This window comes from Shewanella sp. 5_MG-2023, assembly GCF_030547465.1.
Lineage (GTDB): Bacteria > Pseudomonadota > Gammaproteobacteria > Enterobacterales > Shewanellaceae > Shewanella.
The window spans coordinates 115,344-161,265 of sequence record NZ_JAUORC010000009.1; the positions used below are offsets into that span (position 1 = coordinate 115,344).

Consider the following 45,922-nt stretch of genomic DNA (forward strand, 5'->3'; position numbering starts at 1 on the left):
AGCCTCGATGGCCTGCCTTAAAAGGCTAATAAGCTTATTATCCTTGTTCAGGCTTTTATCAAACTTAGGTAGCCCTTCAACACATTGTTCGTATTCGTCTAGATATAGGAAGCGGGAACAGCTGTTTACAAATGCACTTGGTGCCTTCCTCTCGCCAAACCCAATTAAGAATTTTCCATCTGCAAGCGCTCTAGTTACTAAGGGAATGAAATCACAAACATATAGAGACCACAAAGCGTTACGCCCACTTAATGGATAGGACTAGATTTGAGGCTGTTAGCAAGCTGGACTCATCACGGCAGCAAGGGGCGGTGCCTGATTTTATTTTAATAACGGAATTAAGTCCGAGGGCAATGAATATCGTGGTCAACTAATGAACATATCCTTAATCAAAAAGCTTAGATGATATGTGTCCATAAGACTAGGAGGCTGCCTACACCACGTGCAGATTATTCGACACTACCGTAAAGGTTGCAACATCGATTGGAACACTTTTACAATCGATGTCGCAACGATAATAGCTGTGTCTTCAAGACTGATTTAGCTTATTCTAGGTGTAGGGTAGTATAATCCCTATCGAAAACTTAATTCAGTCTCGTTACAGAGAAAGAAGTTTACTATTTCTCTTAGAGTTCGATTTTAAGCGATTACATCAATTTAATAGATGGATCGCGTAATACAGTTTAATGGTGCCATATAGGCTGGCATCATCAAATTTATTTTAGCTTTTCAAAGTATGCAAGTAGTGACTTGTAATCATCACAAACTTTATTGAAAATATCCATAATTGGTTGAGTTAATTGGTTACCTTCTTTTTTGTTTTTATATGCCGCAAACAAAGAACTAATAGCAACGGTACTCATAAACATCAGGAAAATAATAAGTGGAATGACCCTTGCTTCGGGGGCGAGTACAAACATACTTGCTACTGTAGCTGCAGCCGATAAAGCGACAACACACTTAGATATTTCGCTTATTTTACCATAACTTAATACTGATTCTGGTTTTTTAAAACGACCTTTGTTGAGGTTTAAGAAATACTGACCATAGGTTATTTGATCCTGCCCTCTTCGTAGTTGAGAATAACCAATTAGCAGGTAATCTCCCACATCCGTTTGGCTCAATATTGATTCTGGTAACCACTGCTCAAACAGTTCTCCTTCTCCATCTTCTACAGTTATCTTACCCGATAATTCAGATTCTCTGGTACGGTAGGTTCTCGTTTCATAACTATTACTATTACTATATTCATTATAAATACGTACAGTTTGTGTATAGGTCTTATCACTAATATTGGTAGTCATATTACGATCAATAACTTGTACCATATAGCACCAAGATGAACCATGGTGTTGCTTGTTTTTCCTGAGTACGTGACGATACAGATATTTCTGAGTGTGATTAAAATAGAACTCCTTCATTTTTGTTAGACGCATTTCACGTATGTTTTTTTGGGGAGTGGGATCTAGAGGAGCAACTTGAGGTAGCATTAGAGTGGTGCTCCCATTGCATTGGGCTGCATCATTATCCTCCTCTACGGCTACTTTTTCTGTATCATTGATTACTTGTGTAACTAGTGGAGTTTTTTGATGGTAACCGCAATGATTACAAAAGCAGATATCAGCATGTATACGGTGATCACATCGAATGCAAAGAACATCATTATCTTTGTTTAACCGTTCAAACCTGTGATAGCCCAGTTGATACTTACTAATGTTGTTAACCTGTGAAATAACTGTTTGTACTCGCTCTTTGCGTTGTAAATTATTCAGGTAGTTTTTTTCTCTGGTGACATACCAAGCTGTCATAGAAAAAGTACTAATTAGAATAGACGATAAAAGAGAAACTTCACCATTTTTGCTCATAAGGAAGATAAGCAATGTGGAAAAAAAAAACAATAAAAATCCCATTGAAACTGCGCTTGAAATGCTAGGTTCTGTGTCATCGTAATGTTTTGTTATGGTCGACAATTGACCATCATCATTATGCAATATAACACTGGCAGCTAAATTATTATTGGTAATGAACTGTTCTGAACCAGAGTTAATCTTAAAGCTTAAGGTAATAGTATCTGGCTCTAGGACTGTGATGACATCGCCGACTCTCATTGAATCAAATGCTGTATTCTCTGCATCGATACTTATTTGCTTAATTTCACCTTGGGAGTTTTCTAATGTTATCCACCAATACGAATTAGTCATGTTTAAGCGTGCGTTTGATACATGACGTTTGTAGTAATAGCTTTTTTTTAGTCGACCTGTAAATAATGTAGGTTCAGGACATGATTGGCTTAATTCCTCAAATAATCTTGGTTGAAGATCTAACACTTGAGTAGCTTCTCTGGCTTCATTAAGCTCCTCTCCACACTGAGTGCAAAATTCATCTTGTATATAAAAATCATTACCACAATGGTGCATTTACTTCCCTCAATTAAATCAATATTTTTGTGGGACGAAAGTCTATAGCATAGGTGAATGCTATAAAAGTATATTATTTTCAAAGGTATAAATTCGTGAGGCGGCTCTAAAATATAGAAGTAATCGAGTCGTATAACTTCGTTCAGTTTACACTGCATATTCCGGTTATTCCGGTAACCTTTATTTTTCGGTCACCGCCCACAAGCCACTCACAAGCTGTTAAATTATCATGAAGGTACTTGCGATTTGTTATGACAATTTCAAGCATAGCGTTAATAATTTTGGAGGATACATCTCATTACCAAACAGATATTTGGGGGTGAGATACCAGGTACGAAGTTCAATGCCACATTCAATCTAGCAGTGTTAGCGAACGATAAAATGAGCAGGGAATTAGTAGGCAAACTTTATATAAATATGTCGGACCTGACGGTAAATTCAGAGAACATGGCAAACTAGTTTTGGCTATCTAAAGTGGCTCATTACTTTTAAAAGTGTTTGGTTAGACTTGACCAGTACAATAACTAAAAGTATGGAAAATCACTCAACTCGGTATCCAGTTTTGATTGTGCAAATCAACACAATCAAAGCTGGTTACTATTTCGGCGTGTCTAATTTGTTTCGGGCACCAAATACCCTAGAAAATAGGCTGATCCCACTGCACATTAAGTTGGATAACCAAGCACTCGGACTTCGCCAGTTTTTTCAATAATGATTTCTACTTCGTTTAGTCGTTTTGATCTTTGCTCAACGCTTGATTTTTTTGGATAAATTAGCTCTTGATTTTCCGAACCATACCATTGGTTATTGGTATTTCTATGTTGTTCTTGGTATCGACCAGACACTAATAAGTCAACGCTATCTTCAATGTTAGGCCATAGCTGTTTCTGTTCAATTTCTGATTTGGTATATCCGGTATATAACATCACTGTTAAGGACGAGAGGCGCTTAATTTCTTGTATTAGCCATACTGTATTTTCTGCTTGCTCGAGTGGCTCTCCACCTAAAAGAGTAATCCCCTCAATGTCTTGCTCAGCGAGAATCTGAGCCAATAGCGTTTTCCGATCCAATAGTTGGTTGGCTTTAAATGACCACATTTCTTTATTCCAACAACCTTTGCAAGCGAGCGAGCAACCTTGCAGCCACACGGCAAAGCGCCTGCCTGGCCCATAAATATGGGTGGCAGGCTCAATGTGCGAAATATTAAACTGAGTACCGTATAAATTCTTCATATTATACTGAGCGGGTTAGTACCAGCTGGATTTTACCTCTGATGTGTTTTTCTTTGACGCTGTAACCTTGCGCCTTCGCTTTGGCAATTGCCTGCAGGCGGGTCGCTGCTACCCGCTCAATTCGCTCTTGCTCAATGCGTTGGCGTTCAAGCTCTGCAATGTTGTCGAGATGTAACTGATAGCAGCCTTGATAGGCACCATTTAACTCGTTTAAAAAGCGGCTCACTGATTGATACTGCTTTTGCGCCGCAGATACAATGCGAGTGGCGTATTCATCTTGATCATGTTGCAGTTGCCAGACATCGCCATTAAAACAAAATAGCTGTAAGCCGTTATAATCTCTACGGTTGGTGATGATGTCGCCAATGGCAACATTGGACCGCTGTCGAAAATTATTAATATTTTCAGCCGTAATTGATACAGGCTCTGCGCCCAGTGCTGCTAACGCTGCAAGTAGCACCTCACCAATAGTAAATGGGGTGGTTGTTTTGATCACTGCACTCATTACTTAATTCCTTAGCTTAATCGTTTCAATGCACTGAACCGCTTGTTGCTGGTGATACTCATCGGTGGTTTTTACCTGAATAAGTCCTGTAGTATCTCCTAAGATCTCTTCAAGCGCTTCTAAGCAGGCCTCGCCTTTGAATCCGTTTGTTTTGGCGGTTATAGCGCCTTCCTCATCGATGGTTAATGTGATTTGTTGCTCAGGCATTATATATCCTCTCTTGCTTGCTGTGGTGCGCACAGTTTGGCGTTTAGACGTTGCGCTTCCTGTTGTGCCTGCTCTAATAAATCAAGCGATGATAAGGTGAGATAGCGTTTATCGTTTGCTTCAAATAACTCCAGTTCATGAAAAATTGGCAGTGCTTCATCTGGCCAGCTGATGTTTTTAGCTTGGTTCTTTTTTTTCTTATTACCCAGTTGCTTACTAAGTTCATCGCTTTCATTGGTATTACAATAAGAAAATGCAGAACCGTGTTTATCAAGTGAGTCTAGGGCTATATTCTTGTCATTAAGGGCGTTATCTAGTTTCTTTTGTGCTGAATCTAAATCTCGTGTCACTTTGTTGCGGAGTTGGGTGTGGGTTTCCAGCGCTTTTTTCAATGACTTATTGGTGTTGTTTGTCAGCCACTCACCCAACGCGGCAGGTTCCATTGAATAGATTTTGCTAATTTCTTCTTGTTGTTTATTAAGCGTTTGTTTGCATTGTGTTTTCCATTCAACCATGAATAGATCTTCATTAGCTAAAATCTGCCTCTGGCGTTGCTCGTTTTCACTTTCTTTGGCTTCTTTTGACATTTTTTTACTACTGTGCGAACTTTTAATCTCCTTTCCTTGCATAGAATGATACGTTAATAACTTGGCTAATTTCGGATTGCTTTTGCTATTTTTATTGAGCCATTGAGTTGCCTGCTGTAGTGTCATTGTCGCTAGTTTTTCATTATCTTGAGCCAGCTGTTGAGTGAGTGTTGCAGCTGCTTTATCCCGACTTGCAACAAATTCATCATACGCTAGGGTATATTTGCCTTCTTCCCCTGCTTTGAGGGTATCTATGTTGAGTTTCTCTTGTGAATAAATATCTTCTTTATGCTGTAAGATCTTTGTTAATTGGTTTTTTTGGTCGTGCCACTGTTTTTCTAGCTTTGCTTTTTCTATCGCTTGGTCGGTAGCATCATCATCGTGAGAAAGCTGTTTAAAGCAGTCAAGGTAGTTATTTTGTTGCTCTGCTCGTTCGGCAGGTGTTGCCGTGATCATGTCTAACTGACTAAGTTCAAAAATACTCTTTTTGAGTTTCTTATGTTGGTGTTGCTGACCAAGTGAAAAACTATTGAAAAAAGATAAAATTGATTGCGATACCGATGTACGTTTTGTATCAAGCTTATCAAGTTTGACTTCAAGATCTGCTAATGCAGTTAACCAGTTGTTATTGGCGCTGTCCCAGTTGCTATACAGCTGGGATTTACTGGCGTTTTTCGGGCAGTAAGGAGGGTGGCGTTGCACGTTATAATGAATACTCTTGGCTAGATATTCACGAGTTAACTCTGTGTGTGAACTGGTTAGATCTTCAATATTATCATATAAAAAACTATCCATATTGTCAGTGTAAACGGGGTCTAAATCAAGCTCTACAGATTGCTCGCATTGATAAATGTTATCCGCTTCATCAACAAACCTAAATGATGAATCTAAGCTCTCAATTGAGCGAGATTGGTCTAGTTGCCATTGTGCGGCTTTAAAGGCTTGGTTGAGGCTATTGGTTATTTCGGCGGACTGCTGGTGATTTAACTTGAGACTCCAATTGGCTTGTTGATTTGTTGTACCATCAGGAATGAACCAGCATCCACTGTTTGTGGCCACTATGTTGGGAATATTAAAGTCTGTGAGTGCCACATTTTTATTATTATTAACTAATGACTCAGCTAATTCGGCCTTATTAAGATCTAGAATGTTGTTAGTCGCCTGCAATAGCTTGCTTACTATTACGGCATCTAGGTCATGGTGATTTATTTGGCTAAATTTTATGTCACTTGCCTGAGAAAAATTAGCTGCTAATTGTTCTGGCAGCTGGTATTGATGATTAACCACAATGGTACCAGCAGGGTTTGCTACCGCGTTGTCTAATTTCTCACCTTGTTTGATGACTTGTTTTTCACTTTTATCCCAAAATAAATGGCAGAAACTGCGATAAGTATCTTGGATTTGCTCTGCTGTTAATATAATCAAGAAATTGTCATCGTCCTCACTGTTGGTAAAGACAGTCGATGAATTTAAGATATGACCAACTGGTGAAAATGTAGCATGATCGCTAATTAACAATGCTCCTTGTTGTGGTTCACCAGTACGGATTAAGCAGCGACTGGATAGTGCACTAATCGCCTCTTTGTTTTTATGTTCATTTCCTAAATACAAATAAATTCTGATGCCTTTATCGGCGGAATTTTGTAGTGCTTTAATTATGTCTGCGTTAGTTAGTTGATCGGCTGCAAGTAGTAAGGTAAGTCGAGTACTATCAATTATGCTAACAATTTTTTGTTGTTCTACGACTTCCATGAATTCAGGTAAACTGAGATTGTCTTCGGCTGTACAGCCCTGATCGATAAATATAGGCGGCAATAATTGATCATGATAATGCTTAGTAAACGATTCTTGTTGTATCTCTAATGTACTCATTATGCTGTTACCTCAAGCGTGTTGTGTGCTAGTACACGCTGTAAATATTCTGGAAGTTGCTCAATCACTATTGGAGTGAATGTTGGGTAGCCGTGAGCGTAATAATTGGAATCATCGCCGATTAGAAAATCCAAGCTAACGGTACATTTCCAGGCGGTAATATGGTCATTTGATTGAAATATCCAGTAGCGGTCATGATTGTCGGCATGCTTAGAAAACGATTCTATATTCCATGGTTCAGGACATTTCTCTGCTAGTGCTTCCGCGTCACTTGATTCCGTAAAAATGGTTATATCAGAGCTGCTTAATGGCTGTGCAATTACCTTAAGCAGTGTTTGTTGACGGTTAGTTCTTATGTACCTGTCTGAGTAAATAAACTTAGTGCAAGTCTTACCTAAAGAGAGTTTCTTAATGAGTTGCTTGATATCGACTGGCTCTTTATCAATTAAGGTTAATGGCAGTGCTGCAATAGACGACAGGCTTGGGGTTAAATCATTGATTGCGGAGTAGTGCCAATAAGCCTGAGGATTCCTCTCTTTAGATAAAGTCCCAATAAGGTTATTGCCCGATAACGGCACTAATTTGTATTGCTTAAGTGCTAGCTGAGCAAGCCATGTTCGTTGATCTGCTTCCGCGATCCCTGTTTCTTTAAAGCTGCTGGCATGATAACGCTCTAACCAGGCCAAATGCCATTGACTGGCTTCTTCTTGAATTGGTTCAACTGGCAGGTGATGAATATTGACATAGTCAAAGTAACCATGTTGAGTCTCCATTTTAAATTTTGGATAATTATTTAAGCTAAATTGACTCAGCATTCCCTGATATTGTTTAGTTAACGCAAACGGAACACTAGCTCGCATGACCTGCTGTTTCCAGTGACCACCCAGGTATGCTGCCAGTGACGAAAAAATAGTAGGGGATTTTGAGAAATATTCACTCTGTTGGTATTCGAAATCGATCGGACTATCTTGCTTTAAATCACGCCCTGATAAAATATTTAATGGACCTTTGAGTGTGATGCTTGAACTGTCTAAAGTAAGGTCCCAAGTTAAGTTGAGCGTTTTATTGTCGGTGGCACTACAGATAACCTCAGGTGAAATAGAAATAATATCTTCAGTGCTTAATCTGTTGTTATTTTCTTTTTCGCAACCCGAAAATTTAACAGTTAGTGTTTTAGAGGTATTTTCCGGCGGATTAATAGCAAAGGTTGATTGCGCTGCATCTCGGCCTTTATGCAATATTTTATGTTTTGGCTCTTTAAAGGCGTTATCACGTTGGATTAATAATACTCTAGTACCTAATAGTGGATCGTTATCGCTATACCAAATATGATAAAGCCCACGCTCGCTAATAGGCATTTTTCCGGTGGTACACACTCGTTTAGCTTTATTAGTTAATGTGTTTTCATTGTTGAGCAGGCCTTCCATTTTTAAGTAGGATGTTAATCTTATCGGTAAATTACTCGGATTTTGTTGTGCCTGCTTGAGCAAGCTAACGACATCATCTCTTTTTTGTAGAAGACAAATAGTCGCGATAACTGGATAGCGCTTAACATTGAGTTGGCGTGATAAACGTACTGAAAACTCTCGGTTACTCTCATTTCTTAATGCACCATTATTTGATTGCTGTTTTTCAGCGGAATTTCGCGATTTTTTATTTTTAGACGCTGAATTTTTTTTATTAGTAGTACTCACTTTTAATTTTTCAAGTTCGTCAAAACCACTGCTTGTTTTTTTCGGTCTGTTGATTGGTTGGTTCATTTATATATTCCTTAGCGCATCGTCAGGCATGTTTTTGCTTTAGACAGCTGCTTTAATTCTGGCGAACGAGACTTGCTTGAAAAATAACTGTAATGCCCGACAATCGCTAACTGGTATCTGGCACGGGTGATCGCTACATTTAAGCGATTTGGCGCATCTAGAAATCCATCTCGTGTTGTGTTAACCATACTTAGCATGACAAAGTCAGCTTCTTGTCCTTGAAAGTAATCCACCGTGGCCAATTTAATCTGAATGCCAAGGTAATCAAATTTTGCATAGGATCTGTTATTGCCTGTTAGTTTTTGCAGCCCTTCTCGTAAGGCTTTTTCTTGGCCTTTGTAAAAGGTGAGAATTGCCATGTCATAATGCTCATTTTTTTTATTTTTGACCTTACCTTGTGCCCACTTACAAAAACGTTCAATTTCATCGGTGATGCGATTTATTTCATTGCTGTTGGAATTTTTATATACGCTGCCCTCTACATCAATCCAGACATTATGCTTGGCAAACCTTGGATAACTCCACTGGCGTCCAGCACTGACCTGGTTACCATCAAATAGCGAATTGTTGTTATAAAACTGCTCGCGAGGATAAGCTGAAATATCGGGATGCATCCGATGCTGGTAGGTTAATGTTGTATGACGCTGTGATTTTTCAGTGCGATGAAAACCTTGGTTTAAGGTAGTGGCAGAGTCAATTTTACGTTTGACTAAACCATCACCTGATAGTGCCTCTAATATCGACGGAAAGGCGATATTCTTAAGTCCGTGTACCCGCCCAAGTACATTAATGGCGACGGGGAGCAACCTGTTGATCTGAGTTTCAAGCCCTTTGGTTTTTCCTTTTCCTGATGATAAGCGTAACCAATACTCTCGCTCTAATCGCCAGCACAACTCTTCAGCCCAGTTGGTTTCTTTAAATCGGCTTAAGTATGCTTGGTTTATATCGGTCGATATTTTCTTGTGGTCTTTTCTAAAATCAACACTTTGTTTATTTTTGTAATTAGTATTATGAATAAAAGCATGGCGCTTAGATTGCCAGTGTTCACTCAACATAATTGCATCAACCGGTAAGCAGTACTCCAATGTGTTTAAAGCGCTTGGTGTGATAAAACAGATGTTATGTTGATAAAGTGGCATTGGGTTATTTAGGATCTGGGGTGTGCCATAAATGTTTTGACTTTCATTTTCTCGATCGCTAATAAGTAATAAATTATCAAGCTCGGCGCAGCTATTGGATCTCGCTTTTATTTCGTTACCTAATGCCTGCAATACTCCGGTTGAAACAGGTACGATTAGCTGGTTGTTATAGAGTTTATTTTGATCGCCTCTTAACTCTTCGAGTAAAAAACACGCTTGCTGAATATCTGGTGATAGTAACTCGGGTGCTTGGTAGTTGCGTGACTTCTCATGGCCACGACCTGGTTTTAGCATCAGCTGCTGTAAATTACATACAATTTGTTCGCGGTCAGTAAACGGCGATAATTGTTTTACATCGCCCACCAGAACAAAGCTTTTAGCGTATTGTGCAGGCACTAAAAACTCTTGAAAGGTTGTTTTACTACATTCATCAATAATCATAACATCAAACGGGTCTGTGCCATTATCTAGTGACAAGGTTCTCTGCCGAAATAGCTTTAAAATTCCAATGGTAGTCCCACAAACTAAATTAGAAGAATCAACTAATATTTGTTCAGAAATATCATCTGATAATGCGCTATTGATGCTGCTTAGTTGATTGTCATACTGAAAATGTTCAACATTTGTAGCTTTATTTTCATCACCAATACGTAGTGGGAATATTTCATCAAGCAGGTCATTTTCTTCAAGCCGCTCTAACACATTATTAATCGCAGCATGCGTCGAAGCACTTAGCAAAATTCGCTTACCTTGGCGTACTAATTGAACAATTAATTCTAAGATTGTGGTCGTTTTACCTGTGCCCGGCGGGCCATCTAAGATAGTAAAATCACTAGAGCCTAATGCTTTGGTGACAAACTCGCGCTGCTCTTTACAACCATCAAAATTAGGATCGCTTAGTACTTTCCAGTCTATTGATTTGTCGTAGGGAGTTAGGAGTGGCCACTGGATATTCTCGCGGTTTTGTAACAGCTTAATTAGCGTTGCCTGACCTTCTGATGGGCGCTGCATTAAGTTATTAATCGCATCTCGTTGCTTTTTTAGTTGCGATGTATCGACTTGCACTCGTAAGGTAGATTTTCCCGATATTTGAGGATACACCGACTTATGTCTTTGTTTGTCTATGTTATTTGCTAACAGTAACTGGCGCTCTTCCGGTTTTGATTTTATAACCTTATAGCCAGGGGCACGGTTGTTATGTTTACTATTTTCGCCATGATGAATGTTGACGTAGTCTTCAAAAAAATAATCTAACACGGATTTACCGTTGTCATCAGCATTCTCAAGCTCAATAAGTTGAATCCAATGCTCTTTAATTTGCTCTTTGTTTATCGTTAACTTGAGTTGGGGGTATTCGCTACAAACGAGGTCACTAATTTCTTGTTGATCTGATTGTTGTGCTTGCAGGCTAAACCCTGAGTTTTTTTTGTAACTAAGGTTCCACTCCTGTGCAATTAAAGGCTTTCCGTGATGACTAAAATGACTTACTGATAATTTATTTAATGAGTCTTGGGTTATATCAGTGATGCTAGCATGTTTGATTGCTGGCTTTGTTTTGTTAAATACTAACCAGCTGTTACCATTTTTAATCGGATTTAATTTTTCTAATTGTGCTAGAGCGCATGTGCTCCGGATGATAAAATCATTTTCAATGTCGTCAATGGTGAGTTTAGATGTTGGGGTGATTAATCCTGATATGGTGACGGTATTATTTTTAGTGGTAGCTGTATGTAAAAACCCATCGACTTTAACGTTGTTGAGCGTGCTTAGATCTAAGCTCAGTGGTCGTAATGTTAATTGATAGCCAGACCATGTAATCGTTTTTATTTCTGCCAGTTCAGGCAGGAAAAGTTTGTATTTGCCACCGCTTTGCACGAAGTCATCTGCCAATATATCAAATGACTGCCGGTCTTTGCCTTTGCCGACGGTAATTTGATCATCAGAGTCTGGCATAAAATCACCATCAAGTGGTGTGCCGTCGACTTCTTCAGTTATTTCATACCAGCCCAAATTGTTGTCTTTAATTTCAACAACAGAAATTGGACTGACTTGATAAATGTTTTGTTGCGGAATTAGTTGGTAACTCTCATAGGCTAATGGTTTCCAGTGGCAACTGACCTGTTTGCCTTCTAATGCTTTAATGCTATTTTCTAGGTAATGCCTAAAGGGAATTAATGTATCTGTAGCGCCTTTTGATAACTTAGCAGCACTGATGCCGCTGTTGTTCTCAAGCGCAGAAAAAAAAGGGTTTTCCATAACTACTTCTACTTCCATTTCTACTTATAAAAAGGGGTTTTCGCCTTCTTGCTTTAAACGTACTTGGCTTGATGGTTTTTTGTCATCTAACCGTTCTGGTTCTTCACTGCTAGCAGGGACTGCTCGTCCTTTTGCCCACTTTCTCGTGTTATCAATTATTTCGTGCATAGTTAATGATAATGGTGAGGTATTTTGTATAGCGTTTTTTAAATACTCGAATGCTAATGGTCGGCCGGCATCAAATGATAAAAACATAGCTTCTTTTACTGCTTCTTCAAGCTCTGCACCGGTAAATCCCTGACTAATAATGGCCAGTTCTTGAATTTCTGGCTGAGAAAAGTCATCAAGACGGTCACGGTTTTTAAGATGAATATTGAGTATTTCGATCCTATCAATCTCGACTGGTAGATCGACAAAGAAAATTTCATCAACGCGACCTTTCCTTAGTAATTCCGGCGGTAATTGTGCTATGTTATTAGCGGTTGCGACGACAAATACCGGCTTTTCTTTTTCTTGCATCCAGGTTAAGAAGCTACCTAGTACCCGTGCTGTTGTGCCGCCATCAGTTGAACCGGAACTTTGCATGCCAGATAGACCCTTTTCTATTTCATCAACCCACAAAATGCTAGGCGATAGCGTTTCTGCTAGTTGTAATGCTTGCCGCATATTCTCTTCAGACTGACCAACTATGCCGCCGTATATCTTCCCCATATCGAGCCTTAATAGTGGTAATTGCCAGGCGTTAGCCACTGCTTTAGCCGCTAAACTTTTACCAGTTCCGGGTAATCCTAGTAGTAGCACACCACGTGGTGTTTCTAGACCATAGTTTTTTGCATCTTCACTAAAAGACTGCTTGCGGCGATTGAGCCAAGATTTTAAATTATTAAGACCACCGATATCATCAAGAGTCGCTTTAGGGTGGAAATATTCTAGGTGACCACTTTTTCTTATTACTTGCTCTTTCTGGCTGACAATAAGAGGAATTTCTGCATTTGTTAACCGTTGCTTTTCGCAAGCCGCTTTGGCAAAAGCAAGCTGAGCCTCACTCGTAGAAAGGCCCAGTGCGGCTTCTAATAACTGCGGTGTTGGAATAAAGTCACGATCATCTAGCTTAAATCGCTGTTTTGCTTGTTGTGCTAACTTTTCTAAATCTTGAGTGTCAGGCAAAGGCATCATCATGACTTGAACTTCTTTCTCAAGTTCGGCCGGTAATTGGGGATATGGTTGTGACAAAATTATCGTGCAATCGGTTATTATTCCTGTTGAAACTGAGGTGGAAAAATTTCTTAGCCTGCTAATTTGTTGATGCTCATGCTCTTGTAGATTAGGGTGAAAATCTTCGATTAAGAAGATGCTACCTTCTAGCGAAATTTCATCGTCATCAGCATTATTAATTAGCTCCAAAATTTCATGAGGTTGCTTATAATCATTAGACAATGCTTCTATTAATGAATCTTTGTACTCTCTGAGTCCATTTGATCGATCCCAAATATAGACAGAAGCATCAAGTTCACCTGCAACCTTAAATATTGCTGCACGGATGCGTAGTGTTTCATGGCTAATTATTTGAATTATTGGGGCGCCTGCTTGAATGTTTAATTTTAATTGGGCACTAAAGCTTTTTGAATTCAATATTTAGTCCTTATTATAGTAAATTTTATTCTTTGTAGTCTTAAACGATTTTCTGCGATTTGGTGACATCTTTTAACGAATAAGGATAGGCCGCGCGTAGCCGCGTCCTTATCTGTTAAATGGCTATTTTGCTTTATCGAACAAATCTATAGCTTTTCTGTCCCACCAACAAATCTCATCTGTTTTTCTTTAAATATATTAAACAAAATATCTTGAAAATGTAGGAATTCATATATTCCATTTCCAGCATCATATTCGTTAGTACCTGTTTTATTTACTGATGAACCTAACAAGTCTGCAGCTTCATCTTGCATCTCAGATAAATCCCTGTCTAAAATTAATTTTGCATTTAACATATCACGCAACATATTGATGTAAAGAGACTAACATCTCAATTACCAACCACCTTTAAGATTAACCTTGCCGCAAAGTTGAGAAAGAACATTTATCAGCTCCATTGTTACTCCACATGAAAACTTAAAACATTGAAAAATATAAGTTATACTTTTATGTTCAAATATATCGATGCTATTTGAGCTGATTTTTGCCTCTCTAATAATTAAAAATTATTATAACTGTGCGAATACACAGTGTGATTAAGTTTTGGGAGGCGCACCTCTGAAGATGAATTTATCGATTTAATTTGTGACAGTTAAAACTAGCTTGTAACTCACTTTGAGGTAAAAGTGAGTCACTGTGACGCCATGATGATTGTCGTTACCATTAAGTTGAATGTAAAAAAGATCTTACCAACTAGAATATATCCTACACCCACTGGCTATTATTATTTACCTGTAACATTAAGTGGTGGAGTAAGCAGTTTGATAAAGTACTCTTCTATAGCCGGAGCTTCAAATTCATGACCATCATCCATGGGGATAGTAGCTATTTGAGTAACGTCTGAAAATGTTAGATCTACACATGAATTGTTTTTACTTGAGAATCTCACTCCAATTCGAGCACCAATCGAAGAACTCATTGAAGCCTTACCAATATACTGTAAGCCGTCATTTTTATCGAAAAGGAAGTACACGCCTGCACGATCGGCATTTTGCCACATTTCCATAGTATCTATTGGACTTAGAATATCTAAATCAACTCGGCAAGAACGTGGATAATTTACTTCAAACTCACTAACTAGCTTTTTTACTTGGCTGTATGTTGTCATTCTATCTTCCAATCAAAGTTAATTAAAATACCCTTACAACTTAACCATAACTCAAAGCCGTGGTAATAACGATTAGCATTAAGTTGATTACAGCTTAAGCATCTGCTTTAATCCTTTTAAAAATCATCACACTGATAACTGATGCCTTGCTAGTCCATTCACATGTTCCATAGTCAACTTTAATCCCTTCGCAGTATCTTCTAGTATGAAATCAATGGGGGCCTTTCCATCAAAGGGAGAGTTGTCATTGATCATACCTACATAGCCATAGATATTCACTGGATTAGAAAAAAGCACTTCAAACTAGCATAGATATTAAGAATATAACTTAGCCAGATCATTAGATCTTCACTGAAATATTACACACTATCAGCATTAATTGATTCATACTAAACACCAACTAATACTTCAACTTGTGACGGATTGCATCTGCATTTTTCAAGAATAGTTAACACTACTCTAAAACCAATTTGAGCCTGTTTGAAATCCATCACATCAGAATCAGCCATAAACGCTCCCTAAATTAACTTGTTGTAAGAAGCTTTAGTTCATTTTTATCCATAAGAATCGATAAATTTAAGATCCTATATCAACTCAAGTACATAAAGTAATAAATGGAAATACATGATTTTTTAACCAACTTCAATAACCAAAAAACACCTATCATCAAAGAAGGTGTATTTTGGTTATTGAAGTTATATGAGTGCTAACTTATAACGATAAGCATAATTGAAAACCTTTTGACTCAAGGTGCTTTTGCAATTGCTGTTCCCACCACAACAAGTCACTACTATGCTCTTGTAAGTAAAGCTTATTTATCCAGCTCACTAAAGCAGATAAATTATTATGTGATTCAGAAAAACCTAAAGCACAACTTAGCTCCCTTCCTGTAGGTTGGCAATAAAAACGCTGGCATAAGTAGTGAGCTAAGTTAAGTCGAATTTCATTATTCATGATGTTTCTCCTGTCAGTTTTTGATTTAAAAATGCTTCAAAAGCACTGCCGTCACGGCGAGTTAAATTAGGTACATAGCGTGAATACACTGTAAAAAGCATATTGGTATTAGCGTGACCCATTTGCTTAGCAATCCATTCAGGTGACTCACCAGACGCTAACCATAAGGTGGCCGCGGTATGTCGAGTTTGATATGGGTTTCTGCGAGGGATGTTTAAAATATCTAATGTGGGGTACCAAACACGATAAGACATGTTTTTGTTGTTCATTGGCTTGCCACCAGCGGTTTGAAATACAAAACCATGGCCATCTGACTGCTTGTAATGTTTAGTTAATGATTCAAAAACCAACTCATTCATATCAATTTCACGTAATGATGTTTTGGTTTTCACTGGGCCAAGTTTATTTCGAACCCACGACTGGCGAACTAGAATTTGTCTGCGTTCGAAATCTATATTCTCCCACTGCAAACCATCTATCTCACCGGTTCTAAGACCACTGAAAAAGCGTGTTAAGAAATAACAACGAAAATCCGGACGGACAAAATCTAGGAACTTAAAAACTTCATCTAAGGTAAATGGGTGAACAGGCTTACGATTAACAGGTAGTGGCTTGATTGACTTCCAAGGGCTAGTAAAGTCATATCGCTCTGCCGCATCATTCAACACTACACGCAGTGGCGATAATATTTGATTGATGCGTGAAGCTGATAACTCTTTTCCAAACACACTCCCATCCACTAAATCTGCACGAAACTTTAAAACTTCTGACTTTGTTATCGAATTTATGGCTCGTTCACCAAAGCGAGGCAATATATACAAAGTCAGAATATCCTCAATAGTACGAAGTTGAGATGGACGCCATTCAGCTTTACGCTCAAGCAACCATTGCTCAACAAACACTCGAACCAAATCAGAACCAGGCGCCCCACTCCCTTTACCTTCAGCAGCGACTTCATAAGCGGCAAACTTCAGTGCATTTTTACTATTAGGAAAGTGTCGAGAGTACTCAAACTGATTTAACTGAATTTCAGCCTCTATTCGCTTAAGTACCGCGGCAGCTCTTTTACGATTTGCAGCTGTATCTTCTAAAGTGGTCATCTCACGACAGCGAACACTCTTAAACCGAAAATCGAGGTATAACTTGTTATTACGCGCATTTACACTACCCATTGCACACCTCGCTATTTAGTTGGCAAAACGTCTGAATAACCAAACAACATGAGATCTTCAACACTCTCCCAGATGAACAATATTTTGCGACCACCAAATGGTCTAATGTAATGGATACCTTCGAGAAAAATGGCATCCTTTAGTTGGTCACGAATCGTTCTCGCATCATATTTAATGCGTACAGATAACTCTTCAGCTGTTAAATAAGTATTAGACATAATATACTCTCCGATAGGTCATTTGATTTCACAGAAAGCTTTTTCGCTCTCCTGTAGAACAAATTTATGCTCATTTATTATCTTTTGCAAGCTTTTTTAACCTGCAGGAGAACATTTTTTATTATTGGAGCTCATTTTGAAGTGTAATCTTTCCAGAATACTCGGTGAGAAAAGACTTAAAGTTTCTGATGTGGCAAGGGATACCGATATCAACAGAGGCACCATCACCCGTTTGTACAATGAAACGGCCACTCGTGTTGAATTAGATGTGCTTGAAACGCTGTGTAAATATTTAGATGTGGAAATTGGTGAGTTACTGGAAATAGAAGAATGACATCTCAATCCCTTACCTTACTTTCTAGTCAAATTAAATGCTTTAAAGTCTAATTGTTCGAGTTCTAGTGGCCAACAAAAACTAGCCGCTACAGGTCATTACCAAGCCCCCCACTCACCACATTTTGGGGATTTCATATTAAAAGGCTCTATTGCACGAGCCGAATGATAACTCCAATAAAGTCCATTCTTGATTAAACGGGTATCTGTAGTTCTGCAGTGATTAAATATTTGGTACTGCTCGCATTCTGTACACCTCGTCCATACTGAACGTGGAGTTCTCTCAACCCATTCGCCTCGGCTGTTTTTATATGTAGATGTTTTATCTATTATTTCTACGTGAGTCGAACCGCATCGAATACAGATAGGCACCGCTACTGTTTTGTCATTTGTGTTTAATCGCGTATTTGAATCTTCGAGTTTGTATTGCAAGAAAAGCCCTAGGAGCCTTTGTAGTTCATCATTATAAAGCTCTCTATCAATAGGGTTTAAAAGGATGCCGCCATAACAATGATTTGGATAAAACTCCTCACTTTCTTCGTTATTTATATTAACTTCACCTAAATAACTGTATTTCCCCCAAGACTGGGAGGTAACCCTAGTTGGTAATGCGTTAAAGCAGGGGTGAATTAGAAAAACTGGATTTTGGTTATTTTCACTATAGTTTTTATCATGATATAAGTGTTTAATTACATTGACTAAGCCACCAAAGCGCTCAAATGTTCCTTTGTTATAAAATTTTGCATCCATAACAAAACGCTTATGGTTTGTGTGGGTATTGTTTATATCTTTTTCAGTAAACCAGATGAGATCCAATACGAAATCAGGCCTCTTACCGTGTTCTAAGGTTTTCTCATAAGTAAGCTTAATAAAACGTTTAGCATCTTGGTTACTGAGCGAAAGTTCGATGTCGGTCTTGTTTGTTTTAACAGTTTCAATCAACAGGTACTTCCAATTGTCTTGCAGGGTAAATCTAAATGATTCTTTAAGTATTTTTATGATTTGAAGTAGGCACCAACGTTCATAAAGTATTGGCATATTTATCAACCCAATTGCATCAATCTCTTCGAGACTAAGTAACAACTCTTCATCTGCTAAATTAGTAATGTCACGGAGTGTCTTATAGCCGTTATGAACACCTTGATAATGAGGGTTTTGGACAAAGGTCATCGAGTTTGGGAAGTGTGATGAAGGCTTTATCTGTAATTTTTTAAAAGCTTTAATCAGTTTGTCCAGTTGGCGTAGCTTAGGTGCTACTTTTTCATAAACATAATTAGACATAGTTTGATTTTTTTCATAAAAACCAATTCGATTACGTAAAGATGCCTTTTCTTTTTCCTGCTCTTCAATTTCTGAATTTGTCAGTTTTTTCTGCCAGTTCTGTTCACTTAGTTTTGTGCCTAATAGCTTTTCTTCATTAAAAGCTCGGCGAGCATTCATCATCGACTCTGAGCCAATTAACTTGATAGATTGAATCGAATCAAAATTAAATATATTTAATCTTTCGGTGCTGAAAAGATGACTTTGACAAGTAACCTGTAAGCTCATGCCATGCTGTAACACAGATATTAGAGGTGCATAATTTTCATTATGTCTAAATGAGATAATTGAGTGTTTGCCGTTCACATCCCCCCAGATACTACCGTCCCACACTTTGATAAAAAAGCCATCTCCCTCTCTTGTTAAGCTTTCTATTTGAATAAAAAAGTCTTCAAATTGACCATGTTCACTAAATTGAATACCGCTATTGTCGAGCTTATTTGTAAAAAGCTTTTGCCAGTAGTCTATATGACACCGCTCTGCAAGCTTTTTAAGATCATTAACGACAAGCTCCCTTTCAATCTGGATGCTGTCACTAAAGCTATTATGCTGATTTTCTAGTTTAGAGAGTGTGTCTTTATAACGTTGAGCTTTATTATTAGCTAATATAGTGACCTGTTTTACTATGCGATAGCACCTTTCAAGGGCGAAAAGTACATAACGGTTTTCAGCAACATTAAATGTTGATTCAGTTGCTCGACTGGTAAGGAACCGTTGGTTGGTTTTACTCGATAGTTCCATAAAAGTGCGATTAACGGGTTTAACCGCCTTCCTCGGCTTTAATGCCTGTACCTCACGAAGTTCAGCTTTCGGTGTAATTAAAACTTTTTCAGCATGGGATACCAAATTATTTATGCACTCAATAATTTTATCGTTTACTCCTAGCGTATTAGATGTTTTGGCGTTAGCTTGAACAGCGCTGCTTTCATCTAATATGAGCTCCCATAAATCATTTTTAAAAGAACTCAGATAAGATTCAAGTTGTTCTAGGGTAAAATCGGCGCCAGCTATAGCAAGTATGCAGGCTTTACCTTGCAATGAAAATTTTATGCTTCCGACGATATTTGGGGCAATACTCCGCCATATTTTGTTTTTTTGATCCCATTCATCTGCAACTATCCACCAAGTACGCCCTGTATCAATATCTTTAATTGGAGTTAAATACTTAACATTACCGTTAGGCATATCTATGTAGGGCTTGGCTATTTTGTTATTTAAAAAACGTATAGCAAGTTGGCCGCGAGCTACACCTTTTGCGTTATGGTAAATAGTGGTTTCACATTCAAATTGACTCTTAGCTTCATCATATTGAATCTGTAAACCACTGATAGACTCAGTAACTTTTGTAAGCGTATTTTTGTCATACCAGGTTAAATCAAGATACTTTATTTCAAAATGTGGCTTCATAAATTACGACCAGAAATTCACTACACCATCGTTTGCTTTGGCGTCCCTAACAACGGTTTCTAATGCCTTAACTGCACAAAATACATGACTATTGTTTTCATGATTTGGAAGTTGTAACTTAAGGCGCTCAGTTAGTACCCTCTCTATCAATTCCAGCTTAGTTTGATCACCAATACTTTTATTACCTTCAAAGTTAAATTTAGGTAGTACCTTATGCAGTAAAAAGTTGTTGATGGCTAGCTCACTATCAGGATTAACATCTTTAAAAAGCTCTAAATAATTTAACCCCTGACGAATAGTGCGCATACCAAACTCAACACCAATCTTGTGGAAGAACTCTTTATTAAGGTCAATAAAGAGTTCACAGAACTCATTACTTCGTTCAAATTTTGGATAACTTTCACGAATACCTAATGCTTCTACATCAAGTAATACAGGCTTGCTGACATCATCAAAACCATAGCCCTTGACCTCATCAAAAATGGAGTCCCAGTCAGATAAGAGCGGAGATTCAAATCGCATTATATGGGCGCGATCTAGAATCTTAGGAGATAAATAGTGTGTTGTTTCATCGATGTTGATGGCACCTATGATACGTACGTTTGGAGGCACTTTTATTGTTGAAGGTGTATTGATAACCCCTGACAACATACGGCGTATATCACCATGGTATTTTATCAGTGAATCTTTATCACTAAAGCCAAACGCACGCTTCATCTCGGTATTGACATCTTCATCTTGCATCAGCTTTACGAAGTCGACCAGCCCGTCTTGAGAGTACTTTTCTTTTGCCTCTGAAATGATGGACACGACCGCTTTAAGTTCTGATAGCACGTGTGCAGATTCATCATCAGAATAAAGCTGTATCTCAGGTGTTTTTTCTCGATCTTCTAGCTTTGATAAAAAGTCTGCAAAATAGTACTCAACCCTTGCTAAATTCATCTCATCCAAACAGATAAAGTAAGGAGTCTCTGGGTTTTGTTGTGCTTCAATCAGCGCTTCGAGAAATGGTGTTGCAAGGTATTTTTTCTCAAGTGGATTATAGTAACCAAGCAGATCTTCGGAACTGGTCCAGTTCGGCTTTACTGGAATAATTTTAGATACACCACCAACGGCTTTGGCAAACGACTGCACCAAATTAGTCTTACCTGAGCCTGAGTCACCTGCAAGAATGATAAGATCGTTTGAGCGAATAAGCGTAAGGTAGTTCTCAATGATATGCCTCGGATATAGTATCCCTTGTTTTTTAAGGAAGGCATGGATATAAGAAACTGTTAGCTTATAGTCTCTCTTAAACACTTCATTAAAACTGACCATTTCTGCAGTGTCACGCTCTTTTGCTGCATCAGAAATAAAGCTATCGAAATCGTCTTCATCGATGAACTCAAAGTCTTTAAGAAAAACAGCTTTTTCAGCAATATAAGATTTTAGTTTTTCAATTTTTTTGGCCATTTCTAACTGTATCTCTTTGTATTGAGCTTTAAGGGAGTTGAGTTCACTGTGACGTTGACGAAGCTGTGAGCTCAGCTTCTGGGTATTGTGTTTAAGCGCGCTTTTTTTTTGTTCTAATGCAGATAAAGCGATTTGGTTTTTTGCAAGAACCTTGTTAACCTTTACTAACTCAAGCTCTGCAAGTTGCCTCTTGCTATCGTGTTCGTCAATAATTTGATTGGTAGCTTGCTGTTGTTCAGCCTCTATGGATGCTATTAACTCATCTTTCTTACTTGCTATCTGGTTTAGATCTTGTTGAAGTTTTTGTTCAGCTACTGCCAATTCTTGCTGTAAATTTGCCATGTGAAAGTCATGTATAGACTTAACGATATAGCTGGTCTCATCACCTTCGATTAGCTGTGATTTATCAAAGGTAATTGGTAATGCTTGAAGCACTTCTGCAGAACCAAATTTGACAGTTAGTTCAAACGGGTTGTTATGCTTCTGGCGTTCTTTCAATGGGGAGAGTACTAACTCACACTTAACCCATACTCTTAGCTTGGTATTTAAAAGTGCCTTTGCGTAGTCATATGGGACATAAACTCCGGACTCGATTCCATGTCTAAGTTTTAACGGATAATCTATGGTTTGATTGCCAGCTATTAACCTAACCTTGTGTAAATTAATAAACTTGTGAGTTTGAGGGTCAACAAGTTCTCCCCAAACTTCAATCTTGCCATTGGTGATACCCCAACTATCAAACAAACGTTGATAAAGCTCGGCATCTGAAAGGTCCTTGACGACATCTAAACTATAGATAATGCCTGTGTTGCTCATTGATTACACGCCTGTACGACAATGACGCTGGTTAGGTGGAGTTGTGTTGTTTGTACTTCAGATAACCGGGCTTTGAGTTGGTCGCTAGCGGGCATGTTGAATTTGGTGATAATGTCAGTTTCAGTTAACTTTGCTTTATTAATGCTCATCGCCAATCCAGGTCCTTCTTAGAAGATAACAAACAGTTACGGACAATTTCCCCGTATGGATTGTGCCATAAAGCCATCATAAAAATATAGGGGCTAGGTCAAGGTTACTCCCAAAGAGGCCAAAACTCCGCTTAGCTAATCCATAATTCCAATTTAAAATCTAAGCTTAAGTGGTGTCTTTATTGATCTTCTTTATTTCTGCTACTTTTTTCACCTAAAGTAACATACAGCCAAAAGGCGAATAGGCCAACAATACTTCCAAAAAACAGTAACCCTCCTTTGCCACTCGAATCATATGCTAGCCATGAAATTAAAAGTAATATAATAGCTAAAATACGTACTAATATTTCTTCAACATAAACTAGCCTTCACTACAACTAGATAGCTCGGCATAACATTCCTGAACTCCTGCCCCCATAAATGTATCATAAAGGCTAATAACAGGTCGTCCAATTCCTGAAGAATTCAAGTCTGTTAAGAAATTAAATTCAGCAGCAGGCTCATCAAGCCAAATCCATATTGCCAACTACCTCCATTTTTAATAGGAATTCCCTTAGCGATTGAAGGAACAATAGACATTGAGCTACCAATTCCGGGACCTACTCGAGCACTCATCACTTGTGCTTGTAGTTCCCTTTGGAAGAATGACATCTCAATCCCTTACCTTCTAGATCAATCAGACACAACTGGGTAATTTGCATCGCCCCAAAGTTGATCTGAGCTATCCATCATGATGTTGATAATAATAGGCACAAGCTTTGATAGAAAGGCAACGCCATCTCGGATTTGATCACGATTAGCAGAACTATTCCAAGTCGCCCCACCATGGATTAATTGATTTCTGAGGGTATATAAACGCTGCAGGATGATGGTATTAAGCTGGTCAGTTCTTTTAGTTGAAAGTGCCACGTTTGCACTGGCTTTAGCATTTGAAAAACGTAATACCCACTCTTCTTCTGTAAGCTTTCCGTTTTGAAAATCCCAAAAAGGTTGAAACACATATTGGTTGTCTAACAGCACCCGAATACAAGAAGAAAATTCAGACCAAACAAGTGAGTAAAGGTGATTTCCTTTATCTAGATCGACAAGTTTTGACATAAACTTAGCAAACGCTTCTGATTCTGTATGCCTTAACACTTCAGTGTCTTGAGCATAAGCCGCATTAAAGGCTATCCATAAAAAAATAAACTGACTATCTTTGTCATCATGACACTGTTCAGATTTTGCTAACCAACTCAATGAGCGATGAACCCGTAATGCCAAACCTTCAGGGAAACCTTGCCTAATTTCACGTTGCTTTTTTTTCAAAGAATCAAAGTCCATTTCATCGCCTTATTTAAGGTAAATTGACTCAATAACATCATCGAATCATCCAATAACCAGAAATAACATAACACTATTTTATTGGTAATAAATAGATTCAAGTCAATATCTTACTTTTAATATTTTCTATTAAGCGCTATGGTTGGAGTGATACTCTATGAAGGTAAGAATAAATTGTCTGAATTTCATCTAAGTTCAAAAGCAAGTAAGCATTTCAGTTTTGAACAGCTGATTTTGTGTGGCAAAACCTTAGGGGGTAATCAAATTGATAATCTACCTAAACAGGCAGATTCATGGAGAGCATTAAACCAACTTGCTACAAAGCTACTCGACCCTGTATACGAGCAATTCGGGCCACTAGAATTAACTTACGGGTTTTGCTCACCACAATTAGCAAGGCTGATAGCTAAAAATAAAAATCCACATATTTCCCCCTCACTAGATCAGCATTGCTCACACGAATTGAACCGAAACCATAAGATAATTTGTAATCGTTTAGGTGCAGCCTGTGACTTCTTTATTCAAGATAAATCAGTTGATATGCAAGTTGTAGCCAAATGGATAAGCCAAAATCTCAAGTTCGATAGAATGTATTACTATGGTAAAAACGCACCTATCCATATTAGTAATGGCCCTGAGATGAATCAGTTTTTGCAGCTAATGAAAACACACAATGCAACCAAGCGCCGCTCCCCTTCTTTTAAGGGACGAGGTGATAAAGTGATACAGCTTATTGATGAAGTGAGTTACTAATGGATAAGATAATTATCGACTCAGCGGCTGAAACGATCGAATACACTAACAGCCAAGAAACCATGAAGCTTCTCAAGGTAACGAGTTGCGAGTTGATGCATCTCAGAGTAGCCAATAGAATAAAATCTATAAAACGTGGAAATGGTTATTTCTACCAAGTGAACAGTTTAAAACAAATTAAATAAAACTAATCATGAATTTATTAGGATGGAACGTCTAAATGGATGCCACACTATTTAAGCAACTTGTATCAACAATGCCTATTGGTAAAAAGCTAGCTGATGCCCATTACATCCACAAAGACGGCTTAATGGAAGTTGCGACAGAATTGAGCTCATTCATCGATGCAGTAAGCCAAGCACTCAAGATAGATAGTCACAGCTGGGATTTAGTCAAACTCAACAAAAATGAATTCAAATTATCATTGCTGTCTTATCCAACCTTTTTTACCGAACCTTATCCAGCTTTAACTCAAAGTGTCACCATTGATTTAGTCAAGCTAACCCATAGAATCACAAAGTACGAAGAAAGTGATAACCCACCAATACTTCACCGTAAAGAAACCATGATACCCATTACACACGAAGCTTATGAAAGCTTTGTGCACATCACCCAAGAAGGTGAAAATGCAGGCTTGTATGAAAAAAGCCGGATGATTGGATTTAAACAGTCATGGGAGCGAATAATTACAGAGCATGGGTACGAACTGGTTGATGGCAGATTGTTTAGAGCCTCAGCATTAAATTCATCACCCAACAATGAAAGCACTATCGATAGACACAAAACGGCCTTAGTCAGACATGAACTAAGCTCACCAATGAAACAACTCGCCAAGCAAGGTTTTTTAAATGGTGACTACAGTCTATTTGATTATGGTTGCGGCCGCGGTGATGACTTACGCGAGCTTCAAGCTCATGGCCTTGAAGCATTAGGCTGGGATCCCAATTTTTGCCCCGATGCAGAGAAGCAAACATCCGACATCGTAAATATCGGCTTTGTGATTAATGTCATTGAAGACCAAGTTGAACGTTCTGAGGCCGTGATTGGTGCTTGGCAACTGTGTACTAAATTACTCGTTGTATCTGCAATGCTGGCAAATGACAGTTACATCAGCCAATTCACTCCCTATAAAGATGGAGTTATTACTTCACGTAATACATTTCAAAAGTACTACGCACAAGCCGAGCTTAAGGGCTACATTGAGAGAGTATTAGATGAAAATGCCATTGCGATTGCACCAGGTATTTATTATGTCTTTAGGGATAAAATAGAAGAACAACGCTTCCTTGCAAGGCGACATCAACGTCACCATCAATGGCACCAAATAACCACTCCAGCGCCAACAAGTGAAGAACAAGCTAGGTTACTGTTTACCCAACACCAAGATTTGCTGAGCCAATTTTGGGATAGATGCCTAGAGCTTGGGCGAATACCCATTGATGAAGAGTTTACCGATTCAGCCAACATCAAAATGCATTTTGGAAATGCTAAAAAAGCATTTAAATTACTTATGCAAGTTCAAGGAGAACAAGCTGAGCAAGAGTTTGAACAAGCTATCAAATTACGGCAAGAAGACTTGTTAGTTTATTTCGCGTTATGTCAATTTGAGCAACGCAAAGGATACGTACATTTACCTGACGAGCAAAAGCGCGATATAAAGATTTTTTTTGACACTTACAAAATCGCCGTAGCAAAAGCTAAAGCACTTTTGTTTGCGATTGCAGATACAAGCCTTATCGAACAGGCTTGCATTAAAGCACATGAAACTCTACCTGCAAGTAAGCTAAATGAAGGTCATTCATTAGAACTACATAAAAAGTTTTTAAGCTACTTACCAGCATTGCTGCGTGTTTATGTTGGGGCAGCAGTACAACTTTATGGTGAACTTGATGAAATCGATTTAATCAAAATTCATATTACATCTGGCAAAGTCAGCTTTATGGGGTATGACAACTTCGACACGACTCCACTTCCAACATTACGCGAACGCATTAAAGTCAAAATGTGGCAGCTTGATGTGGATTTTTTTGACTATGTAGATGCAGAACGTAGACCTCCCTTGCTATTTAAAAGTAAATTCCAAGATGACAGTTTTGAAGATTTTAAAAAACAAAAAGCATTTGATAAGCGCATTGAAAAAGAATTACTGCTTGAATCAACCTACCACTTCAATAAAATCACTGATATACATCAAGCACTTAAGTTAAAGTCAAGACAAGTTAAAGGATATAGGATTCATAAATCATGATATTTAGTTTATATGATTTTTTGCTGAAAAGTATACTGAAATTACTGTCCATAAATGTTCGTATCTACCAGCTCCACTTCTGACTTAGTAAAATTCAATACTGTAAGAGTTTCATTCTATTTTCATTCCCTTTCTGACTTCAGTTTATATTTTTTAAGTGAAAGTTATATCTAATTCAGGCGAAAACTCACTCGGATTCATAAATGAAATTTGACGTCTTACCATGCCTCTGAGCTCCATAGATGGCTTTAAAACGTACTCTTCATAATCAGCATCTTCAGGGTTGAGCATCAATAGCTTTGATAATCCTGATGATGTTCTTTCAATTGCTTTTGTGTCTCGAATATCCCCGCCTAACGTTGGAATGCGACCGTAAGGAAACTCCACATCACTAACTGATCGAAGTTGGTGTAGATATTCCCCAAATGCGTCTGCTTTTAAACCCACCCCCGTAGCAATTTTCTCTTTAGTGAATCTAGGTATTTCCCAGCCAGGAATAATTCCATGAAAACGATCTAGTAGCGCATCATCATGAAACATTTTTGGGAGCTCTCTAATATAATCTGGGCGCGTTGGCTGTGAGTTATGCAGCTCAATATTAGCGAGAATCATTAAACCACACTCACTAGTGACTTTCTCCCCACCACGAGAAAACTCTCCGGATTCTAAGTAAGCTTTGAACTTAGCATGAATGTCATTCTCACCCTTAAATTGAATTGACTGACCTTCGTCTAGAACTAAAACATCATTCGTAGCCATTAAACCTAGTTGTTTTGAACTCAAATTGTAGAAGAGCTGAGCCTCTGATAATGCGCCACCACTGTTGAGCCATACATAACGACTTAGATTTGAAAAAATGAATGACTTACCAGTTCCTTTCGGAGCCAACTCCATCATATTAAGATTGTTTTGAACCATTGGTAAAAGGCGCAAAATTAAGTAACGCTTTTGTCTATCGTTATAAGCACTAGGCTCACAACCCATAGTACGAACAAGCAAATCGATCCACTCTGATGTATTGAAGTTCTGACGCGCCAACACCATTTGCTCAAGATCTATTTTTCCTGATTGCATTGGCTTAAATTCAATGAGCTTTACAGCCTTCCCTTTGTTGTGTGAAACCGCGCGAAGACGACCAGCTCCCCATTGGCCTCCTGCTAGTATCTCTGGGCAACTATGAATTACATCTTCGGCGACTAACCCATCAACAAGATCTAAGCTTGGGATGCTGACAAACGTTATACCTTTTTTTAGATCAGTACGTACGGAGTACTTATCTAAAATTACCATTTCGTTACCGTTGCTCAAATTCCATTTGATTTTCTCTTTATCATTTTTACTAGGTAAATGCTCAGCCATGAATCTTGTAATCTTTTTACGAGTTTCAATTGGCTGCTCGGTCAAATCACTAAATTTAGCAACCAACCACTCTTCAACAAAAGAAGGGATAGTTCTACTTTCTCTAATCTTCAAGTCAGCTACCAACTTCTTATTGATAGCCATACTCCCAAAATATTGTTCTATTTTGTTATCCATTAATTAAAAACCCAACATATCTTCAAAGGCACCAGTGTCATCATCTCTCTTAACTAGTGCTTTCGGGAAATCAACTTCCAGAGAAACTGTAGTTAATTGTTTCCCCTTAAAGTCCACATTTAAATCTAATGCTACAAGCCCTTCATGATAAATCAAAGAGCTTAGAGACAAGTGCAGCTGTCCATTGAGCGCGTCCCAGTTACCAATAACGGTAAAAGGAGAGCTAACCCTAAAAGAAATCAAATCCTCATCGACATTCAGTATTGCATTTAGTGTTATGTTCCATCTTCTCTCTCCGATACTATGACAGCTAACTTTTGTATCTGTTTGGAAGAACGGCACTTCCTTTGGATCATTAGAGGTAAATTCAATCCAAGGAATTAGTACCTCTTCAGGGGTGAGTCCACCGTGTGAAAATGCAACCTCATGAAAACTGTCTCTATTTTTTGGAATAATACATGTGCCTAAATTACGATAGCCAGTATCAAACTTATAAAGCCCTTCCGGTACTTCAAAATTGTTTGCGTTTAAGATTATTCGTTCTTTAACAGTGTCAGCATCAAATTTGATTCGATTAGATGACTTAGTTACACCGTGATCGGCCGTAACTATAAACTTAATCTTCTTAGACCAGCGCTCTGCTGCTGCAAAAGCTTCTTGCGCATGCTTAGCAATGCTGTTAACCACAAACTCTACGACATGCCCGTATGCGCTAAATTCTTCGTATTGCTTTCTCTCATGCAGACTATCATCAATCCTATTCTCTAGGTATAAATATAGATCTGTATTTTCATTTAGTCTTGCTGCTTTTCGGTGCTCCCAGCTCTTGTGAACGGCCAAACTATCTTCGGTCAACCCCTGCGCTGAAAATACTTCAAGCATAGCCTTCTCATTGCTATGTGAGAGGCTGTACGGTTTTTTTCCCGTCAATATTGCCGTTTTACCTACTTCTGTCAGTGTAGGAGTTGGGGCAAAACAAAGCCTGCTATTTTTATGACATTTGGGCAATTTAGCTGCTATCAAAGTTGTAACTTCGTCAAGGTGTATTCCGCTAAGTGCATCGACCATATACACAACAACAACCTCTTGGTCTTTTAGCGATTGCTGTATAGAAGCAGATACACCAGTCCAATCATACTTAGACCGAGATACTCTAACTCTATTTTGCAAATACCAATCAGAAAACTGCGTTTCTAAACCTTCTTGGACACTAGTTCCGTCCACCCAACTTTGTCTCAAAACTTGAAAGTAATTCCCTGCCCAATCCAGCGTTGACCCTATATCTGCATCTACTGATAAGTTATCTACGGAATGATTTAGTAATAGTTTATTCAGATCTTCATGGTATTTCTCTGGAATTATGTCCATGTTTGTGGTAACAAAATTCTCCATTAAAACAGAGTAGTTACACAAAATCGTACTAACTAAGCCGTCGAAAAAAGCCTCCACAGGCATAACAGGAAATCTGTCTAATACACTACTGTCATTCGTATTTTTTGCTAAATTGTAAGCTTGCTCAAATAGCTTATTAAGTGGTGCATTAAGTGCAGGGAAAGCTTTCGAATTAATAACAAAAAGCACATTATTCAACACATCAGAAGCCACAGGCAATGGCGGAAGCGCAACTGACATACTCTCGCTGTCAGCGAACCTTCTGAGTTTCTCTATTTGAGAAGCGTGGGCAAGGTTCTCTATATATTTGATACCATCAGCCTGCTGGTGTACATTTTCAATCAAAGCTCGGAAATCATCTTGTTTGATTTCCGAATCTAGAGACTTATAGACAAAGTTAAAACAAGTACACTCACTCAAAGACTCTGAATAAAGCTTAAATTTTTCATGATACAGCGTCATAAACGTGGATAAGTTCAACGACTTCCTATCGAATCCTAGTATCAGACAGTAAACATCATCAATACTTAGTCCTTCATTACTTTCTATAAAGTCTAATGCGTCAGATTGAAGTATTACGCAGTCCGTAACCCAATCAGGCAGTGTAGATTTTATTGCCTCAGTGATTCGCGCTCTTGGTGAAGGAGCAAACGTAACTTTCACACCCTTGATTCCGAGGTAGTCGGAGAATCGCTTTAACATGCTCTCATGGATGAGCCTAATCCGTAGATTTCGTATGCTTCCAGAGCTTAGGTTTTCATTAATCCTTACCCGTACCTCGCGTAACGATATTAGGTCTTGCTTAAGTTCAAGGTCATAGCTAGCACTAGCGATATTATAAGGGTCGATAAAAAACTCAATTGCCATAACCCTGCTTTCCTTTATCACGTAGTTGCCCAACAAAAAATTCTATTTCATCGAGCGTCTGGGGTTTTAATCCGTGCCCCTCTATCAAAGGCCAAATCATTTCAACCATAGCGCTCAACTCACTCTTCCTATCAACATTGATGTCTGGCTCTTGCTCTACCTCTTGCTCTATCTCTTGCTTTTGCTCTACCTCTTGCTCTGGCTCTGGCCTAGAGGGAACGAAGTTGCTAGCCGTTTCGAACAAAGTCTCAAGTCCTGCAAGCGTTCGTTGCAAATCTGTTTCTGTATATTTATCGAACGAAATTGATAGTTCTTTCTCTATTAGCACTTTTAGTGATTTGGCATCAACAGTAGTTATATTTGAATAAGCCACTACTAATCTAGACAATGTAGTACCTGTAGAGCTAATAAGTTGCCATTTATAATTCTCTGATTTTAGGCTGTTAAATGGATCCAACTTATCTCTAATTTGATACAGAATGGCGTCATTCGCTCTTTCAAATAACTCCTTGAAGCTGGCAAGCTTGTTAAAAATCTCACTGCCATCATCACTAGTTTGTATTTCAATTACCTTAATAAATTCTACAATTGTTTCATGAGTTGAGACGCCAACTCTTTTCAAATTCTGAATAAATTTCTTTATGGATGCGCTAACATCATCGCTCGAAAGCACTGAATCAGGTACATCTTTTAACTTTAAGACGAAAGCTTTTGCAATTTTTTCATAACTTTCTATGGTCAATAAACCGCGACTATTTTTGCTATAAGAAATATCGTAAATCTTAGCAGCTTCTCTTAATAACATTTTCTGACGAGCGTTAAAATCTGCGTAACGCAATGTGTTACTTTGTTTATAACATTCTTCAACCAGTTTTTTCGCAAAGTCTTTTGTGGCCATAGTCGGGCATCCCGACCACTTTAATGAAGTTAAAACGTCTCGTATTGCAAAGGCCATAAAGATCGGAAGCACTGTCCTAGGCACACCATGAGGAGCACGGTTGTATTTGGTAGCAATATCATAAACTTTGATCCCGTCTTGCTTTTTTGCGGTCAAAGCCTTTTGTAATTCAGAAACAAGTTCACCGGTTCCATCTTTTAGTTCTTCTGGCCTTGCCAGTCGGAAACCGTCAACTGTTGGTTTTATCAAGCTATTAAGACTAACGACACCATTCATAATCGCGCCAGCTTCACTCGTACACAACCCTTGAGAATTCTCTTTATGACCAAGATATTTTGTTTGATAAGAATTGTTGCTATCGAATGATAAAACTCGCTCTACAATGTCCGATAACATTTCTTTTTTGTAGGGTTTTAGAGTACTAAGGATGTTGACGTTTGCCGCTCGTACCGAAACAGGGTGTGTGTATTTTGATGCTAGTCCTTTAACAATTATACGATTCAGTGCCATCCAGCTTTTTATTTCGACCTTACCAGTCGAGCCAGCCTTCAGTACTTTTGTAACTCCTTTTTGCAATCCTTGAGCACCAAATGCATCAAGTATAAGATCTTTCGCTATACTTCTAAAAAACTCCGACTTAATCTCAACTTGAATACGAGCAGATCCGCTAACACTTTCACCAGACAAGATTTCTGTACAAGCCCAGTAACTACTTAATACGTTAGGTAGCTGGTAGCTTTGCTCGCCAATACGTTTACTCGCTGAGTTCAAGCTTTGATTAGGTAACCAAAAATAAAGTTCATCAGAGTTTTCCTCTGCTATATTTGATTCAATTTCAAGATTTGCATGTCCTGAATCTGCAAAAACTAGCTTAATAGTTGCGCTTGCGTTTAAGTTTGGTTTAAAAAAGTTTTTCTCGTCAGGTATAGCCATCAAAACATTGTAAGAATGAATAATTCCATCTTGATTGGGTGCTAACTCAAACTCTCCAAGAGTTGGTAAAAAGGTTTCACGTAAATCAGGTTGATAAATTAAAATATCGTGTACAGAGCGCGCTCTATGAGGAAACTCATTTACTTTATCTCGAATCAATTGGTCTATATTTAATGATGAGTCCCCCGCAAGCTGCCAGAATTTATTGACATCGTTTTGCCAAACAACACCCAACAGTCTTAAACTTTCGAGATGGCCATGCAATGTCATGCTAGAGGTCGAGTCATACAAAGCGCAACTTAAAAACTCTTCCGTTGGCTTTAATGCCTCCCCCAAAACACTAGAAAGAAAAAGCAGTGATAGAATTTGAGTCTGTTGCTTAATTTCATCACTGCTACCGACAAGTGAATTAACAGATTTTGAATAGTTTTGAAAAGCTAATTTATATTCGTTCTTTGATGACAACTCATCACTAAAGTAATCAACAATTGCATCAATACGAACAAGCTCACTAGTCCAAATGCTCGAACCAACTTCTCGATAAAAGATTTCATCTTTGTGCAGCTTTAAAAACGAGAGTGCTGTGCGACTCGCTTGGCTCAATTTTGATAAATTAAACAGAGTTAATGCTGTAGTCGGATGCAGTGGGTAGACTTCATCAACGAGAGTTTCAAGACTTTGAGATAATTTTGCAAATGAATCAAGGCTTCGGCAAGCGGTAATCAAATGCTGTTTGTTTTCTTGGCTTTGTTCACGTAAGACCTTACCTTCCTCTGTCCACTCCCTTTGCATTCCTATTAAATGATAGCCTTCTTTTTCTCCGGCACTTAAACGAATACCAAATGGGTGGTTGCCATTAAAGCGCCCAGCTATTTTTTCAAAAGCAGCACCTTTGGGGGATTTCTCATCAAATCCTAAACGCTGCGAATACTCTTGTAATGTGACATGAGTTACTCCAACAAAAATCGTATGCCCCACCTTTGGAGAACACGTGGATTCTACGAAACGCTGCAACTGTACAACTTCATCAAGTAGATTTCTGTCAGGGTTGTATTCAAAGTCTTCTAGGCAAGAACCAAACTCATCCCAAACAACCAAAATTCCAGCATAACCATGATGTTTAGCTAACTGCTCTCCCGCATGAAGATACACCTCTATAAGGTCAGCACCACCATGTTTAAGTGGATCAAAAAGTTGCCCCATAGTTACTGCTTTATGCCACTTTTGGAAAGACTCCAAGCTATCTGGGTCGCAATCCTCTAATGCCCTCTTTAGCTCGTCTAGATTGAAATAACTACTATCCTTAATTCCAAGAGTGTAAAAATCTTTTTCTTCATAAGTTAAAAAAGACTCAATTTCATTAATTCGTTTCAGACAAACTTCATGTTGAGTGGTCGGTAACACTTTTGTAGAGTCAATTTCTGAATATTTTTCTAACTCACTAACTAGAGCACCGATTAGCTGTTCAGCGATAGAGGGGGCTTCTACAGCATATAAATTCAATACAAAATACGGGTGTGCATCTGTGTCTGTTCGACCTAAAAAAGTACTAGTGAGCTTATCAGCAAGGGGACCGAATTTAGTAGACGAGTTTTCTAGTCGAGAAATAAAAGAAGCAAATCCAGGGTCAGTCGCTCCATCTCTTAGCAAACGAGAAAGAACAACCGCTAAATGACTTTTACCTGAACCATATGAACCATAGATATTTATAGCACGTTGATCCGCAGATGCCTGAGGGAGAACCGCTTCCGAAATATGGTTAAAGACTTTAGCGGCACTATCTGTCATTGCATAGCCAGACAGTAAAGAGTCATCTTGCAATGACTGCCCAACTTGAATCGCAGAGCTTGTTTTCTGATCTGTTAGCTTAACTACATTTTCAACTATCATTAGATTGCCCCATATTTAGCTTCAACTCGCTGTGGCACTAAAATATCCACGTCTTTGTCAACGGTTTTAATTAATTTAAAATATTGAGTATTGATGGATGTAAACTCATCACCGGCCTTACAAAGTAAAATCATGTGCGGGACATCACCAGAGAGCATTGACAAGGCTGACATAAACATTCTTTTAGAACGAACCCCCCACATTAATTGCCACTCTTCGGGCATATAAAATATGATTCCAGACTCTTCAGATGCTTTGATCTTTTGTAAAAGATCGTTTGCGTTTAAATTGAAATTTTCATTTGTCGAATCAAACCCATCCCAAACAGCATAATTATCAAATTGTTCTTTAATAGCATCAAGTAACTTCAAACCGACGTCTGCTTTTTTTGTAGTTACAATCGAAGTCCTGTAACGGTTGTTCGCTTTACAGAATTGCGTAGATAGAAATTTTTGTATAGTGGCTATCTCAATACTCATTTACATCCACCCATCGACGTTTTCTTCGAGCATATGCTTAAGCATGGTTTTGGGTATGCAGCTAGCTTTAATTTCAAGTGAATTGAGGTTCAGCGCAGGATCATAATTTATATACTCCCCCCACGTTATATGGCTACTTAGCATTTTCGTTTTATCTGACAACCACGCTTTAGAGCAACCTAAGAAATAGTGGAGGCCTACTTCATCGACTTTTTGAAAATCAATCGTTACACTTGTTGGGAAGAATTTAAATTTGAATAATGATAGAGCGAACAAAAACGTTGCGTCCGAAGGTTTTGTGAGCGTTCGAGTAATGTTTTGAATTGTACCAACTCCACCCTTTTGAATTTCCATGTCAAAAAGACCCAATTGAGAAAGAGGTAAATTTGGATCAAATTTAAAGCTGCCAATTACTCCACTATAAGGCTTTGACATAACGACTGCCTCTATTTGTTTTGCATTGCGTTCCAACTCATTAGCTTTCACTAACTCGAATACTCTACTCTCGTGCTCGGCTCGTGAAAGTGTTTTATTAGAGGTCGGTTCTAATATCTTAAAGCATTCCGGATAAGGTGATGTTTCCTCTGACATACAAAGTAGCAAATGAACCGCCCACCAAGTATTAGCCTTTGTAAACTCTGGGTCATGATCCAAAATCTCGAGTGCATACTGTGTTAAACTACCATGCTTACCCTGACCTAAGAGTGAAGCACTTTGCATCCATGCCTTGACTGCTGGAACGTAATTAGCCCCACGACAGAGATCTAACATTGCGTTTTCAAGGTTTTTTTTCTCAAAAAAATCAGGATTAGACCTGAGCATTTTGGTTGCAATTACAATATCTGAAGTTTTCAAACTAAATGTAGCATTGCTTATTAAAGCCATTTGTTACCTCTGCCAACTAATTTATTTTATAACTCGCCACACACGCAACGCCGCCTTTCTGCTTAACATAGATTTCATCCATAAATCTCGGTAAACAAAACCTACATTTACTTGTATAACTGTATTTCTCTTTAAAGAGGGCTCTTATTTATTATCATGCTCAGCTTTATATTTGAACAACCCGTTAGGATCTTCGAGCCTAGACAAAGGTGTATCTTTCCAACGCCAGTAAAATGTGTTTAAGAGACTTCATCAGAATTATTTTCACCTCTTCCTTTGACACCTTCAAAAATTTTTTTCTATTTTATTGAGATCCTCTTGGCGGTATTATCCTCTAACGATTTATCGCCATTCCTAGCAAAAGCCTCTAACGTTAATTAAGTCTTCATAATCTTAGATGTGTAGAGCCGAAGGTAGATTTTCGAGTAAGGATTTATTCTGCACATCCGCCTTGAGAGCAACTAATCTAAATGTTCTTGAGCTGCAGTACAATGAGGACCTGCATAGATGTTTCAGTTTTTCATCACAAGATCATCATTCAGCTAATCTATCAAATAGTCTCCAAAAACCTAATTTTGAACTCGATCGCATAAGGCATAAAATAAACACACCTAAATCTTAATGTAGGACACAACTTGCCCGATTCCATTCAGCGAAGGAACAATCAACAAAACACGATAATGTTCTGCTTTGAGTCAATGACGACCAAGTCTAAATGTAACCATCCCTTATATAGGTCATATTTTAAGAGAATTTTCCTCATTTAATCGCTCATACAGCTTGGGCGGAAGATCATTCAGTGATTCATGTGGCCGATCATAATTATATTCTTCAATCCAACTATCTGTGATTTCCCTAACTTCAGTCATGCTATTGAAGAAATAACAGTCTAATACTTCATTTCGATAAGTCCGGTTAAAACGTTCAATAAACGCATTTTGAGTTGGCTTACCAGGCTTAATAAAGTCTAACTTGATACCGTGTTGTTCAGCGCATATCTCAAGTGCATGTGAGATAAACTCAGGTCCATTATCTTGTCTTAAACGCTTCGGGTAACCGCGATAGGCTGCGATTCTATCCAGTACACGTATAACCCGTTGCGCAGGCAAGCTTGAGTCCACTTCTATAGCTAAAACTTCACGATGGTAGTCATCACTCACATTAAAAGTTCTGAACGACTTTCCTGAAAACAAGTTATCGCTCATAAAATCCATTGACCAGCATTCATTTGCCTTTACAGGAACGGCTCTGGCTCACGTGAAGGTAAGCGGTTTTTGCCGTTACGTCGATTTTATAATTTTAAAGATAAGCTAGTAATACAGTAACTTACCGGAAGTAAATTTCAATTAATGTCTAAAGAAGACCCGAGGTAAAGATAAAAATTAAAATTAAAATTAAAATTAATTGTAATTATTTTACAGCCATAAAAGAGTGACTTATGATTAGCTTTGTTACATTAATTCTAATAAAAAATGACATCTTGCAAGACGGAACTACAGCCATTACAAAGTGATACACTTGACAACACTATGTTAACTTAATCTTTTAATTCAGTAATTTAATTAAAATTTACTCTACCATGTGATTTAAATTAAAATCAATTACTATGAAATGAAATTCATAAAAAACACTGTACAAATAGAAGGGCTATCCATTTAGCACAACCAACAACTATATATTGTGGTTATCGATTTTTAATTGATTTGTACGTTATTGGCTTAGAACGCACTGCTTGTTCAAGCAATCTGTAGAATAATAATCCTCGAGAGTCTGACTTTCTTCTGTTGAAGCGAAATGTAAATTCATCTAAATAATAATCAAGTTGTTTAGCCTTTACTGCGCCTTGATATGTACCTAAAAGCCATCTTTTACATAATGATGAGACTCAATGTACCCCTGCCATCCATGGTTGATTTGCCCACATTCATAGCTTGAGCAGCTTCAACAATTGAGTAATTCTGATCTAGCACGAGTTGTGCAGACTCAAGTTTGAACTCTGCACTAAAAAGTCTTCTTGTACGTTTTTTCATAGTGTCACCTGTTAACTTATGAGGTGATGATATCACCTCTAACTAGGTGGCCAAATTAACTATGCCACTACATACCAGTGCTACAACTCATTAAGCTGCTGAATGTCATGGAAAATGTGAGTAAAATAACACTACGTAAACTAATACATAAATTCCACTACGTTTATGCTTTAGTAGTCCCCTAGTTTTGTATCCTTGTAAAAGAAGTTTGTAAAGAGAGCCCAAGAAGCTATCACCTACTTCTTAGTGCTAAAGTAAAACTCCTTAAGCATTGCAATATGCATAAAACAAGAGTTACTCTCTACAACACCAAATTAAAGAATAGCGTTATTAGATAGACATTAACGTTACTGCCAATATTTCACGGTGATTCAATGCTTTACCTTGATTATCTAGCTTCAACTCCCGTTTTACCCAATGTACTTGTTGAAATGGATCAAGCTTTTAAAAGCTGCTATGCAAACCCATCATCAACTCATAGTCTTGGTCTAACTGCTAATGAAGCGGTACAAGCAGCAAAAGAATATATTGCTGATAAAATAGGCGCATACCCGAGTGAAATTATCTTTACTAGTGGCGCAACTGAAGCTAATAACCTGTCCATAAAAGGCCTAGCTTTCGCTAACCAAAGTAAAGGTAGACATATCATAACCTCTGCTATCGAGCATAAATGTGTACTCAACATTTGTCAGTTTCTAGAAACTAAAGGCTTTACAGTTACATACTTACAGCCTACTAACCAAGGTATCATAACCGCAGAAGCTGTTAAAAATGCAATAACAAACGACACTATTCTAGTGTCCATTATGCATGTTAATAATGAGTTAGGCTCAATAAGTCCAGTTCAAGAAATCGGTGAAGTATGTTACGAACATGACATACTCTTCCACAGCGATGCGGCACAATCATTTTGTAAGTTAGACATCGACGTTATAGATATGAACCTTGCAGCAATGTCAGTTTCAGCACACAAATTTGGTGGTCCTAAAGGGATAGGCTTTGCTTACATACGAGATGCAAGAACCTGTGAAATTGAACCTGTTATTCATGGCGCTGGTCAACAATTAGATATACGAGGCGGTACACTACCCTCACCTCTAATCACTGGCTTACATAAAGCAACCGAATACTTCAAATTTAATCACGATGAACTATTAACAATTCGGAAAGATTTTTTAGCTTTACTGGAATCGAAAGGAATACAGTTCAAATTAAACTGCGAAAACAGCCTAGTAAACGTCATTAACATTCAGTTTCTAGATGAAAGAGTAAGTAACATTTTAAGTGACTCACTAGATATCTGTGTATCAAAAGGTTCTGCTTGCTCATCTAGAGAAATAAAACCTTCGTATGTTTTAACAGCTATTGGTTTAAGTATTGAGGAAGCAAGAAGAAGCTTTAGATTGTCTTTCTATGATGAATCACTAAAGATATTGGTACGCATAATCAGTAACGATTGTTAAATAAAAGATAGGGCAGGTTGAAAAACCTACTCTATCTCGCGTGTATTTTATTAAATCGACCTTTTACTTATAACAAGTCACGCAGGCGCCGCCACCTTCTTGCTCGTCATACATTTCATCCATGAAATCCCTATCAACATCTATTGATATGACTTTAAGTGGATTAATACGTTTTCGCTTCAAAAAGCGTGTACGCTTCTTTTCATGTTCTGATTTGATTCGCGCTACTCGATCAGGGTCTTCTAAGCTAGATAAAGGGGTATCTTTTCCTAACCAATAAAACGTACCGTTGCCTTTATCATTTTCAGCGGCTTTTTCATATCGTTTAGCTTCTTTAAATGCCTCAGGGTGTAACTCACTAAGCCTTACCCATTCGATCTTTCTTTGGTAAAAACAGAATGTACAACCGCTTCGAGAACGCCAGTCGTAGTAACCAGGAAGCCCTTTCGCTTGCGACGATTTAGGGTTGTTCTTTGCTTCTTCCGTATCAGAAAACAAATCTGCATTTTGTAGAATATCTTTAACACCTAGTAGATCAATGTCATCCTCTCTAAAAGGCATTCTTACAGTAATATTCTTATTTGCAGTAACTTGATACCCTTCGCGATATGGCTCATCAGAACGAATACCGACATAAGTTACCACTTCATAACCATCATCAAGATATTGTTGGATCCACTTTTCAAATGGTACTAACTTCATTTGAATCGTGCACCAGCGAGCCTGAGGAGATGGTAAGTAATTATTATGCTGTTTTAACCAATAATCGAAATCTTTTCTCTCACGATTTGAAGTGCAGATTTCCTCATATGGATCAATAATTTTCTTACCGACATAACCTTCTAATCTATTCACGAAATCAATAACTTCCGGCAGTTCTTTGCCCGTGTCAGTAAAATAATAGATTAAATCGACTTCAGGGTGTTTATCACGCATGTATAGCGCCAAAGCGGCGCTATCCTTACCACCAGACAAACCAAGTACATGGACTTGTTTATCATTACTCATTAACTACCCCTAAAATTTTGTCTAACTGTTTGCGTAATACAACTGTTTGTTCAGCTATTGACATACCACTAAGTATCTCATCAATCTTATTTTGCTGTTGAGTGTGATCTTTATTCTCTAGTTCCGGAGAAGACTTAACGCCTTTGTCTGCAAAGTATGCTGCTTGGTTAAAGCGCTCTACATATTTAGCCAGTTCAACTTTTGCTTTCTCAATAGCTAGGTCATTCCAGTTACGTTCTGCTTTACCTGATAAGAAAGAAATTAAACTGGACACCCAATCAAACTCACGTGCTTTATTCCATTCACCAACTCTTCGCGCAAAAGTAACTAACGAAGAATCTGCACTGTAGTCTTCAACGAGTTTTGCTACTCGAACTAACTCATCGTCTAAACCGTTAAATGAATCACTAACCAATGAAATAAACCAATTCAGCAATTCATTATGACGAAGAGTTAACTCTGAAATAGTCGTTTTAATTTGCTCAATTAATGCTTCGTCAGTATCTGTTTCAAATAGCTTTGGTAAGTCTTCTAGCAAAAACTTATTAGGGTCATTTGCGGCAAGTGCCACTCTTCTGAACTCTTTAGTTTTTGAAGACATTGTCTGTGTGCTTTTTACAAAAGGCGATAACATTGCAACAAAACCAACAAAGCCTTGAGCTACTGCTAGGGTTCCATTTTCATGGCTTTGAGCTGACAGAACTCTATGTAATGAGTTGATATGCGATGCTTTTACGCCATCGACTTCATAGTAACGAACGCCGACTTGTTCAGGTGCTCTTGATACTTTATTTACAAACTCGTCATCCGGCTCTGTGATAAACGCAAATTTATTGGTTACGTCTTTATCATAAAAGGCAAGTGTATCGATTTGCGACAATAACAGTGCCAAAGTCCATATAGGGACTACACCTAAAGAAATTCCGTAAGGTTCACTATTCCAAAGCTCGTAAATCTCTTTTACTGTTACGATTCTTTGTTTGTTAGCTTTGATTAACTCTAACGCTGCAGCCCAAGCATGGTAAAGATTTTCATCTCTTGATTTTAATGGCGCTGAGAACTCACATTCACCAGACTCAGCTGTCCACAAGTGTATTCCAGAATTTTTCAATACTGACTTATACATTGCCATCTCAGGCGGATAACCGACGATGCCTAGGTTTTCTTCAAAGTGCTCATTAACCATCAAAGACAGGAGTTTATTTCTTGCGGCAATCGCAGTACCTGATGGTTTCGCACGGTTAATTAATTCATTAATTAACTTTGGTGACTTATTGAACACTTGATCCGCTAATTCGCTAGCAACACTTGAAAAGTTCTTTACATTTAGCCTTTGCCCTTTGAAATACCAATTTGCTTGTTCAAAAAACTTCTGGTGTAAAGTATTAAACTCTACCCTCAGTAGCGAGAGTTTCGCGTCTAATTCTCGTTTCGCAATATTGTCATGCTGTAGCGTTGAATTAGTCCTAGCTATATGTTCTAAACCTAAAAGGTCTAAAATAATACTTTTTATCTGCTCTTGAATGCTCGTAGATCTACCAAAAACGACATTGTGATTGTCAGCAGACAACTTCGCAGCATCATCATCTAGCAGCAGAATAAAGGCCGAAAACTGCGATGAATTTAGATTTTTCTTTGAAAACGATGCATGATCATATTCTCCCACACACACTGTTTTCAACATCCAACGAAAAACACCTTTTTTATGGTAATGCCCTTTCGCTACAACTTGGTCTGCTTCATCAGAAAGGCGCGTTTTCCATTCTTCAGAGTTTTCATTTTGAGTTCTAAACTTTTCCAGCTCTTCTTCGAGGTCAATATCACTACCTTCAAACACCGCATATGAATTTAGGTGCTTTCTGAAGATAATGATTTTTTCCCTAATCAACTCATCTAAGTAATCTTTGATTTTGATTGTAGATAAAGACTCATCCATCGCAGACACAATCACTTCTGTTGAAGCGAAGATATTTGAACGACGGCCAAATAAGTTAAGTAATGATATTATTTTTACGATTTCTACTGAATCCGCATTATTACGACTCTCAGCTCGCTCTACTGCATCTTTAGCAGCTGCCCATGCTCGCGAATCAGGTGAAGCAGCAATAAGGTGTTCTAGGTTAGTGTTCAGAAAATCATAAAGATTTGATAAGCGGTAGTTGGTATCTAATGTACTTGACCCCTTGATAAAATCTTGGAAACCATTAGCCTCTGCAGAACTCAAAAAGCTGAATGTGCTTCTCTCATTCTGACTAAAACGTCTCTTAGAGATAGGACCCAATAGCAAAGCTGAAAGTGGATGCAGCGGTAAACACTTAGCTAATTTGATTGAAATTTCATCTTTTTGGGCAATTGAACTTGAACTTAAAGCACGCAGAACTTTTTCTACAACACCAACTTTTGGCTCATATCCATCTTTATGGACAATGCTACTTCCAAGTAGTGTAATGGTTTCGTCTTCTGAAACATTAAACAGCAAATCGGTATATCGACCTTGAACTTTTGCCCAACTATCACGTGAAGATTGGTTAGAACCTCTTGCATATTCAGCAAACGCTTGATGTAAGAACCCAACAAAAAGGCATTGGTAATCTAAACGTTCTACATTTTCTGCAAGTTCTTGGAAAAACTGTAAATCTGCATTTTGTGAATTTAAATAATCTAAAGATTTACCCATTTCATCATACAAAATGATAATGCCGTCGAATTGTTTTTCAACTTCGACTTTTAGACTCTTTAACTGACGAATAAAATCTTTAGTGTCAAGTACACTTGCTGCAACAGCGATACCGTGAGCACTACATTCTTTTGATATAGCGCCCCATAAAGACGTTAAAGGATCAGAAAAGTCACTAACAAATTTAACAGTTAGCCATCCCTTTTTAACCTTGATGTTTTTATAGAGCTCTTTTGCATAAGTATCACCAACAATCGTCTTAGCTACCTTTCTTAACGAACTTTTATCACTTAGCAGACCTGCAAGTAGCAGTGCAATTGTAGATTTACCTGAACCGTAAGGCCCAGTAACTGTAAACACTCTTCTTTTCGCTTGAGCATAATTCTCGCTAATTACTCGTAATGAATGAGCCGCAGTACCGTGAAAAACAAAACCGTTGAAAAACTGACCTTTAGAGTCCAAATCGGTGTCTATTCGCGTAGCACGAGAATATCTGATGTTAACGTCTATATGTTCTTTTAGATTTGACACTGCAGCCTACTTATACATTTTTTTTAAAAAATCTAGATTCGAGTCTTTTGAAAGCACACTTTCATCTGTAATTTGTATTTGACGCAACCCCTGCGTATCGGTCCAGCCGATTGCTCCATTAGTCAGCCTTGTAACTGCGTCAAGTCTGCGTTCGACTTCTGACTGTGACATTCTGAAGATTCTCGCTGGACTTCCAGGTGCCATTAAGAACGAATCAAATGCAAGCGTTCGAGCCAATTTGTTTCTTTCTTTTAGATAACAAAAATACTCTAATACACAAAATGTAAATACTTCATTAGACAAAGTGGCGCGCTCTTCTAATTCACAAGAATATGAAGATTTATCAACTTGTTTAATTAAACCTAATTCAGAAAGTGGAGATGCGAAACTATCTTCAGTTTTCTTAGAAGAAGCACTGCTGGTGTACATCAAAAATAAAACGCCTAAGTCTTTCTTTAAGCTGCTATCTGATGGCGCTTTTAATACTTGTGTTTTCTTAGTATCTGCAATGAAGTTTTGTTTTGAGAACAAGTGTTGTAAGAAATCAAAGAAAACACTTCTATCTACAGTTAAGCCGTTGTAGTAATTGAAGAAAACCTTAATCGATGTAAGTTCAAAATGATCGTGACAAAGTAGCCAATGAATAATCCAGAGTGACTCGATATTTTCTAAAAATGGATCATTACTATGCACAACACTGTACGGGCCAATATCTTGCTCAGCACCAGCTTGGCGCGCCCAATACTTAATCGCTTCGACCATATTTTTACCGACGCCCCATTCAACCATGAGTTCATCTACATTAGTTAGTTTAGATGTGTCAGTTTCGGCATACTTGTAAAGCCACCCATAACGCAACGGGAAGGTCTGATGACCTGAAAATTTTGCTGTAAAGTTCGTCAAATGAGCCTCAATAATACATATCGAAAGGTAAATTTACGATACCTATTTTCTTCTGAATATTTTTATAATTGTACAGTAAACTTTATCAATTTCTACTCAGTTTGCTATTACTGTAGAGAAAGTAAAATCAGGGGATAATCTACAGCTCAATGTTAAACATTACGTGGTCAAACATCCTCACTGATTTTAGAGCTTAGAGATAGCTAATCATCCAAAGCTTCAAGTGTAATGGCCATTTAAGCTTTGGAGCAAATCAGCTGGGGTCAGTCGAATAATCTGTATTAGACGAATAAAGATTATCTCTAATTTTAATCCGATTACTGATCCACTCGTGAACTTCGCTTTCAACCCAAGCAACAGATCTAGCACCTAATGAAACAGGTTTAGGAAAGGAACCATCTGCCATATATTTGTAGATGGTTGATCTCCCCATACCGGTGGAGTCGATAACACTATTTAGTCTAAGCAATTTCATTAAATATCCAAAACTCTACTTGAACAGTCAAACATAAAAATTAGCCGTACCAAGAAAGCTGTGGTCACCATTTGGTCACCGTTTGGTCACCGAATAGAAAATGCTTCATATAAGTGGTGTGGGTTTAAAAGTAGTTTTGTAGTGACTAAAACAATAAAAGCCAGAAAAGACAAAGGCCTAGCATTTCTGCTAGGCCTTCTAAATTTGGCAGGGGTAGCAAGACTCGAACTCGCAACCATCGGTTTTGGAGACCGCTGTTCTACCAATTGGAACTATACCCCTGTTGACGGAATGCATTATGCTAAAACCACTGCGAAAGGTAAAGCATTATTTATCACAAACGTACTGACTGTGGGTTTTTCAGCCAAATTAAGCAATTTATAATCTACTTTGCTATTTTGGCAATGCGAAGCTCACTTACATACGGTATTTACATGATGTCGGATCACATACTCTTCTTAAACAGTTACGTAACTGAGCTTAAGGAGACTTACAAATGACTTGCTTGAGTACAAGCAGCACAATTACCAATCGCAACGAATAGTCGCTTATAAACACTTACAAGTGGTATGAACTGCATTTAGAGCTATTGCCCTTCACCAGTTTAGAACTAAAGTCTTTAATAGGTCATAACGGCTTAGGTGAAACGGCTTTAGATATCGTTAAAACCTAACGCTTCGAGTTTGAGAAACAAGCTAAGAATTTACGATTTAGCATAAGTGAGAGGAAATATAACAATTTACAACAGTAGTAACATCAACAAAGTTGAACAATAAACACTCAAATTAATGATTTTAAAATACTTCATAGTTATTTAATTAATCTAAAAAGTAAAAATATCACCATTGCTGACATCTGGAATAAATGCTTAATATTAAAACTAAATATCATCATAGAATGATGATATTTATTCGACGCAACGAAAAAAGCCTCATCTTTCGATGAGGCTTTCGTCTTTATGTTGGCGGAGCGGACGGGACTCGAACCCGCGACCCCCGGCGTGACAGGCCGGTATTCTAACCAACTGAACTACCG

At 38.1% G+C, this 45,922-nt stretch carries 31 protein-coding genes, 1 tRNA gene and 4 pseudogenes (1 of these 36 running past the window's edge); 4 read left to right on the forward strand and 32 right to left on the reverse strand.

Annotated features, from left to right (window positions below; genetic code table 11):
- The 14 genes and pseudogenes from Q4557_RS07130 to Q4557_RS07195 all read right to left on the reverse strand — a co-directional run.
- A pseudogene (locus Q4557_RS07130) lies at positions 1-216 on the reverse strand (OST-HTH/LOTUS domain-containing protein) (its annotated part extends 213 nt beyond the left edge of the window); the annotation flags it as partial.
- A gap of 500 nt (positions 217-716) precedes the next feature.
- Positions 717-2,417, reverse strand: coding sequence for a hypothetical protein (locus Q4557_RS07135; protein WP_303411706.1), 1,701 nt, complete (start codon positions 2,415-2,417; stop codon positions 717-719).
- Between the two features lie 665 nt (positions 2,418-3,082).
- Positions 3,083-3,649, reverse strand: coding sequence for a 4Fe-4S single cluster domain-containing protein (locus Q4557_RS07140; protein ID WP_303411708.1), 567 nt, complete (start codon positions 3,647-3,649; stop codon positions 3,083-3,085).
- Position 3,650: 1 nt separating this feature from the next.
- Positions 3,651-4,154, reverse strand: a complete 504-nt coding sequence (locus Q4557_RS07145) for a hypothetical protein (RefSeq protein WP_303411709.1) — start codon at positions 4,152-4,154, stop codon at positions 3,651-3,653.
- A 3-nt stretch (positions 4,155-4,157) separates the two neighbouring features.
- Complete coding sequence (locus Q4557_RS07150) at positions 4,158-4,361, reverse strand: DUF2997 domain-containing protein (RefSeq protein WP_303411711.1); 204 nt, start codon at positions 4,359-4,361, stop codon at positions 4,158-4,160.
- Positions 4,361-6,820, reverse strand: coding sequence for a hypothetical protein (locus Q4557_RS07155; RefSeq protein ID WP_303411713.1), 2,460 nt, complete (start codon positions 6,818-6,820; stop codon positions 4,361-4,363). The genes Q4557_RS07150 and Q4557_RS07155 overlap by 1 nt, the downstream gene beginning before the upstream one ends.
- On the reverse strand, positions 6,820-8,580 hold the full coding sequence (locus Q4557_RS07160) for a hypothetical protein (protein WP_303411715.1): 1,761 nt from the start codon (positions 8,578-8,580) through the stop codon (positions 6,820-6,822). The genes Q4557_RS07155 and Q4557_RS07160 overlap by 1 nt, the downstream gene beginning before the upstream one ends.
- 11 nt (positions 8,581-8,591) lie before the next feature.
- Positions 8,592-11,975, reverse strand: a complete 3,384-nt coding sequence (locus Q4557_RS07165; protein ID WP_303411717.1) for an AAA domain-containing protein — start codon at positions 11,973-11,975, stop codon at positions 8,592-8,594.
- 24 nt (positions 11,976-11,999) lie between these two features.
- Complete coding sequence (locus Q4557_RS07170) at positions 12,000-13,607, reverse strand: AAA family ATPase (protein ID WP_303411719.1); 1,608 nt, start codon at positions 13,605-13,607, stop codon at positions 12,000-12,002.
- Between the two features lie 146 nt (positions 13,608-13,753).
- Complete coding sequence (locus Q4557_RS07175; protein ID WP_303411721.1) at positions 13,754-13,963, reverse strand: hypothetical protein; 210 nt, start codon at positions 13,961-13,963, stop codon at positions 13,754-13,756.
- A 428-nt stretch (positions 13,964-14,391) separates the two neighbouring features.
- Positions 14,392-14,775, reverse strand: coding sequence for a hypothetical protein (locus tag Q4557_RS07180; RefSeq protein WP_303411723.1), 384 nt, complete (start codon positions 14,773-14,775; stop codon positions 14,392-14,394).
- 711 nt (positions 14,776-15,486) lie between these two features.
- Positions 15,487-15,729, reverse strand: a complete 243-nt coding sequence (locus Q4557_RS07185; RefSeq protein ID WP_102531152.1) for a hypothetical protein — start codon at positions 15,727-15,729, stop codon at positions 15,487-15,489.
- On the reverse strand, positions 15,726-16,901 hold the full coding sequence (locus Q4557_RS07190; protein WP_303411725.1) for a site-specific integrase: 1,176 nt from the start codon (positions 16,899-16,901) through the stop codon (positions 15,726-15,728). The genes Q4557_RS07185 and Q4557_RS07190 overlap by 4 nt, the downstream gene beginning before the upstream one ends.
- An 11-nt stretch (positions 16,902-16,912) precedes the next feature.
- Positions 16,913-17,119: a hypothetical protein gene (locus Q4557_RS07195; protein WP_076543066.1), complete on the reverse strand. Its 207-nt coding sequence runs from the start codon at positions 17,117-17,119 to the stop codon at positions 16,913-16,915.
- Between the two features lie 133 nt (positions 17,120-17,252).
- Between Q4557_RS07195 and Q4557_RS07200 the strand changes: the two genes are divergently transcribed.
- A complete protein-coding gene (locus Q4557_RS07200) occupies positions 17,253-17,453 on the forward strand; it encodes a helix-turn-helix transcriptional regulator (RefSeq protein WP_303411772.1) in 201 nt (66 codons plus the stop codon).
- Positions 17,454-17,551: 98 nt separating this feature from the next.
- Here the strand turns inward: Q4557_RS07200 and Q4557_RS07205 are convergent, their stop codons facing one another.
- From Q4557_RS07205 to Q4557_RS07225, 5 genes are all read right to left on the reverse strand, one after another.
- On the reverse strand, positions 17,552-20,179 hold the full coding sequence (locus Q4557_RS07205) for a nuclease domain-containing protein (RefSeq protein WP_303411728.1): 2,628 nt from the start codon (positions 20,177-20,179) through the stop codon (positions 17,552-17,554).
- Positions 20,180-20,182: 3 nt separating this feature from the next.
- Positions 20,183-22,447 (reverse strand): McrB family protein, encoded by a 2,265-nt coding sequence (locus tag Q4557_RS07210; protein ID WP_303411730.1) that lies wholly within the window; start codon positions 22,445-22,447, stop codon positions 20,183-20,185.
- The gene (locus Q4557_RS07215) at positions 22,444-22,596 is read right to left on the reverse strand and encodes a hypothetical protein (RefSeq protein WP_303411732.1); all 153 of its coding nucleotides are present in this window, start codon (positions 22,594-22,596) and stop codon (positions 22,444-22,446) included. Before Q4557_RS07215 ends, Q4557_RS07210 begins: the two co-directional genes overlap by 4 nt.
- Positions 22,597-23,070: 474 nt before the next feature.
- Complete coding sequence (locus Q4557_RS07220; protein ID WP_303411734.1) at positions 23,071-23,247, reverse strand: hypothetical protein; 177 nt, start codon at positions 23,245-23,247, stop codon at positions 23,071-23,073.
- Positions 23,248-23,268: 21 nt separating this feature from the next.
- On the reverse strand, positions 23,269-23,919 hold the full coding sequence (locus Q4557_RS07225) for a HEPN domain-containing protein (protein ID WP_303411736.1): 651 nt from the start codon (positions 23,917-23,919) through the stop codon (positions 23,269-23,271).
- A gap of 174 nt (positions 23,920-24,093) precedes the next feature.
- Between Q4557_RS07225 and Q4557_RS07230 the strand changes: the two genes are divergently transcribed.
- A complete protein-coding gene (locus Q4557_RS07230) occupies positions 24,094-24,672 on the forward strand; it encodes a hypothetical protein (protein ID WP_303411738.1) in 579 nt (192 codons plus the stop codon).
- Between the two features lie 220 nt (positions 24,673-24,892).
- Entirely contained in the window at positions 24,893-26,920 is a 2,028-nt protein-coding gene (locus Q4557_RS07235; protein ID WP_303411740.1) for a DNA phosphorothioation-associated putative methyltransferase, read from the forward strand.
- A gap of 153 nt (positions 26,921-27,073) precedes the next feature.
- Here the strand turns inward: Q4557_RS07235 and brxL are convergent, their stop codons facing one another.
- From brxL to Q4557_RS07275, 8 genes and pseudogenes are all read right to left on the reverse strand, one after another.
- The gene (brxL, locus tag Q4557_RS07240) at positions 27,074-28,456 is read right to left on the reverse strand and encodes a BREX system Lon protease-like protein BrxL (protein WP_303411742.1); all 1,383 of its coding nucleotides are present in this window, start codon (positions 28,454-28,456) and stop codon (positions 27,074-27,076) included.
- Between the two features lie 3 nt (positions 28,457-28,459).
- Positions 28,460-30,715, reverse strand: coding sequence for a hypothetical protein (locus Q4557_RS07245; RefSeq protein ID WP_303411744.1), 2,256 nt, complete (start codon positions 30,713-30,715; stop codon positions 28,460-28,462).
- Positions 30,705-34,436 (reverse strand): DUF6079 family protein, encoded by a 3,732-nt coding sequence (locus Q4557_RS07250; RefSeq protein ID WP_303411746.1) that lies wholly within the window; start codon positions 34,434-34,436, stop codon positions 30,705-30,707. The genes Q4557_RS07245 and Q4557_RS07250 overlap by 11 nt, the downstream gene beginning before the upstream one ends.
- Complete coding sequence (locus tag Q4557_RS07255; protein ID WP_303411748.1) at positions 34,436-34,915, reverse strand: hypothetical protein; 480 nt, start codon at positions 34,913-34,915, stop codon at positions 34,436-34,438. The genes Q4557_RS07250 and Q4557_RS07255 overlap by 1 nt, the downstream gene beginning before the upstream one ends.
- Positions 34,916-35,800 (reverse strand): DUF4007 family protein, encoded by an 885-nt coding sequence (locus Q4557_RS07260; RefSeq protein ID WP_303411750.1) that lies wholly within the window; start codon positions 35,798-35,800, stop codon positions 34,916-34,918.
- A gap of 737 nt (positions 35,801-36,537) precedes the next feature.
- A pseudogene (locus Q4557_RS07265) lies at positions 36,538-37,103 on the reverse strand (integrase core domain-containing protein); the annotation flags it as partial.
- A gap of 381 nt (positions 37,104-37,484) precedes the next feature.
- Positions 37,485-37,703, reverse strand: a pseudogene (locus Q4557_RS07270) (transposase); the annotation flags it as partial.
- Positions 37,702-37,830, reverse strand: a pseudogene (locus Q4557_RS07275) (transposase); the annotation flags it as partial. The pseudogenes Q4557_RS07270 and Q4557_RS07275, both read right to left, overlap by 2 nt.
- A gap of 374 nt (positions 37,831-38,204) precedes the next feature.
- On the opposite strand from Q4557_RS07275, the gene Q4557_RS07280 reads away from it, so the two are divergent.
- Positions 38,205-39,293, forward strand: a complete 1,089-nt coding sequence (locus Q4557_RS07280; protein WP_303411752.1) for a cysteine desulfurase family protein — start codon at positions 38,205-38,207, stop codon at positions 39,291-39,293.
- 63 nt (positions 39,294-39,356) lie between these two features.
- On the opposite strand, the gene Q4557_RS07285 is transcribed toward Q4557_RS07280, so the two are convergent.
- The 5 genes from Q4557_RS07285 to Q4557_RS07305 all read right to left on the reverse strand — a co-directional run bounded on the left by Q4557_RS07285 (position 39,357) and on the right by Q4557_RS07305 (position 45,169).
- Entirely contained in the window at positions 39,357-40,301 is a 945-nt protein-coding gene (locus tag Q4557_RS07285) for a phosphoadenosine phosphosulfate reductase family protein (RefSeq protein WP_303411754.1), read from the reverse strand.
- Positions 40,294-43,440 (reverse strand): hypothetical protein, encoded by a 3,147-nt coding sequence (locus tag Q4557_RS07290; protein ID WP_303411756.1) that lies wholly within the window; start codon positions 43,438-43,440, stop codon positions 40,294-40,296. Before Q4557_RS07290 ends, Q4557_RS07285 begins: the two co-directional genes overlap by 8 nt.
- A gap of 75 nt (positions 43,441-43,515) precedes the next feature.
- Entirely contained in the window at positions 43,516-44,412 is an 897-nt protein-coding gene (locus Q4557_RS07295) for a DUF4007 family protein (protein WP_303411759.1), read from the reverse strand.
- Between the two features lie 253 nt (positions 44,413-44,665).
- A complete protein-coding gene (locus tag Q4557_RS07300) occupies positions 44,666-44,887 on the reverse strand; it encodes an AlpA family transcriptional regulator (protein WP_303411761.1) in 222 nt (73 codons plus the stop codon).
- A gap of 205 nt (positions 44,888-45,092) precedes the next feature.
- Positions 45,093-45,169 (reverse strand) — tRNA-Trp (locus Q4557_RS07305).
- Positions 45,170-45,922 lie beyond the last annotated feature (753 nt).

Excerpts from the sequence above, each read along its gene's own strand:
- Q4557_RS07185 (WP_102531152.1), bottom strand. The coding sequence starts at position 15,729 with ATGAATAATGAAATTCGACTTAACTTAGCTCACTACTTATGCCAGCGT.
- Q4557_RS07165 (WP_303411717.1), bottom strand. The coding sequence starts at position 11,975 with ATGGAAAACCCTTTTTTTTCTGCGCTTGAGAACAACAGCGGCATCAGT.
- Q4557_RS07255 (WP_303411748.1), bottom strand. The coding sequence starts at position 34,915 with ATGAGTATTGAGATAGCCACTATACAAAAATTTCTATCTACGCAATTC.
- Q4557_RS07260 (WP_303411750.1), bottom strand. The coding sequence starts at position 35,800 with ATGGCTTTAATAAGCAATGCTACATTTAGTTTGAAAACTTCAGATATT.
- Q4557_RS07210 (WP_303411730.1), bottom strand. The coding sequence starts at position 22,447 with ATGAGCAACACAGGCATTATCTATAGTTTAGATGTCGTCAAGGACCTT.
- Q4557_RS07245 (WP_303411744.1), bottom strand. The coding sequence starts at position 30,715 with ATGGCAATTGAGTTTTTTATCGACCCTTATAATATCGCTAGTGCTAGC.
- Q4557_RS07215 (WP_303411732.1), bottom strand. The coding sequence starts at position 22,596 with ATGAGCATTAATAAAGCAAAGTTAACTGAAACTGACATTATCACCAAA.
- Q4557_RS07300 (WP_303411761.1), bottom strand. The coding sequence starts at position 44,887 with ATGAAATTGCTTAGACTAAATAGTGTTATCGACTCCACCGGTATGGGG.
- Q4557_RS07145 (WP_303411709.1), bottom strand. The coding sequence starts at position 4,154 with ATGAGTGCAGTGATCAAAACAACCACCCCATTTACTATTGGTGAGGTG.
- Q4557_RS07280 (WP_303411752.1), top strand. The coding sequence starts at position 38,205 with ATGCTTTACCTTGATTATCTAGCTTCAACTCCCGTTTTACCCAATGTA.
- Q4557_RS07150 (WP_303411711.1), bottom strand. The coding sequence starts at position 4,361 with ATGCCTGAGCAACAAATCACATTAACCATCGATGAGGAAGGCGCTATA.
- Q4557_RS07225 (WP_303411736.1), bottom strand. The coding sequence starts at position 23,919 with ATGGACTTTGATTCTTTGAAAAAAAAGCAACGTGAAATTAGGCAAGGT.
- Q4557_RS07190 (WP_303411725.1), bottom strand. The coding sequence starts at position 16,901 with ATGGGTAGTGTAAATGCGCGTAATAACAAGTTATACCTCGATTTTCGG.
- Q4557_RS07195 (WP_076543066.1), bottom strand. The coding sequence starts at position 17,119 with ATGTCTAATACTTATTTAACAGCTGAAGAGTTATCTGTACGCATTAAA.
- Q4557_RS07220 (WP_303411734.1), bottom strand. The coding sequence starts at position 23,247 with ATGTCATTCTTCCAAAGGGAACTACAAGCACAAGTGATGAGTGCTCGA.
- Q4557_RS07135 (WP_303411706.1), bottom strand. The coding sequence starts at position 2,417 with ATGCACCATTGTGGTAATGATTTTTATATACAAGATGAATTTTGCACT.
- Q4557_RS07250 (WP_303411746.1), bottom strand. The coding sequence starts at position 34,436 with ATGATAGTTGAAAATGTAGTTAAGCTAACAGATCAGAAAACAAGCTCT.
- Q4557_RS07235 (WP_303411740.1), top strand. The coding sequence starts at position 24,893 with ATGGATGCCACACTATTTAAGCAACTTGTATCAACAATGCCTATTGGT.
- Q4557_RS07155 (WP_303411713.1), bottom strand. The coding sequence starts at position 6,820 with ATGAGTACATTAGAGATACAACAAGAATCGTTTACTAAGCATTATCAT.
- Q4557_RS07140 (WP_303411708.1), bottom strand. The coding sequence starts at position 3,649 with ATGAAGAATTTATACGGTACTCAGTTTAATATTTCGCACATTGAGCCT.
- Q4557_RS07205 (WP_303411728.1), bottom strand. The coding sequence starts at position 20,179 with ATGAAGCCACATTTTGAAATAAAGTATCTTGATTTAACCTGGTATGAC.
- Q4557_RS07180 (WP_303411723.1), bottom strand. The coding sequence starts at position 14,775 with ATGACAACATACAGCCAAGTAAAAAAGCTAGTTAGTGAGTTTGAAGTA.
- Q4557_RS07160 (WP_303411715.1), bottom strand. The coding sequence starts at position 8,580 with ATGAACCAACCAATCAACAGACCGAAAAAAACAAGCAGTGGTTTTGAC.
- brxL (WP_303411742.1), bottom strand. The coding sequence starts at position 28,456 with ATGGATAACAAAATAGAACAATATTTTGGGAGTATGGCTATCAATAAG.
- Q4557_RS07285 (WP_303411754.1), bottom strand. The coding sequence starts at position 40,301 with ATGAGTAATGATAAACAAGTCCATGTACTTGGTTTGTCTGGTGGTAAG.
- Q4557_RS07175 (WP_303411721.1), bottom strand. The coding sequence starts at position 13,963 with ATGTTAAATGCAAAATTAATTTTAGACAGGGATTTATCTGAGATGCAA.